This is a genomic window from Caballeronia sp. GAWG1-1 (genome assembly GCF_023631465.1).
Taxonomy (GTDB): Bacteria; Pseudomonadota; Gammaproteobacteria; order Burkholderiales; family Burkholderiaceae; genus Caballeronia.
In genome coordinates, this window is record NZ_JALQDB010000038.1 from 1 (window position 1) to 56905 (window position 56905).

Sequence of the window (56905 nt, forward strand, 5' to 3'; positions counted from 1 at the left end):
CCATTTCAGCACGGCCGAGTTCTTTGGAAGCGGCGAGGTCTTTGATCGTCAGCATGGTGAATCTCCTAAGTGGTTGGGTTGGTCGAGCGATAACTTGTTACGCTCGCAGCTACATATGCGAGAGGCATGCCAAGCAAGCCACCAAGGCGGTTACTATTTTCTAAGTGAATGAATTTAAACGCTAAAAATTATAAAGACGGCTTTTAAGGGCAAGCGTCCATACGCATTCGAAATTGGGGGTGTATTAAAGCGGCAGACAGCGCTCTAGAAAGTGAACGTCACAAACAGACACCTTGGGACTTGTCTCCGACCCACGATCTCCAAGGCAGACGCGGCTGCGCTTTGAAGGTCTTTTATCGAGTGCCGAGAGTACATGGCAAGGAGAGCCCGCACGCAATGGCGTCAATCGAATGATGGTTCGAACTCGCTAAGCCACAACGCACTCGTGTCGGCACCGCAGACGAATCCGTCGACGCGCCGAAGGCAACGAATCAAGCGGAGACCGTGCGATTAAGTTCAGCGACTGAAACATGCGATCGTTAAGTCGGGCGAGTTGACGATCTCAAGGGCGGATGACCTTGAGTAGGCCCAGACCATTCATCGGCGCAGTCTGGTTTACTCAACGTTGAAATCAATTGTTCTGAGTGCCTTTCACACCGAAAAAGATCGTCACACCGTGACTTTCTTAACGTATGTTCCACGCGCCGCGGGTGCGATACCGCTAGCCGTACGCAACGTCAGCTTAGCCACCGGCTTACCGCTCGCGCGATCGATTAGCTGCGAATGCTTTTCGCCGCGTGCAAAAAGGTTGGCTTCACCCCATTGCCGCAACGTGACAATCACGGGGAACAGCGCTTCGCCCTTCGGCGTTAGCGCATATTCCTGATAGGCGGAGCCGTCCGACGCAGGAACCACTTCGAGCACGGCCGCATCGACGAGGAGTCGCAAGCGGTCGGTGAGAATATTGCGTGCGATCCCGAGACTTTCCTGGAACTCGCCGAAGCGACGCACGCCGTCGAACGCATCGCGCACGATAAGCAGCGCCCATCGCTCGCCTACGATATCGAGTGCCCGTGCGACGGGACACGATGAATCCGCAAGACTTTTGCGCTGCGCCATTTGCATTTCTCCAGTCAAATCCGAACCGATATCTGTCTTAGCGACCCACCTCAACCAGTTGCATTTTAAAACAAGTTTGTCTAGACTGTATTCTAGTTGCATTGTGAAACTAGTTAAAGATATAAGGGCAGGGCGATCCATGAATACCGGAAGCACACCGTGCGACGCGACAGAACAAATCGACAATCCCGCAGAAGATGCGCCGCGCTCACTGCCGTCCGTCCTCGTTTTGCTGCTCGCAGTGTGCTGCGCGGTAAGTGTCGCGAACGTCTACTACGCGCAGCCCCTGCTCGACGCCATTGCCGAAGACTTCCGCATTACGCAGGCAGCCGTTGGCGGCGTCATCACGGCAACGCAAGTTGGCTGCGCGCTGGCTCTGCTGCTGGTCGTACCGCTTGGCGATCTGCTTAACCGCAAGGTCTTGATGTGCATACAGCTCGTCTTTCTCACGGCTGCTCTGGCCATGGTCGGCTTCGCGCATTCGCCGGCGATATTGCTCATCGGCATGGTCGGCGTCGGGATGCTCGGCACCGCGATGACGCAAGGATTGATCGCGTACGCGGCGACACTTGCGCATCAATCGGAACGCGGTCGCGTAGTTGGCGCCGCGCAAAGCGGCGTGGTAGTCGGGTTGCTCATGGCGCGTTGCTTCGCCGGCGTCATTACCGACCTTGCAGGATGGCGCTCGGTGTATCTCATATCGGGTCTATTGGCGGCCGTCATGCTGCTCGTGCTTTGGAACGCGGTGCCGACGGCGCGCATGAGCCCGCTCAAGCTGACCTACGCTCAACTGCTAAGGTCGATGTTCATGCTGCTTGCATCCGAGCGCGTGTTGCGGGTTCGTGGCGTGATCGGCCTTCTCATGTTCGCGGCGTTCAGTATTTTCTGGAGCGCGCTGGTCTTGCCGCTCAGCGCGCCGCCGCACTCGCTGTCGCATACACAGATCGGCGCGTTCGGGCTGGTCGGCGCAATCGGGGCGCTGGCCGCAGCGAGGGCAGGTTATCTGGCCGACCGAGGTCTCGGGCAGTGGACCACTGGCATCGCGCTGATCTGTCTTGTGACTTCATGGATGCCCATAAGCCTCATGCCGCAGAGCATGATCGCGTTGATGGTGGGAATCGCGTTGCTCGACCTCGGCGGCCAGGCAGTGCACGTGGTCAATCAAAGCATGATTTTGAGCGGCCAGACTGCGTCGCACGGGCGTCTCGTGGGCTGCTACATGCTTTTCTATTCGGCGGGGAGCGGTATCGGCGCGGCGGCGTCCACTTACGTGTATGCGCAAGCGGGCTGGATGGGTGTCTGCGTCCTCGGGTTCGCCGTAAGTGTGGCTGCGCTCGTTTTCTGGGCCGTTACGTTGCGTTCGCAAAATCGCTAAGCGACGACTCATGCAAAGCCGCTTCGCGAGAAAGGCGAAGCGGCAAATGACGCTTGTCCAGGCGATGTCGACGGGAGACGAATACACCGCACCGAAGAGCAAAATTTTCGATGCTAAGAAGCCGTTAGGAAGGCTATAATTCGCCGCGCAAGGCAGAAACCGCACTACGTAGGCTCTGGATCAACAAGGAGAACCGCCGTGCTTCCATCTGACCGCAATAACGACAAACCTTCCAGCTCGGGACGCCGGCAGTTCCTCGGTTTCACCGGCGCAGGCATGCTAGCGACACTGCTGCCCGGTTGCGGCGGCGACGACAACCACGCCGCCTCCTACCCGCAGACCATTGCGATGGGCCAACAGGCTATCCAGCAAGCCATCGGCAATACGGCGCAGCCCGTGGCCGCCATCTCGGTTGCCATGCTCAAGGGCAACGACGTCGTGTGGCAGCAGGCGTTCGGCGCATCGTCGGTGCCGAGCCAGACCCAGGCCACGACAGCGACGCGCTTCAATATCGGATCGGTCAGCAAGCTCTTTGCAGGGCTTGCCGCAACGATCCTCCAGGACCGTGGACTGATTACGCTCGATACCCCCATCGTCCGCTATCTGCCCACGTTCTCGATGCTTTCCCCCGAGTACACGCGAATCACGACACGCCATCTGCTGTCGCATTCGTCGGGTTTTCCCGGTACCAATTCGCGCAATCTATTCACGTTCTCGCCGGTTCCCGGCTATGCGGCCGACACGCAGGCCGAGCTCGCCAACACTCATCTGAAGCATTTGCCGGGCGAGCTTGCGGTGTATTGCAACGACGGCTTCACGATGGTGGAGCAACTCGTCCTGGCAATGACCGGGCAAAGCTTCGCGAGCTTCGTCGAGGCGAACATTCTCGCGCCGCTGAAGATGACCAATTCGAGTTATCTGACAAGTGTGCCGACCGATGGCTCGTTCTCGTATCCCTATGTGAACGGCACGCAATATCAGGAGTTCGTCAACGCTTACGCGACGGGCGGGCTGAGTTCGACGCCCGGCGACATGATGAATCTCGCGCGGATGTTCCTCGGCGGCGGCGCGTTCGAGGGCAAGCAGATCGTGTCCGCGGCGGGCATCGCGCAGATGGGTACGGACCAGACAGCGGGGCTCCTGATCAATCCATCGCCGGAATGGCGTTGGGGTCTCGCATGGGATTCAGTCGTGCAACCGGGGCTAGCCGCTGCCGGCGTTCTCGGATGGGAAAAGGACGGCGGCACGGCCTTCTTCACGAGCGAATTCTTCATCGTGCCGAAGGCGCAACTGGCGTTGATGGTGACCGGCAATACGGGCTACGACGCGCGCAAGCTTGCGGAGAGCATCGTGCTTTCGGCATTGAAAGAGGACGGAACCATCGCCGCGCTGCCGCCCACGGTCGGCGGCACGGCACCTTCAGCGGCTACGGGTCCGGTTATTGCGGACACGGCCGGCATCTACGGCAACTCGGACTCGCCGCTTCAGGTGATCGCCAACGGCGACGGCAGTGTGCAACTCAACCAGTGGAATGGTGTGACGCGCACGTGGGGGCAGCTTGGCGCGGGCGCCTATCAGTACCGCAGCGACGGATGGTACTGGAGCAATAGCGATACGGCCTCGTACCGTTTCGCGGTCGTCACCGGAACCGACGAGGACGGCACCCCATTCAGCTATCGTTATCTGATGAAACGCGTCGTCCCTGGCGCGGGCTATGCCTTCCTTACGTTACCCATCGGCCAGCAACTTGCCGCGCTCGCACCGCTCGACGCCGCGTGGCAGCAACGCCTCGGCACGCAATGGCGCGTGACGAACGACTCGCCGACAGCGGTGCCAATAGTGGTCGACGGCAACGAGCCCGCGTATCTCACCAGCCTGCCCGAATTGCCGGGCTACGTACTGTACGGCAATAGCGACCTTCGCTATCAACTCTTCGTGCCGCTTGCAGATGACCGCGGCGGCATGTCGGTTAAGGTGCCGGGCAACTTCGGCCGCGATCTCTACGAGATTCGCTTTGCATCGGCGAGCAACGCCACCACGCTGACCTTGGGCAGTTCGATTTACGCGCAGGTGTAACGCCCTCACGACGAAAGCCGTGTCGACGCCTCGCGCGTCGACACTCATCGGCACGTCTAGCAAAACCCTCACGTCCACGTCAAAAGAACCACACGTCTGGTGCCTTGTCGCCATGCGTATGCGTAATGTAATCGATCACGCGAAACGGCTTGCTAAGGGTCGCCTAAGTATCCAAAGCTTAGTATGGCCTTAATCATCGCGATCTCAGTAAAGGCTCATCGAAGCGAAAGATGGTGCGCGTCGCGGCTGGCATGTGGTGTGGTTTGTCGGACGGAAAAGCGCGCAACGGGTGCGCATGAATGACGTATTCAGACGCCGAGACGCACCATCCAAAACTCCGTGGAGTACGAGTGTTAAACAACGCAAGGAGCTGGGCGCCCAGAGGCGCCTGGCGCTATGGAGTGGCACTGGTCGCCGCGCTCGCGGCCTTCGGTGCGCGAGAGTTGATGCACCCCGTGCTGGAAGCGCACATGCCTGCACTTTTCTTCACGGTCGCGGCGGTCCTCGTGGGGTTCTTTCTCGGTATTGGTCCTGCCATACTCGTGGTGGCCATTGGCGTGCCTATCGCGGACTATTTTTTCGTACCACCGTATGCCAACTTTGAATACTTCGACAAAGAGGACGTGATTCTTTTCGTTGCTTTCCCAACGGCTACGCTTCTTTTCCTCTGCATGATCGAGTGGCTTAGACGCACTCAACACGAAGCCAGACTTTTTGCTGAAGTCGCGCGGTCCCGACATCAAATGCTTTTACGGTCCGACAAGCGTAGAAGAAGCGCGGAGGCGTCGCATTTGATTTCAGACCGATTGCTTCGTCAGTTCACGGACGAAAGCGCCGATATCCTATACATAGGGAAGGTTGGGTCGTCCTATGAGTACGTCAACGAATCGTTCGAAAAAGAACTTGCGCCGTTGGAAGGAGAATCGGCTTCATCGCGCCTAATGGCGACATTTTCCGAAAGCGACGCGTCTACATTTGCCTCGGCCTTCGAACAATCGAGCGACGAGGTCACAAGAAGCTGGGTTGTCAGATTGCCTCGCCGTGATGTCGTTGGTTCCGATTTGACATGTCGCTTGGAGCGCTTTCCTACCTCGCACGGCGCGTATCTGATTTTGAAAGTTCCGCCCGAGTCTGTTGAATGAGCGCTCAAAACCTATTGATGCAGGATATCGTCCACGCCGCAAGCAGCCGAAATCATGCTGTCTTATTGCTTCATGGCTTGAGAAGTACGCCGCAGGAAATGGGTTATGTGGCCCGGGCGCTCGCCAAACAAGGCTTTGCCGTGCATGTCCCATACCTGCCCGGGTATGGACTTGGAACCGAATGCGGCACGTCGGTCGAGTGGCGCGAGCAGGTCAGGGCGCATTATCGAAAACTCGCGGGCGCGTATGGCAGCGTGTCGGTAGGCGGTCTTTGCATTGGCGCCACATTGGCGCTTGCGCTCGCCATAGAGGAGCCTGAAATTCTTGCGCTGTCGTTACTCTCCGTCACGCTCGACTACGACGGCTGGACCATTCCCTGGTATCACTGGATGCTAGGCCTCGCCTATAAAACACCGATCCGGAACTTCTACAGCTTGCGTGAGCGCTCGCCCTTCGGTTTGAAGAACGAGGCGCTAAGGGCAAAAGTGGCAAAGAGCATGCTGCGTCGAGGGGATTCCGAAATCGGCGCCGCCACTTTATCGATGCACCATATCTTCGAAGCCAAAGCCCTGGCGAAATACGTAACCAAAAACATCGCAAAGATCAAAGCAGATTGCCTGCTGATTCACGCAATAGACGACGACATCTCCACCACCGCGAACGCCGATGTCGTGTATCGCGGTATTGGTTCGACACGTCGACGCAAGATTTTCCTCGACGACTGCTATCACATCATCACGATGGACAATGAACGCGATCTGGTTGCTCGCGAAACGCATTATTTTTTTGAAGAGGCGGCCAAGCTGAAGAACGATGGCTTGAATGCAGTCTCTGTCGCGCGAGCGCAAGGAACGCGGCGTCAGGCTACCCACTCGCTCGCGGAATCTGGCGTCTTCGCGAAGTGGTTTCGCCGCGACCTTTGACGTGACGGTAATGTCGAGCTCTTGCTTCCATCATGACACCGCCACTCCCAGTGCGTGCCCGATGCCGAACGTGAACGCGGCAGTAGCCAGTCCCACGACAACCTGGCGCATCGCCGAGAAGCTTGCGCTGCGGCCATTGAAGAGCGACGTGAACATGCCGATAGCCACCAGCGCCAGCACACTGAAGCCGATGCACTGAACAATGGCGGTCGTGCCGGACGTCCACAGAAACGGCATCGTGGGAAAAATAGCGCCGGCGGCGAACAGACAAAACGACACGGCCGCCGCGGACCAAGGGTTGCCACCGAGTTCAGCCGGGTCCAGACCCAGTTCCTCGCGCACGAGCACATCCAGCGCCTTGTCCTTGTCTTGCATGATCTGCGCGGCCACGCGCCTCGCTTCTTCCGCGCTCAGTCCTTTCGCCTTGTAGATGAGCGTCAACTCGTGTTCTTCCGATTCCGGGCTGTGCTCGAGTTCGTTCTCTTCCTTCGATACCTGCGCCTGCGCAAGCTCGCGTGCATTGGTCACCGAAAGCCATTCGCCCAGTGCCATCGAACAGGCGCCGGCAATCAATCCGGCAAGCGCGGTCAGCAGGATGGCCTTGTTGCCCGTGCCAGCGCCCGCCACGCCCATGATCAGGCAGAAGTTCGAGACGAGGCCGTCGTTGGCGCCGAGCACGGCGGCGCGCAAGTCGTTGCCGGATGAAACGCCGCGATGCCACGACTCGCCTTGCGCGATGTCCGCGCCTTGCGACGCCGCGGGCATGCCCGAGTTCGCCATTGCCTGCACGACGCTCGCATGTCGTTGCTCGTCTTCCGACATGCGTGCGGTGTCCGGATTGCCCGCGTACTTGTTGCGGTCGGCAAACTCCGCAGCCGCAATCGACGGAAGCACGAAGCGCGGTCCGAGCAAATGGACGAGCGCTTGCATGAGATAAGTCTTGGCATTGAAACCGGAAGGCGCCTTTTTTCCGTTTGCCCTGAGTTTATCGGCCCACACGCGTGCATGCATTCGTTCGGATGCGGCGAGTTCGCTGAAGACTTCGCTCCTAGAGCGGTCTTGTTCCACGCGTGACAGCGTCTCGTAGATCGCGGCGCTGTGAAGTTCATCGGCGAGGTTTGCCCGAAATTTTCTGAGTTCTTGTGCGGAAGCCATGTCGTTTCCCATCGCGCGCACTTCTTGCCTTTCTCATCGCAGGCGCGCGAAAAATATTCAAGCGACTCTCATCTCAGATGAGAATAAAAACACTTCTAACTCTGCTCACGGTTTTGCGAACCCAAATGCACAAACGGGCGACCAGCCTTTGAAGGATGGTCGCCCGAATGGGAAATCGAACTGCATGATCGATGGAACAAAGATGCGGTAAGCCCGTTGCGTCAACGTTGCGTCATGCTTCGACGAGACACGTGCTGCGCTACCGTATCACGAAGTTGGGAGGAGCGATTCAATGCACCACACAAATATGCCGCGAAAACGAAAGCATTCGACATCGTCATCCAATGCTTGAACAATCGCTTCCCGATCCAAGCTAGGCGAGATACTTGCTTACAAGAGCGCCAACCCATTCAGTCTCCCTATCTTGATGCCGCGACCGTCGTTCTCCGCTCAGCTCTTTGCGCTCTGGATACTCGTGGCGGTCCTCTGCGGGCTGCTCACGGCCGCCGTGTGGCTCATGCTTTCCTCGGCGCTCGGCGAGCGCGTCACCGCCGCGAAAAGCCAGGCAACCGCAGCCTGCACGGCGGTCGCATCGCGCTATGACTTGTCGATGCAACGTCCCGGCGAAACCAACCTCGATCTCATGCACGCGGTCCTCGACCTCGTGCTGATCCGCACCGATGGCATCGAAGGCGGCTTCTGGACCGCGGCTCCTGCAAAGGGCGCACCGAACGGCTTTCTCGCGTACGCCTTTCCCACGTACGAAGGCAGCGGCGTGAAGCGCGATGTCCCCGAGGCCGAAACGCCGCTCATTCTGCGAACGCTAGAAAATGCGGCGAGCGCGAGCCAGATGCAAGAGGATGTCGTGTCGAGCGGCGGCGATGCCGTGGTCGCCGTCGCGTGTCCCGTGCCGCGCCATACAGGCCTCTTTGCGTGGATGCTGACGCGCGCGCATCCACCGCTCGGGCCGTATGGAGAGCGCGCTGCGAGCATTCTCGCGGGCGTGCTTACCATCATCGTCGTGCTTGCGCTCTTTCTTGCGCTGGCCCTCAGACGCTGGAAACGCAACCTCACGCGGCTCGAACAGGCGCTTGCGCCAGCGGGCGCGTTCGAGCAAGGCAAGCGGCTGGAACGACTCGGCGAGCAGGACCTGGATCAGATCGTCGCGGCGCTCAATCGATACGTCGAACGCGCCGAGCGCCTGCAGCGCGAAGCGAACGCACTGAGCACACAACTCGCGCAGGCGGAGCGGTTCAGCACGCTGGGCAAGATGGCCGCGCAGATCGCGCACGAAATACGCAACCCCGCAGGCGCCATGCGTCTGAAAGCGGAAAACGCGCTTGCTGGCGACGCCACGCGCCGCGAAGCCGCGTTGAAGACGATCATCGAGCAGGTGGGCCGTATCGAATCACAGGTGACGAGCCTGCTTGCCCTGACGCAGCCCGTGACCATCGACGCGCGCGCGGTCGACCCGCACGTATGGCTCGCGGAGATCGTGCAGTCGCACGAGTCGCGCGCGCAATGCCGGGACGTCTCCCTGCACGCGGAGGTCGAGACAGGCGCGACCCAGCCCGTCTTCGATCCCGCGCAACTGGCGCGCGCGCTCGACAACCTGGTGGTCAACGCGTTGCGGCATGCGCCGCCGGGCGGACACGTAACGGTGCGCGTGCATGGCGCACAATGTGCGCAGGGCAAACGTCTGCGAATCGAAGTCATCGACGATGGTTCCGGCGTGAACGTGGCCGAACGAGAGCGCATTTTCGATCCGTTCGTGACGGGGCGCCCCGACGGCTCGGGTCTCGGTCTTGCCGTGGTTCGTGAGATTGCATCGGCGCACGGCGGGCGCGCCTATCTTGCGGAAGATTCCAACGTGACGCGCTTTGTGATCGATTTGCCATGGCGACCATACTGATCATCGACGACGACGACGCCTTCCGCGAAGGCCTCGCCGAAACCGTTCAGGACTTGGGTCACACGCCGCTCGAAGCGCGCTCCGGCGAGGCGGCGTTCGAGCGGCTGCGCGAGCACGACACCCCCGACTGCATCTTTCTCGACTTCCGGCTGCCCGGTGCGGACGGTCTCTCGGTTCTGGAATCGCTGCGCGAGAACGCAGACCTTCGACGCGTGCCTGTGGCAATGCTCACCGCGCACGCGACGAGCGACAACACCATCGGCGCAATGCGGCTCGGCGCGTTCGAGCATTTAACCAAGCCCGTCGGCCGCGACGAGATCGCCGCGTTGCTCGAACGCATGCTCGCCGCGCACGCCGATGCGCACGCCGATGCGCCCGCCGCCGCGTCGCCGGCATTCGCCGACGAAGCGCGGTCGCGCGAGCCGCAATTGCTCGGCATCAGCGAAACCATGCGCGACGTGCAAAAGCGTCTTGGCCGCGCGGCGGGCACGAGTTCGACCGTGCTCATCACCGGAGAAACGGGCACGGGCAAGGAGGTGGCGGCGCACGTGCTGCATCGCGCGTCGGCGCGCGCCGGGGGACCGTTCGTCGCCGTGAACTGTGCGGCGATTCCAGCGGATTTGCTCGAGAGCGAGCTCTTCGGGCATGGCAAGGGCGCGTTCACTGGCGCGCATGCACAACGGCGCGGGCGCTTCGAAGAGGCGCACGGCGGCACGCTGTTCCTCGATGAAGTGGGCGACATGCCGCTTGCCATGCAGGCGAAGCTCTTGCGCGTGCTTCAGGAGCGCCAGGTCACGCCGCTCGGCGCGAATCAAACCATAGCCGTCGATGTGCGCATCGTGGCCGCGACGCATCGTGACCTTCCGGCCATGGTCGCGGCAGGAACGTTCCGTCAGGATTTGCTGTACCGGCTCGACGTGATTCCGCTGCATATGCCGCCTTTGCGTGAACGCGTCGCGGACATCTTGCCGCTCGCGGAGCACTTCCTCTCGACGCTCGCGGCATCGCCGGAAACGCGCAAGCATCTGTCATCCGATGCACAACGTCTGCTCGTCACCTTCGGCTGGCGCGGCAACGTCCGTGAACTCGCCAACGCCATGGAAAGGGCGAGCGCGCTTGCGCCCGGCGCGCTGCTCACGCGCGATGACTTCGCCTTTCTCTTCGATACCGCCGCCAGCGTCAACGACGCCATTCCCGCCAGTCTCGCCGAACTGCCGCTCAACGACGCGCTCGCGCAACTCGAACGGGCGCTGATCGTCCGTGCACTCGCACTCGCCGATGGCAATCGCGCAGAAGCCGCGCGCAGGCTCGGCATCAGCCGCCAGTCGCTCTATACGCGTCTGGCGAACGTCGACTCCTCCAATTCCGGCGACTGAGCAGACGGCAAGTGTCAAGCAACCGGACTGCGTGTGTCCGATTCCTTGACACCGTGGTCGCGTGACATGGCGTCGCCCATAGGCTGCAAGGGGTCGAGGCTCATGGCATAGGGCTTGCAAAAGACTGCGCACCTAGTGGAGGAGTGAGTCATGCAATCGACCTCGAAGTATCCCATTCAACTCAACGCTGTTCGCGTTTTCGGCGCGGCGGCTTGTGCCGCTTTGCTCGTGACCAGCACGGGCTGCGTCGCTCAGACGCAAGCCGCGGCAACACCCGTTGCGCCACCGGCAGCGGCGCCCGTCGTACCGCCGCCGGTTGCCGCCGCGCCCGCACCGACTGCCATGCCCGCGCCGCCGCCTGGTCAGGCTCCGCTCGAATCAGCCGACGCCGGCACGGCAGTGGAAACACGGGCCACGGTGGCCCGCTTCCTCACCAATCCGGATGGCGATGTCGACGGCTTTCTGACCGACGACGGCGCGCTCGTGCGCTTTCCGCCGCATATGAGCGCGCAGCTCGTCTCCGCGATGCGTGCCGGCGACAGCGTGCAAATCAGCGGCTTGCGCGATGCGGGCGGCAATCTCAAGGCACAACGCATCGCGGATTCGAGAAGCGGCCAGCAACTCGTCGATACGCCGCCGGTTCCGGGCGCGCAACCCATGCCGCGTGAATTGCGTGGCGCGGGGCTCGCGCATCTGAGCGCACAGGGGCAAGTGGCCCATGTCACGACCGCTCCGCGCGGCGAACCGGACGGCGTGATTCTCGCGGATGGCACCGTCATCAAGCTCACGCCTCCGGTCGCGCAGCAGTTTCCGAGTCTCGTCCACACGGGCGCGAAGGTATCCGCGCAAGGCTACGGCACGCGCAATCAGTACGGCACCGCGCTTCAGGCGACGGCATTCGGCGCACCGGGAAAACTCACGCGGCTTTATGACCGCGCTCCGGCCAACCCTTGAACCTGCCGGTTACAAGCGAACTTTCATCGACATCTGAACGAGGAACCAAGACATGCATTGGATCGACCCTGACAGCCTTCCCGAAACGCGTGGCACCGTGACGCGCTTCCTTCTGAATCCGCACGGCGAACTGGATGGCTTCGTGCTCGGCGCCCGTCATGCGCGGCAGGTTCATTTTCCGCCTCATCTGTCGCGCCAGATCGCGCGGCAAATCGCCGTGGGCGATGAAGTCGGCGTGCGTGGCGTGAAGCCGCGCGGCGCGGACATGATCGCGGCGGTCGCGCTCGTGACGAAGACGGGCAAGGTCATTCTCGACGAAGGCCCGCATCACGATGGCAAGCCGCATGAGAAGCCGCACGTCGAGCGCGAGCCAATCGACGCGAGCGGTGAAGTGGTGCTCTCGCTCTTCGGTCCAAAAGGCGAGTTGCGCGGCGCATTGCTCGACGATGGCACGTCGCTGCGCATGCCGCCGCATGCCGCCGCCGAACTGGTCGCGTATCTGACTCCGGGCGCGCATGTCCAGGCGTGGGGGCATGGCGTCAAGAATCGTCATGGCTGCACGATCGAAGTGGACGAGATCGCCGAACTGATCGACGCGTAAAGCAAGCACGACGAGGAGAGCGACATGCTGAGTTGGGTGCATTTCGGGGATCTGCACGCTTCATCCGACGATGGTTACCAAAGCCTGAACCACCTGAAGGGGTGATCGCCCAATGAATCCTCTCTACGCGCTGGAAGGCCTGAACTTCTTCATGGCCGATGTGCAAGCCGGCATCGGACCATTTCTCGGGGTCTTTTTGCAGGCTCAGGGCTGGCATACGGATGCTATCGGAACCGTGATGACGCTCGGCGGCATTGCGGGGATGCTCGCGACCTCGCCAGCGGGCGCACTCGTCGATGCCACGCGTTACAAGCGCGGCCTGATCGTCGTGGCAGGCGTGATGACGACGCTCGCCTCGCTCGTGCTATGGGTATCGCACGATTACTGGATGGTCGCCGCCTCGCAGATTCTCACGGCGGTGACGGGCGCGGCGCTGGGTCCGGCGGTGGCTGGCGTCACGCTCGGCATGGTGCGCGAACGCGGTTTCGACCGCCAGTTCGGGCGCAACCAGGTGGCCAATCACGCAGGCAATGTCGTGGCTGCGGCGCTTTCTGGGTGGCTCGGCTGGCGTTTCGGCTTCGGCTCGGTGTTCGTGCTCGCGGGCTTGTTCGGCGCGATGACCGTGATCTCCACGCTCCTGATCCGGCGAGATTCGATCGATCACGATAGTGCGCGCGGGCTCGGCGCTTCGTCCTCGAAGGAGCGCGAGCACGCGGGCGGCTTTCGCATGCTGCTCACGTGCAAGCCGTTGCTGCTGCTTGCCGCTTCACTCGCGATGTTCCACCTCGGCAATGCGGCGATGTTGCCGCTCTATGGCCTTGGCGTCGTCGCGGCACACAAGGGCGATCCAAGCGCCTTTACCGCGCAAACCATCGTCATCGCGCAACTCGTGATGGTGGCCGCCGCGTTTTTCGCAAGCCGGATCATTCAACGTATCGGTTACTGGGGCGTGATTCTCATCACCTTTCTTGCACTGCCGCTGCGCGGTCTGGTCGCGGCGATGTTCATCAACGCCTGGGGCGTGTGGCCCGTGCAGGCGCTGGACGGCATCGGCGCGGGGCTGCAAAGCGTGGCCGTTCCCGCGCTCGTCGTGCGCTTGCTACAAGGCACGGGGCGCGTGAATGTCGGGCAGGGCGTGGTGATGACCGTGCAGGGAATCGGCGCGGCGCTCAGTCCGGCGCTCGGCGGCATGCTCGCCCAGCACTTCGGTTATAAGGTTGCGTTTCTCGTACTCGGAGCCGTGTCCATCGGCTCGCTCTTGTTGTGGCTATTCTTTGGCAGCGCGCTCAAGAAGGCATGCGGCATCCATCGCGATTCTGCCAACGAACCCTCTCTCGCTACATGAATCCGATTTTTCTCTCCTGGGGCATCGGGCTTGCCGCGACTGCCGGCGTCATCCTGCGTCCCTTCAAATGGCCCGAGGCGATCTGGGCGGTCACGGGCGCCGTGTTGCTCGTCGCGCTCGGGTTGCTTCCGCTGAATCTCGCGTGGCAGGCGATAGGCAAGGGAAGCGACGTCTACCTGTTTCTCATCGGCATGATGCTGCTCTCGGAACTCGGCAGGCGCGAAGGCCTGTTCGACTGGATCGCGGTGCTTGCCGTGAACCATGCCAAGGGCTCGCCCCGAAAGCTCTTTCTGCTCGTGTATCTCGTTGGTGTCGTGGTGACGACGTTCCTTTCGAACGATGCCGCCGCCGTCGTGCTCACGCCCGCTGTTTTCGCGGCGGCGAGGAAGGCGCATACGAAGCCGTTGCCGCTCTTGTACGTGTGTGCGTTCATCGCCAACGCGGCGAGCTTCGTGTTGCCGATTTCAAACCCGGCGAATCTCGTGCTTTACGCGAATCACACGCCCGCGCTGGGCTCGTGGATTACGCGATTTGCCTTGCCTTCGGTGTTGTCGATCGTTGCGACGTATTTCATGCTGCGCTGGACGCAGCGCGACGAACTCGCTGGCTCGTGCGCTCGCGATCTGAACGTCGAACCGCTCAGCGCGAACGGCAAAGTGACGCTCGCGGGCATCGGCGTCACGGCGGTGGCTCTGCTCACCGTCTCCGCGTTCGACATGCAACTCGGCCTGCCCACCGCGATCCTCGGCGTCGGCACCGCTTTGGTGGTGCTCGTGAAAGAACGTCAATCTCCGGTCGAGCTGATGAGCGAGATATCGTGGAGCGTGCTGCCGCTCGTGGCTGGCCTCTTCGTGCTCGTGGAGATGCTGGCGCATACGGGCGTCGTCGCGGCGCTTTCGCATTTGCTGGCGCTCGCGTCGCAGCAGAATCAGACCGTGACGCCGGCGGTGTCGGGCGTGGTCATCGCGCTCGGCAGCAACGCCATCAACAACTTGCCAGCGGGTCTCATTGCAAGCGCGACCGTGCTGCAAGCACATAGCCCCGAACGCGTGATCGATGCGTTGCTGATCGGCGTGGACCTCGGTCCCAATCTCTCGATCACCGGTTCGCTGGCGACCATTCTCTGGCTCTCTTCCATCCGGCGCGAAGGCGAGGAAGTGAGCTTCATGCAGTTCCTGAAGGTCGGTGCGATCGTCATGCTGCCCGCGCTCTTGTTGAGCCTCGGCGCGCGGCTCTTAGTCGGAAATTGAGCTCAGGCATTCGGAGACAAACAATGAGCAGCGCGTGGCTAGTCACGCTCCTCACGAGCAGCCGCTCAACCTCGACTGACCGAGTTCGGGCACACGGGTCGCTGCGAACCTATACGCCGCGACGCAGCGCATCGGCAACGACGACGAACGCAGGAGTCGGCTGACGTCGGCTGGGATAGTAAAGATGAAAGCCTGAAAACGACGGGCACCAGTCAGGCAGCACCCGCAAGAGCGCACCGCTTTCGATCTGCGATAAGACCCGCTGTTCGGGCACGAAGGCGAGACCCACTCCCGCAAGCGCGGCTTTCACGGCCATCGTCGCGCTATTGAAGACGAGTTGTCCCTCCACGCGCACGTTCAACTCGCGTCCGCCTTTCTTGAACTCCCACGCATAAATGCCGCCGGCCGTCGGCAGCCGGATGTTGATGCAGTTATGCGCCGTCAGGTCTCGCGGTGTCTTCGGCTTCGGATGCGCGGCGAAATAGTCGCGCGTGCCGACCACGGCCATGCGCACGTCGGGACCGATGCGCACCGCAACCATGTCCTTGGCCACTTGCTCGCCGAGCCGCACGCCCGCATCGAGCCTCTGTTCGACGATATCCGTGAGTCCGTTGTCGATGACGAGTTCGATCCTGATGTCCGGATAGTCGGGCAAAAGCCGTTCTATCACCGGCCATAGCAGCATTTCCGCCGCGTGTTCTCCAGCAGCGATGCGCACGGTGCCCGCCGGCGTATCCCGCAAGGCGGTGAGCGCGCTTAGTTCGGCCTCGATCTCATCGAGCCTGGGACCGACCGACTGGATCAGCCGTTCGCCAGCTTGAGTCGGCGATATATTGCGTGTCGTTCTGGTCAGGAGGCGAAGGCCCAGCCGTGCTTCGAGATTGCGCACCGTCTGACTCAGCGCAGACTGCGAAACGCCAAGCTTCGCGGCCGCCTTCGTAAAGCTGCCCTCGCGGGCGACAGCGAGGAACGCGGTGATATCGGACAGATCGGAACGTGCCATGATGATTTATAAGCCTGGCTTCTAACTTCATGCCGATTTTAGCTCTTTATCGCAGGAAGTCGCGTTGCTACATTGAACGTCGAGATAACTATTGCAAGGAACGCACATGCGGATCATCGAATGCGGCTCGCAGCCCTCGGCGACGGGCCCAACTGAATATTTCACCGGAACGGTGAGGATCGACGCGCCGTTTGCGGGCGACGAACCCGCGCGCATCGGCGGCGCAACGGTGACGTTCGAACCAGGCGCGCGCACCGCGTGGCACACGCATCCGCTGGGTCAGACGCTGATCGTGATCGCGGGCCGCGGATGGGTGCAGCGCGATGGCGGACCCATCGAGGACATCAGAGCGGGCGACATCGTCTGGATTGCGCCCGGAGAGAAGCACTGGCACGGCGCGACCGCCACCACGGCAATGACGCATATCGCCATTGCCGAGAAGCTCGACGGCAGTCCCGTCGACTGGATGGAAAAGGTCACGGACGAGCAGTATCGCGGCGGCGTGCCGGCAAACGACGAAGGAGTCGCATGATGAACCGACGTATCCTCGGGAAGAGTGGTCTCGAAGTATCGGCAATCGGCCTTGGCTGCATGGGACTGAGCTTTGCCTACGGCCCTGCAACGGAGAAGGCCGATGCGATCGAACTCATCCGCTCTGCCTTCGAGCAAGGCGTGACTTTCTTCGATACAGCCGAAGCCTATGCGCTAGGCGCGAACGAAACACTGCTAGGCGAGGCACTTGCGCCGTTCCGCGATCAAGTCGTGATCGCAACGAAGTTCGGTTTCGAGGGCGGCGACGTGCAGAAGGGCGTCAACAGCAAGCCGGACAACATTCGCGCGGTGACGGACGCGGCGCTCAAGCGGTTGCGCACGGATCGCATCGACTTGCTTTATCAGCATCGCGTCGACCCCGAGGTGCCAATGGAAGACGTCGCGGGCGCCGTGAAGGAGCTGATTCAGGAAGGCAAGGTCAGACATTTCGGCATGTCGGAAGCGGGCGTCGAGTCCATTCGCCGTGCGCACGCCGTGCAACCGGTTGCGGCTTTGCAAAGCGAATATTCGCTATGGTGGCGTGAGCCCGAGAAAGAAATCCTGCCGCTGCTCGAAGAACTCGGAATTGGCTTCGTGCCGTTCAGTCCGCTCGGCAAGGGTTTTTTGACGGGCGCAATCGACGCGAGCACTGGTTTCGATCAAACCGATTTTCGCAATGTCGTCCCGCGTTTCTCGGAAGAAAATCGCAAGGCAAATCAGGCGCTGGTCGACGTGGTCAAGCAGATCGCCACGAGTCTGAACGCGACGCCCGCGCAAGTCGCGCTCGCGTGGCTGCTCGCGCAAAAGCCGTGGATCGTGCCGATTCCCGGCACGACGAAGCTGCATCGACTGAAGGAAAACATCGGTGGCGCTTCCATTGAGTTGACGGCGGACAATCTGCGCGATATCGATACGCGGCTCGCGAATATCATCGTACAGGGTGAACGCTATCCCGCACATTTGCAGGCGCGTGTCGGCAAATGAATCGCCTGCCGATCAGCCAAGCCGATGCCATCGACCCGTCTCCGGGCACACATCGGCTGGCGCGCCGTCGAACCACACTTGCTCGTCATCCAGTTGCGACGAGCTCGCGCCATCCACATCGAACTCCACTTGCAGTGCTTGTGCCACGCAGGCGTTTTCGATCGGAAGTTCCCAGCTCAGGAACACTTGAACGTAGTCCTCGTCGGGCGCGAAGTCGGACACGTTGAAGCTTTCGCTATCGCGTTGAATGACGCCATGAGGCTGGCCCGTATCGAAGATCATGGCGGTTCCACGGGTCAACGGAATGCGATGACTCGCGGCGGGGAAATGCACGTCCAGACCCTTGTCTTCGCTCAGAAAAAGATTGCAAAAAGCCGCGCCGCCATATTGCGCTCCGTCATGATGGTATCTCGCGCCACGACAGGCCATGAGCGCTATGTCGCTGGCGGCGAGCACGCCGGGTAGTCCGAGCGCGTTCGTCCAGTCGACGATAGCTCGCACGCAGTGCTTGTAGTCCGTCCAGCGCGCGCGAGTTCGCGCCAATGGCATGACCTCGACATCGCCGGGTTCGAGAACGAGCCGCGACGTCGCTTCTCTCTGCCAATCGGCGATGAGACTTGCAGGCGGCTCGGGCAAGTCGAGTGTGGTCGACAAAACGATGTCGCTCACGCGTCGGCTGCGGATGGCATCGCCGCTATGAAAAAAGGAAGTCAGCATGTCTCGAACGGGAAGGCGACATCCTCGCGCATCGACTCGCGCACGCACGTTGCAAACTCCAGCGCGGCAGGCTGGATCGATTGCGGCAATTGCAGACAGATGGCGAATGGCGGAAGGGCAGGCAAGCCGGACTCATGAAGCGCAAGCCTTTCGAGGTCGCTGGGTACGGTAAAGGCGAGCCATGCGGTGATCGCAAGGCCCGCCCGCACGGTGGCTGCGGTCGCCTCGATGTTGCCGCTCTCGAACACCGTGCGCCAGGCGATGCCTTCGTCCGCGAGCGCGCGCAGCACCATCGGACGGAAGGCGCAGCGTTCGTCGACCATCGACAGCGGCAATGGGCGCTTGCGCCACGCTTCACTGCCGCGGCCCGTCACCCACACGAGCGGCTCGATGCGGATCACTTCGCCTTCGGCCTCGCTCGCAACGTATTCGACGAGCGACACATCCACCAGACCGCTGTTCAACGCGTTGCGCAGTTCGCGTGATGCGCCGCATACCAGCGAAATTTCCACGTGCGGATGAGCATCGGCGAACGATTTCATCGCGGGCGCGAGCGCGGTGACGAGGTCGTAGGGCACGCCAACGCGAAGGCTGCCGCTTAACGACTGCCCGGTCATGTCGGACCAAATATCGTCGTTGAGCCGCATCAACTGGCGCGCCTTCACGAGGAACTGTTCACCCTTGCGTGAGAGTTCGAGCTTGCGCGTCTTGCGCACGAACAAGAGGCAGTCGAGCAAGTCTTCAAGCCGTTTGACTTGCTGGCTGATGGCGCCTTGCGTCATGTGCAGCCGATTCGCGGCAACGGTCATGCTGCCGCTGTCGGCCACGGTGACGAAGGTGCGGATGAGATCGAGATCGAAGTTTCGAGGCATCGACGCATTATGCATCGTAATGCGCGCCATCAAGATTTTTGGTTTTGCTGATGCGTGGGCGATCAGTAGAGTGCAAGTCTCGATACCCGCACGCATGTTCATGGCCCCGCTCAACCTCCCGCTTTTTCTCTTCGCAGTCGTCGCGACCATCACGCCCGGCGGCGCCACCACGCTTGCCACCGCGTCTGGAGCGCGCTTCGGCTTCATGCGCTCGATCCCGTTGATGCTCGGCATCGCCATCGGTCTTGCCGTGCTCGGCGCGTTCGCCGCACTCGGGCTTGCCGGTATCTTGCTGGCGATGCCCGCGCTGCAAACCGCCGTGAAAGCGCTTGGTTCCGCGTACTTGTTGTGGCTGGCATGGCGCGTCGCCCGAAGCGGACCGCCGAATGAGAACAGCGGTCCCGCGCGGCCGGTCACGTTGATCAATGGCATGCTGCTCTTGTGGCTCAACCCGAAAAGCTGGGCGATGACCGTCGGCGCCGCGGCGTCCTTCGCGCTAGCAGCGGACAGTCCCAACCGGCTTGCGATTCTCCTCGGCGCGGCCTTCGGCGTTGCGGCATGCGGGTCGCTCGTATTGTGGTGCGCGCTCGGTGCATTGCTTGCACGGTTGCTTAGAACGCCGCGTCATTGGCGCGTGGTCAATCTTGCGATGGGTTTGCTGCTGGCCGCATCCGTCTTGTCGATCTGGAGATGACGATGCAGCGCCTTCGGCCAGCAGCAGAGCCCATCATCAATGCATGGTGGCGTCGCGCAACACCGGCGCTGCGTTCCCCCGGCCGCGGCCTTGGACATACGCAGCGACGATGGCGATTGCAATCGGCACCGTCAAGAAGAGGAACAACTGCCCGAAGTTCCACTTGAAGCTCAGAAGCACCGCACCGACCGACGCACCGGAGATGGCACCGAAGCGGCCGATGCCCGTCATCCAGCTCGTGCCTGTCGCTCGAATCTCCGTTGGGTAGTAGCTCGCGTCCATCGCCGTCCAGCCGGTGTTCGTGGAGTTCGTGCAATAACCGAGCAGGAACACGAGCGTGATGAGACCGGCTAGCCCGACGTTCATCTGCGACACCGCCACCGTGAAGACGAGCGCCCCGAATAGTGTCGCGATCATGACCTTGCGCGAATCGAAGCGATCCATCTCCCAGCCAATGACGATGTTCCCGAGCGTGCCGCCCACTTGCATCATCGCGCCGACGAGCGCCGCGTCAGCCAGCGAGAAGTTGTTGTCCTTGACGATAATCGGCAGCCAGCTGTTCAGGAAGTAGACCGTCATCAAGTTCATGAAGAGCCCGACCCAGAGCGCGAGCGTGACCGTGGTATGCGGTTTCGACACGATGAGGCGAATCACGCCCTTGCCGGCGTGTTCGCGTTCGGGCGTCACGAAGCCGGTCGAACCGTTTACCGTGCCGGGCTGAATTTCGTTGATGATCTTCGCAAGCGCCGTGCGTCCCTCGTGCTTCAGAGCTAAAAACTTCGCGGATTCCGGCAAAACGAAGAACAGCAGAACCGCGAAGAGAAGCGGCACGATGCCGCCGACGACCAGTATAGAATGCCAGCCGTGAGTCGGCACGAGATAGCTTGAGAGGAAGCCGCCGCCCGCCGCGCCAAGCGTGAAGCCGCAATAGATGACCGTTACCATGACCGAACGATGCTTCTCCGGCGCATATTCGCAAGCAAGCGTCGCGGCGTTCGGCTGCGATGCGCCGAGGCCGAGTCCAGTCAGAAAACGCATCACCGAAAGCACTTCGATGTTCGGCGACCAGGCCGAGGCGAGACTCATCACGCCGAAGAAGACGACCGCGGCGATGATGACCTTGCGACGGCCGAAGCGGTCGGCCAACGGACCCCCCGTCAGCGCGCCGATCGCGAGGCCGAATAGTCCCATGCTCAACACTGGCCCGAGCGCGGCCCGGCTGATCTTCCAGTCGGCGATGAGCGCGGGTGCGATGAATCCCATCGCGACCACATCGAAGCCATCGAGAATCAGGACGACGAGACCCAGCAAAAGGATCTTCCAATGAAAGCCGCTGAATGGCCTCGTATCCAGGAACTGCTGGACGTTCAATTGCTTCACCGCACTGCTCATCGCTGTCTCCTAGTGTCGTGATTGTTGCGACGCTGCCTCAAGCAGACGAGGCATGTATTCGATGCAGTCGACGATGACCTTCTCATCGTCCTCATGAAACGCGAATGAGCACATGTCGAGGCTGCGTCTTTATCGAAGCGATCCTCTCTGTTTAAAGTTTAAGCCATTGGAAGTCAACGATTTTTATCCATGAGTTCTTGTATGGAAACAAACGAGGGTTTTTCCCGAAGTGCCTGCTGTCCAGTTGGTTCATGCATCAGGTGATTTTTTCCAGAGAAATGACGCCAAATCTCATGAGCAGCAAGCTAGACTGCTTGTTCCTTTAATGAAACACGTTCACAATTGAGTTCATTCCAACTTCGGCTTGAGGAAGGCATGCAAAAACTCGCGCGATCCTTTGGAGGCAGCACCTTCTCATTCATGTGGGAAGAGACGGCGCTTGGCGCCATGCGAAAGATGCAGGAGATCGGCCTGAACGACTTCGATGCGTTGGTCGTACCCGGTCATCTTTGGCCGGATGAACTATCCACTGCCGATAGATCGAGTCTTGCCGGTACGCTGCGAAGCGAAGGCCTTCGGATCGAATCTTTGAACCTGCCTGCGCTCGATCTGAATCTGGTAAGCCGGGTCGAGCCGTTCAGGCAATACTCCCTCGATCTCTACATCGACACGATGCAACTCGCTTCGGACTTGGGCTGCGGGGCAATCGTCGTCGTGCCGGGCAGGGTGTCTTCGCTCTTTCCTCCGCCGAAAAAGGACACCGAGCTTCTGCTGCGCGATAGCCTGGAGCAGCTTCTGCGCGTGGCGGAACGTCTCGATCAGAAGCTTTACGTCGAGCTTCATCCGCAAACGCCTATTCCCACGACCGCCGCGATGCTCGCCTTTTTCGATGCTCTGCCGCACGAGAGGCTGCTGATCGCCTATGACGTGTCCAACGCCGAGTTCGTCGGAGAAGATCAGGCCGATGCAGTCAGGCAATGCGCGGCACGCCTTGGCCAGTTGCACCTGTCCGACGGCACACGCAGTCAATGGCGCCACGACCGCGTGGGTTTGGGCTCGGTGCGCTTCGACGAGATCCTCAAGGCTCTCAACGACGTGGACTTCTCCGGTGTCCCGGTTCTGGAGATCATCTCTTCGACGCCACTGGACGATCTGCGTGCGTCCGCGCAGAGCCTGAGCGGTAGGCAGGAGCCTCACCATGACCGATGACAACACGTCGCTGTGCTCCCATCGCCTGCATGATGCTCGGCTGGCCTACCGGCGTGGCGGAACACCCGACGGCAGGCCGACGCTGCTCTTGCTGCACGGATGGCCGCAAACCTCATGGGCATGGCGGCGCGTCATGCCGCTGTTGAGCCGTGACTTCGATGTCATCGCGCCGGATCTTCCGGGCTTCGGCGATTCCTCGAAGCCCGAGTCCGGTTTCGACAAGAAGACCATCGCTCGCAGATTGCATGATCTGGTCGAAGCGCTCGGCGTGAGGCAAGTGGCTATCGTCGGGCACGATCTCGGCGGGCACGTGGCCTATGCATATGCCGCTCAGTGGCCGGAAGCGGTCAGCCACTTCGTCTTCGTCGAGAGCAGTCTTCCGGCATTCGGGCAAGAAGAGGCCATGGACGTTTCGCGCGGCGGTAGCTGGCATTTTGGTTTCAACATGGCCGGGGATATTTCAGAGTCGCTCGTGAGCGGCCGCGAGTTTCTGTTCGTCGATCACTTCGTGCATCGGGAGACGGTCGGCGTGTTCGATGCCGACTCGATCAGCCGCGACGACATTGAAGTCTATGCGCGCGCATTGGCGCGACCCGGCGCTTTGCGCTGTTCCTTCAGCTATTACCGCACGCTACCGCTCGATAGAAAGGACAACGCGGTCTGGGGACGTTCGCCGCTTCAGACGCCGTGCCTCGCCATCGGCGCGCAATGGGGATACGGACCGGCATCGGCCCACACGTTGCGTCGCGTGGCATCGAACGTGACGGAGAGGCTTATCGACGATTGCGGTCATTACGTGCCGGAAGAAAGACCTGCGGAATTCGCCGATGCCGTGCGGCAGTTCGTTCTTCAAAGATAGCGCACTGTCCGTTGCGCGCCTATCGATGGATTGGATAAGGCTTATCAAGCGGGCTTTATGGACACCACTTCACTATCTGCCGATACTCGACTCAAGGTTACGATGACGTCGAATCTTCGAGAAAGAGATCTGCCACGACGGAACGCAGCCATCGATGCCCCGCGTCGTGATGGTTACGCGAATGCCAATGCTGTTTCACCACATAAGCCGAAAGATCGAACGGCAATGCGAACGATCGAATCGATTTTTCCTTGAGCATGAGTACGGCAAGTCGTGATGGGATCATCGCGACGAGATCGGTGCGAGCCGCAATTTCAGCAACGCCGAGGTAACTGGGTACTTCGAGCATGACCCTTCGCGTGAGACGCATCTCGCGCAAGACACGGTTGAGAATGGAGTGACCCGTGCCCGATGGCGTAACCGCGATGTGTCCTTCCGCCAAGAACTCGGCGACACTCGGCCGGCTGCTGAGTCTTGGATGATCCGCAGCGATGATGCCGATATACGTTTCTTCCATCAGCCTCTGTTGATAGAAGCCTTCGTTGAGTTGAGGCATGTAGCCGATAGCAAGTTCGACTTCGCCAGTCTGCATCAAGCCAGCCGTTTCGTCGGCGATATGACTTATCGTCAGTTTGACCTCGGGCGCAATCGAACGCAGCCGGTTGAGCCAGCGAGGCAGCAACACGTTCTGTGCAACGTCGGTCAATGCCACATGAAAGTCGCGATTGGCCAGTGCGGGGTCGAATTGGGTCTGGTACTTCGAGACGACCTCGAACGACGCAAGCAGGTCGAGCACTCGTCCGTAGAGGTCGGTGGCAAATGGCGTGGGTTCCATCCCATGAGGGAAACGCACGAAGAGTGGATCGCGATAGTGCTCGCGCAGCTTTGAAAGATTGAACGAGATGGTCGGTTGCGAGAGACCGAGGTTGACTGCCGTCTGCGAGACGCTGCCCGTCTTGTAGGTCTCCGCGAAGACGGTGAGCAGCTTGACGTCGATGTCTGACATTGTCTTTATCCGATCGATAGGTTCGAAGCACCGGACGAGATTAGCATTCGAAACCGATGGTCGACGAACAACATGAACCAGCCAGGGAGATTGCATGAAGCGTAACGCGCCAGTCGCGATGGTCACAGGCGGTCGAAGAGGCATTGGCCGAGGCATTGTCTGGCATCTCGCGGATGCCGGATTCGACATCGTCATCAACGATCTGTGCGATGACGACGCCATGCGGGAAACCATCGCGGGAGTCGAAGCAAGAGGCCGCAAATGGGCGATGGCGCTGGGCGATATCGCCGAGCTGAACGAGCAGGACGACCTCGCTGAACGCGCGTGGTCCGCGTTCGGACGCATCGACACGCTCGTCAATAACGCTGGCGTGTCCGTGCTTTCGCGCGGTGACCTGCTCGATGTCTCGGTCGAAAGCTACGATCGCAATCTCGACATCAACCTGCGCGGTCCCTTCTTTCTGACGCAGCGGATTGCGCGTCGAATGCTGGATGAGCCTGATTCGAGTTTGTATCGATCCATCGTGTGCATTTCATCGACGAGCGCGGAAACCGTCAGCATCAACCGTGGCGAATATTGCATCTCCAAAGCGGGCGTCTCGATGATGGTCAAGCTCTTCGCCACGCGTCTTGCCGAGCATGGCATCGCCGTTCACGAGATTCGTCCCGGCATCATTCGCACCGACATGACGTCGGTTTCGGCGGCCAGTTTCGACGAACGCATACGTGATGGACTTACGCCGATTCGCCGATGGGGCACGCCCGACGACATCGGACGCGCGGTCGCGACGCTTGCCATCGGAACGTTCGCCTTCTCGACGGGAAGCGCCTTCGAGCTCGACGCCGGGATGCATATGAATCGTTTGTAGACCAGCGTGCATCGACATCACTCGCGATTAAATACATTCCCAGGAGCGCGCATATGAAGCAAACCATCGTGTTGATACACGGCGCATGGCATTGGGGCGGTTGTTTTCAGAAGGTGGCCACGTTGCTTGCAGCGCGCGGACACTCCGTCATCCACCCGGACTTGAAATCGCACGGATTCGATCCCGCAACCTACGATCAAGTCGAAGACATGGCCGACTACACGGCGTCCGTTGCCGCGTTGCTCGAAAGCGCGCACGAGCCTGTCGTGTTGCTCGGACATAGCATGGGCGGCGTGTCGCTCACTTATCTTGCCGAGAAATATCCGGAGAAGATCAGCAAGCTCATCTACCTTGCCGCGTTCATGACGCCGCCGGGTAAATCGGCGAATGATTACCTTCTATCTGAAGGCTATACGAACGATCCTTCGGTAAAAGCGCTCTTCGAGATTGTGAATGCAACGCCGGATGGCAAGGGCGTCGCGTTGAACGTCGATGACGTCCGCAAAGTGCGGTCGTCGTTCTATGGTGATTGCAGCGATCGAGACGTGGCCGTGGCCGCGGCCAACGTTGCCCGCATCAATGCCACGGCGCCTTACGCTGCGCGAATCGACACGACGAAGGAGCGTTATGGATCGATTCCGCGAGTCTTCATCGAATGTACGAAGGACCTCGCTCTTCCAATCGCGCAACAACGGCGTATGCAAGCCGACGTGCCGGGCGCCGAGGTCGTGACCATCGAGACCAGCCACTCACCATTCTTCTCGCAACCCGCGCAGCTTGCGGAAATCATCGGCGCGGCAATTGGCTAAGGCTTAAGCGTTCGCTTCTCAATTGATGCAATAACTCGATCCGGAGTATGCAGATGTTTTCAGAAGGACAATTCTCCCCAGACGTTCTCCCCGACGGGTTCCGGCATGACGCAGACATTGTCGGAGACGTGAAACTGCACTACGTGACCGGCGGAAGGCCCATTGGTACAGCGCCAATCATGCTTCTGATCCATGGCTTCCCGCAGAACTGGTGGGAATGGAGCCGCGTGCTCCTGCCGCTCGGCGAAGACTTTACTTTGATCGTCCCTGATCTTCGAGGCGTGGGCTTCTCGGACAAGACGGAAGCGGGCTACACGAAAAAGCAACTCGCGGCAGACCTCTTCGGTCTGGTGAGGAAATTCGGCGACGAGCCGCCCCATGTCGTCGGTCACGATATCGGCGCGATGGTCGCTTACGCCTTCGCATGGCAGTTTCCCGTGCGTTCGCTCACCGTGCTCGACGCGTCCATTCCGGGCATCGGCGATTGGGATGAGATCGCATCGAGCCCTTTGCTCTTTCACTTCTCGTTTCATCAGAAGCCATTCCTGCCGGAAGCCCTGATTTGCGGTGGCCGTGAGCGCATTTATATCAGCGCATTCATCAACGATCGAACCGATAACCCCGCTGCCATATCGGCGCGCGACATGGACGAATATGTGCGTGCCTATACGCATCCCGGCGCGTTCCGGGCGGCGATGGAGATGTATCGGCAATTCCCTCAGGATGTCATGGATAACCGCGCGGCGGCGCGGTTGCCGGCAAGCGTCCCGGTTCTCGCGTTGGGCGGCGAGAAGCGTTGGGGCCCGCACATGGTCAGCCGAATGAGCGCCGTCGCCGACAACGTGCGCGGCGGTTCGCTGCCCAAGTGCGGACATTTTCTCGCCGAGGAACAACCCGAATTGCTCGTCGCGGCGCTGAGAGAATTTTGCGAGCACTGACGAGCGCTGCGCGCTCGCAGCCGGTGAGCGAGTAGCGCCATCGCGCTAGCTCACTGCGCACTCATTCGCGAGCGCGTGAGACCTGCAACGCTTTTCCCCGGCAGCGAGGACGGAAACTTTGCCATGTCGGCATCGGCTGGCTGAACCGATCCTTGCACCTCGCTGCCATTCGCTCGCGACGCCTTCCACTCGGCCAGCTTCTTCAAGCAATCTTTCGCAAGGAAAGCGACTCGTCCCCACGGGGAGAGCGCGAGTTCGAAACTCGTGTTCTGAAGAACGTTGCCGCGACTCCAGTAAGCCTTGAAGGGTTCCGATCCGACGCCGAAATCGAGATCCATCTGGTTCTCCCATGCCCACTTGACGCAGCGCTCCATCATGATGGCGCCGGGCGAGAACTTGGCGAAGCTCGGATCGAAACCCGCGATCAGACCACTTGCGCAAGTCAGCGCCAGTCCGACCATGTTGGCGCACACCGGTGCATTGTCGAGGGTCATCACGAACATCAATGCCAACGACTTCCCACGGCTTCCATCGAGCAGATCGACCAGATAGTCGCGGTATCCCTCCGATTGCAGCCACGGGCCATCCTTGCCGTTTCGTTCGGCCCATTGCCGCTTTTGCGCGAGCATCCAATCCACCCATTTGCGATGCTCGCTCACATCCCGAGCGTCGAGCACCTTGATTTCAAGCGCACCCTCTTTCATGAAGCGGCGCTCCAGCGCGCCGGGCTTCTTCTTCGACAACGTTGAGAGCGTCTTGCAGTACGCCGTCCAGTCGGGTTCCCGGCGCAGGAGCGCCAGGGCCGAGGTGTCCTGTCTGGCTACGACGAGACCGCCGTGCCCCGACGCAAGACGGTCGAGCCGCGTGCCTTTGCTCACGTAGGGAATAGAAAACAGATCGATGCGGCTTCCCTTGCTGGCGGCCTGCCACGCAGCTTCGATAGCCGCTTCCGATCCGGTCGATGCGAGGATGCTCGTATGGTCGGCCGTTCCCGATGCCAGCGGCTCGAGGATCGTCCAGAGCGAGCGTCGGCGGCGCACCAGAGGCCAGACGAGCACGAGTTCTCCGCGCTCCCGATATACGATGCAATGCAAGCTACCGCCACGCGGCTTGGCTACTCGCGTCCAGCAGAGCCAGCAAACGTCGAATGACTGGTAATGATGTCCGCCTATACGGGACCATAGCGAGTTCCATTCGTCGCGGAGTGCAAGAAAGTTTTCCGGATCGCTGATGATGCTGATGCCAGTCTGCTGGCGTGTTGCATTGCCGTTCAGTCGCTGCATAACGTTGGCCGATTTGTTATTTTGGATTTACCGCTGCCATGTGCTTCCTTGCGGAAAACACAGACCCCGTTCTCTATGAAATGCTCGAGCGCACCCCTAGCGTTCAATCAAACCGTCGAGACGAACCAGTCCGATTTTCTCGGGCGAATCAGACGGCGGCCTGCCTTGGCCATCGACCAGACGGGACTATGCCGCTCGATCACGATGCGTGGCTTGAGCACGGGTTTGAACCCGCTAAGAAAGCGGAACGTGCTTGCGTTGGGAATGCCGTCGAAGTCGAAGGTCAACTGTCGTTTCATGGCGTCTTCGATAGCCTGCCAGACGAGCACGCTGATCGCACCGCCATGAGCATCCCGCGTGCGCGAAGACAGCATGTAATACGCGGCATGATTGTCGAAGGTGACGCCTATCGCGGCGACGAGCGCGCCGGTCGCGTCGAAGGCGCCAAGCAGATATCCCGCGCCGCGCTCGACGAATGCATCGACGAGCCGTTGCATCACGCTCGATCCATAGACATTCGAACGACTGCGTGCTTCGAGGTTGCTTTCGTAGAACCGGTTGAATTGCGCAGGTTCGAGTGGCTTCACGGTCACGAACTTCTGACCGGTACGAATCATATTGCGAGTCTTGTAATGCAGACCTTTCCAGAGTTCCTCGATGGAGCGATCGGCGGAGAACTGCAACGTGTATCGCGTCGACACGGTAAAGCCATTCAGGCCGAACGCAAGGGCATCTTCCACGCGCGGGTCGAAGATCTGATAGAAGCTGTGGACGTCGGGAATCTGCCCGATCAGTTCTTCCGTGATGCTGATGCGATCCAGCATCGCGCGCGTCTTATCGGTTTCATTGATCTTGAAAGCCGGTCCGAGCGTCCGTGTGAGCGGTGGCATTTGCGAGGTGCGCCAGAGTCCTTTGCGGCTTAGCGAGTACGGCATCTCGCCGACAATTTCGTCGCCGCGCCGGACTTTGGCTGACCGCCAATTGCCATCGGTTGCAATATCGAGCCACCACGGTTCATGAAAGACTGATCGAGGAGCGAGGGCGGCGCTTTCCGATTTCGCTTTTCTTTCTGGCAAAGCGGACGGCTTGGAGCTTTGTCGATCTTTACCTGCCAATCCACGGGGTGTCGATTCGTTAATGGACTTATCTGGCGCAGAAAGTCTTGTCTCGTCCGCATTGGGAGGCTTGGCAAGAATTGACGATTGCATTTGGTCAGAATGAGTTCTTTTAGTTTAGTGACGTGTCATGAAACAGCGACACCCCCGGTGAAATCTTTATACGCGCACGTACACTCACAGTCGGTGGACCGCGGGCATGCTCGCTTTGTTTTATTGAATCTCGACGCGCGTAGTGGACCGAATCCGCAATACGGCATTCGTCCAATCGGCTCCGCGCTAAATAGATGCTTACGGAATATTACGCGTGCGGGTTCAGGACTCTGTGCGCGACCAAACAATGCACGTCAGGAAAGCTCGGACAATTGCGTTGTCATGGCATGCAAGCTAGCAGGTCAGGGACCACGGCGCTGCTGCGAGCGTCGTAGGCGGCGCGCTGATGTAGCATCCCGCGTTCGCTGTGACAATCGACGGCCGATGAGGAATTTCACACCATCGCTAAGAGCAGCGTTGCGCTCTCGATCCATCGCTGGCCTGTCGCCCATCACCTCTTGGTGAACGTTACAACCAGTCGACTAAACGAAACCGATCTGTCGACCCGGACGCTGCCTCCAGACGCGCCACTGAACCTCTGAATCAAGCGGATTCCGAGACCGGTCCCGCTAGGCGTAGGAAAATTCTCTGGAAATCCGTTGCCTTCATCCTCGACCACTAACGTCAGATAACCCGTCTCGTCCGTCAGACCCACATGGATATGCCCACGACCGTACTTCAACGCGTTCATCGTCATTTCAGCCACGACGAGTCCCAATGTGGTCATCTGCGTCTCGCTCAACGAGACGCCTCTCGCATCGACCGAGATCGATCTGCCTGGGTCTAATTCGGCTATGTGATCGACCACGCCGCTTAGGTAATCCTGCGCATCGGTTTTCAAGGCGTTATCCGTCGAATACAAACGCTCATGTACCGATCCAATGCAATCCACTCGCGTGGCCGCTGCCTGGAGCTGATGCTTGACGGTTGCGTCTGCTGCCAAACTTGCCTGCAGCGAGAGAAGAGTCTGCACCAACTGGAGACTATTGCGGACGCGATGATGCACTTCCTTGATTGCCAGAGCCGAGTCTTCCAGCCTGGCTTCCTGCGATGAGACCATCTTGACGAGCGCGTCTTCATGCGAGCGCCATTCCGTGATGTTCCGCAGCACCATCAACGCGCCGGTAATGGCGCCGTGCTCATTGAGCACGGGGGAAATGGATACATCCCACGACTGCTCGTCACCGATGATGGCAGACGCGCTGCGCCCATCGACGCGCGTGGACTTCCCTGCAATGGCTGCGCGAACGGCCTGTGCAATGCGTGCTTGGTCATCGTCGTGCCATAACGCGGTGTGAGCAGCCCCGACGAGGTTGTAGCCTTCCTCGAATGCAAATGCGGATTGGCAGGCTTCGTTGGCAAATTCGATTTTTCCGTCCGTCGTCACGAGCAACACGCAGTCGGAACTCGCACCCACGAGTTGAGGCGAAAAGCGTTGTGCCGCGCCGAGTCCGTCCTCGGCCAGGCTCTGTTCCCGGCAGAAGGAAATGATGTTGGCGATAGCCGAAATGAACACCGCGTCGACGTCGGCAAAGGCATGGCTATGCGTGCTATCCACCTCGAGAATGCCGAACGGCTCTCCCATACCTTGAATCGGGACATTGATCGCGCTTTTGAGTCCATGCCGGGCCATGATTGGAGGAACGTTAAATCGCTTGTCCACGTCGATGTCGCCGCTTACGACGATGCGGCGCGTGAGGAACGCCGCGCCAGCAGGATTACTCGCTTCTGCTTCCACTGGAATGAGCCAATCCTCGTCGTCCCATCCAATACCCGCCGTCATGATGAGCGTGTGATTTGAGGCGACGTAGCGCAGCACTTTTGTATGCTGCGCATTCATTCCCTCGGACAGGACCCGGCATGCCTCGTCGAGCACCTTAGGGAAGTGAAGCAACCCGAAAGCCGTGGCGCCAAACGCAACTGCCAGCTCCTGTTGCTTGCGCAGACGTTGTGCAACCAGCTTCGACGATACCGACGCCGGTGTTCGCTGCGAATTCGGGGCCATGTCATTCCTCGACGAGATCAGTCTGCTCGAACAGTCTTATTGAAGGCGGTATGCCGGACGCTATCGCGGCAGTGTGTATTCTGGGGTCAAACCTCGATCTCCTGAATAACTTTTCGATCGACGGCCCGGCCGCGTCCCGAACGAGTGGCTTGGTGATTGTCAGTGAAAGCGACCGTCATGCGCAACCTCAAGGCGAATGAATGCCGCTTTTTTAGCGGCGCACCAAGCAAATCGGAGTGGATAGCAGTTGTGACGCATGCTCAGGCATCCATCGTGCGCAGCGTTAGGGAAGACCCCTGGCAAGCGTGAGCCTTTGGGGTTGGACCTAAGGATGCCGAACATCTAGCATCCGGGAAAACGGCTCAACTCACACTCCGACGCTAGTCAACATCGGCAAACTGCAAGCGCCCGCCCGCGTGCGCGGGTCATGTCGGATCTCGACAGGAAGGAAGGAGAGGCGCAGCCCGTCACGCGTTCGCATATCCAAGTAGCTTTTCAGTCAACCGGCATGCTTCAGGAATAAACGATGAAAACGGCCTTTATCTTCGATCTCGATGGAACGCTCGTCGACAGCGTCTACCAACACGTCTCCGCCTGGACCGAAGCGCTTGCGAGCGAGGGCCTTGCGCTGCCTGGATCGAGAATCCATCGAAAAATCGGGATGAGTAGCGAACTGTTCGCAGCGCAGATTTTTCGGGAGATCGCTGGCGAAACGTCGGCGGACTGCATTGATCGCGTAAAGCGTCGGCAGGGCGAACTGTTGAAGGAACTGTCGCCGCAGATATTGCCTCTGCCGGGCGCGCAGGCGTTGCTTGCTGCCTTGACCAAGGCCGATATACCGTGGGCCATCGCAACCAGCGGAAGCCCGGAAGCAACTGCGGCAAACCTCGAAAAGCTGGGCATCGATGCCAAAACGGCCGTAGTTGCAACCAGCAGCGAAGTCGAGCATGGCAAGCCGGAGCCGGATGTGTTCATGGCCGCAGCCAAGCAGCTAGGTGTTGCAATCGAATACAGCTATGTCGTCGGAGACAGCACTTGGGACTTGCTTGGCGCGCGCCGTTGCCATGCCTACGGAATAGGGCTGCAGTCGGGCGGTGTGGGCGAGGCCGAGCTGCAGCGGGCAGGGGCCTTGCACGTATTTGTCGACCCCGCCGATATGCTGGCTCACATGAGCGAGCTTGCAACCCATCCAGATAAGTGAACGAAGCCAGGCGGAAACAGGCTAACGGTCGCGTCCATGCCCTGTCGCACCGTGCGACCGTGCTTTTACCGGAGAACTCAGCGCGTATGACGAGTCGTTTCGAAGAGAAACCACACCCGTTCTTCGGTCTGATCGATCCAGTTCTCGAGCAGGCTCGCCGTTGCCACGTCATCCTTGTCGTCGCAAAGTTCGTGGAGTTCACGCATGAATTTGATCAGCAGTTCGTTATCTTGGCGCAATTCATCCAGCATCGCTTCGGGCGCGACGAACGCCTCATCGTTGTCACCTAGTCGTTTGAGCGAGGCGATTTGCCCAATCGAGCGCAAGGTCGTTCCGCCCAGCTTACGAGCGCGTTCTCCGACCGGATCGATCATTGCGAAGACCAAGGCGGCTTGATCGTCGAGCAAAAGGTGGTAATCGCGAAAGTGCGGGCCGCTTACATGCCAATGGAAGTTCTTCGTTTTGACGAACAAGGAGAAGACGTCCGCGAGAAGTTGGGTCAATCCTGCGGATACCTCCGTGCGGGCGTCGTTGCCGAGGTCGGTCGGGGTGGTCAGGTTCTTTTCGCCAGCGCGATTCGAGTCCGTCGTTGCCATCTTTAACTCCAGGAAAGTGTTTAGTGTCGTCTTGCAGGAGCCTTGGCGCAAACGACGTACCCAACCGGCTGCCAATCTCCCGAACATAAGAAGCGTGGCGACTCGCTTTCGAGGAGTCGGCATGGAACGCGTATGCCGTGAGACGGTTATCACCAAATAAAAGCTAGCTATAGATCGCCGCTGCTTGAGGCGTGCAATCCAAAGAAGACGACGAGTTATTGATATCGTGTTGATCCGGCGCGACGAATATCCCGATTACATCATCAAGAAGTTAAAACGAGGTTGCATTAGCCACTTGAAGACCGCCGCAGACGGAGTGCATTAGCCGCGCTTTTACGTCAGTATTAGAACCTCCGTAAATCACGCAGAAGTTCATGGACCGTCCCGCGCTGCTGCCTTCTCTAAATTCGATACGCGCTTTCGAAGCTACCGGACGTCTTCTGAGCGTATCGAAAGCGGCGAACGAACTCGCCGTGACACCGGCGGCCGTCAGCCGGCAAGTAAAAGCGCTGGAAGGGTTTCTTGGCGTGGAAATGTTCGAGCGCGTCAGGGGCAGGCTCGAACTGACTTCGGCGGGCGCGCGCTATCTCGCCGAACTCATGCCGCTTTTCGAAGGACTGCGCCAGGCAACCGACAGTATCCGCGGGGCAGGGCGGCGCTCGCAGGTGCTCAAGATTCGATGCCCCGCGACGTTCGCGGTGCGCTGGCTCATACCGCGGCTTGCCAGTTTTCATCGCCAGCATGAGGACGTCGATGTCCAACTCACCACGTCGTCGGCACCGCTCAATTTCGAGCGTGAGGATATAGACGGCGGCATCCAACTCGGCGACGGCAAGTGGCCCGGTCTTTCCGCACAAAGGCTCATTCCCAATGAACTCGTGCCCGTCGCCGCGCCATCGCGCAAGACCCGCGCGCGCGGCAGGTTGCAGGGCGAGACGCTCCTGCATTCGCTCGCGCGCGCCGACGACTGGGCGCTGTGGATGAAGGCGGCGGGCTTCCCGATCGATGGGCGCCGTCGCGAAATGCGCTATGAAACCTCACTGCTGGCGTATCAGGCCGCAATCGAAGGTCATGGCGTGGCAATCGCGCAAAAAGCGCTGGTCCGGGCCGAACTCGACAGCGGCCAGTTGGTCGCGCCATTTCGCTTCGAGCTCGACCGTGGCGCGTATACCTATTACTTCGCGTGGGCCGCCACGCGCCGTCCTTCCGCAGCCTTGACGACCTTCCGCGACTGGTTGATCTCGCTCGTCCAGACTAGCGGCACCTCTTAACAAAAACTCAAAGCCTCGTTTCGAAAAAGTCGATTGTTCCGGTGATGGCGCGGCTCTAATCTGCGCCATGGTTCGACGCAACGTCGGACCCGGAGACAGGACCACGACAATGATTCGAGATAGCTTGAAAGGCGTGCGCGTCCTCGACTTTTCGCATGTCCTGGCGGGACCGGTCTGTTCGATGACGCTCGCCGACCTCGGCGCGCACGTCGTCAAGATCGAGCCGCCTGGCGGTGAAATCGGCAGGCAGATAGGGCCGCCGTGGCAGAACGGCGTGAGCCCGACGTTCATGAGCGTCAATCGCGGCAAGTTCAGCCTTGCCATCGATCTCAAGACCGACGCCGGGCGGCGGACCGTCGCGACCATGGCGCGCCGCGCGGACGTGCTCGTCGAGAATTTTCGGCCGGGCGTCATGGCGTCGCTGGGCCTCGACTACGAGGCGCTGCGCGCCGCCAATCCGAAACTCGTCTATTGCTCGATCTCGGCATTCGGTCAACGCGGCGAGAACACGAAGCGGCCCGGCGTCGATGGCGTGATACAGGCCGTGAGCGGACTCATGAGCACGCTCGGGACGGCGCACGGCGATCCGCTGAAAGTGCCGGTGCCGGTAGCCGACATGATGGGCGGCTATCTCGCCACGATCGCCGTGCTGGGCGCGTTGCATACGGCGCGCTTGAACGGAACGGGGCAACACCTGGACGTGAGCCTCTACAACGCAACGCTGATGCTGCAGCAGATCAGCTTCGCGGCGTTCTTTGCATCGGGAGCGGACCCGGAGAAAGTCGGCAGCGCGGCGCCGTATGCGTGCCCAAACGAAGCCTTCCGCACCCGCGACGGATGGATGATGGTCGTGGCCTACCATCCCGGCCGCTGGAGTGCGTTGTGCGAGTTGCTCGATGCGCCCGGCCTCGAAGCGGATACGCGTTTCGCCACCAACGACGCCCGCGTGCGTCACCGTGCCGAACTTCACACGATTCTGGACGCGCATTTCGCCCGGCGGAGCACGGGCGAGTGGATCGACCTGCTCTCGGCTAGAGATATTCTCTGCGCGCCCGTCACCACGTATCGCGAGGTCATCGAGACGACGGAGTATCGCGAGAGCTGCATTGCCCGCACGGTCGAGCATCCGGTCGCGGGCCGTATGCAGAGCCACGGCTTCGCGCTCGGGCCATCCGATTCAGCCCCGCCCGACGAGACGCCCGCTCCGACGACGGGTCAGCATACGCTCGACATGCTGGGGTTTTACGGCATCGAGGAAGAGGAAATCGCCGCGTTGCTGAACGCCGGCGTGATACGCGCGAGCGCGGCGCATGCCGGTACGACGTAGGCGCGCGGCGTCGGACAAGAACGCATTTACCTCAGGAGACAGACCATGCAGGACATGGAACGCGGCGATGCGCCGCTCGTGCGCTACACAGTCGACGAAGGCGTGATGAACGTCACGCTCGATGGCGCCGCGAATGGCAACGCCCTCACGGTGGCAATGACCGAAGCGTTATCGGACGTGCTCGAAACCGTCGATCGCAGGGCCGATGTGCACTGCCTGCTGCTGCGATCGTCGTCGAAGCATTTCTGCACGGGCGGAAACGTCAAGGACATGCACAGCGGCAAGGATCTAATGGACGGCGGCGTCGAGCAAGTGCGTGAACGCCTGCGTACGAGTCTGCACCGGATCACGCGCGCGCTCGGCGAAATGGAGGTGCCGTCGATCTGCGCGGTGAACGGCGCGGCGGTCGGCGCAGGCTGCGACCTGGCGCTGATGTGCGATATCCGGGTCGCCGGCGCGCGCGCGGTCTTCGCCGAGAGCTTCCTTCGACTGGGCCTGGTTTCCGGTATCGGCGGCGCGTGGTTTCTGTCACGCATCGTGGGACCTGCGAAGGCGCTCGAACTAACGCTGACCAGCGAATTCATCGATGCCGACGAGGCCAGGCGGCTCGGTATCGTCACGAACGTCTATCCCGACGACATGCTGGATAGCGAAGCGCTTGCGCTTGCGCGGCGCATTGCCGGCGGTCCGCCGCTCGCGCTGCGTATGTCGAAGAAGCTGGTGCGCGAGTCGTCGCACTGTACGTTGCCCGCCGCGCTCGAATTGGCGGCGAACATGCAGGCCATCTTGCTGTGCGGAAACGAGCACAAGCAGGCGGTGTCGGCATTCATCGAGCAGCAGGCCCGACGAAAGGCGCCGCGCGGCGAAGGCGGCGCCGCCTGACATGACCAACTGGAGGAGACACACATGAACAAAGAATCAGGCAAGGTGCATGGTCGGCCCGGCATGTTGCGCATAATCGTGACATCCAGTCTCGGAACGATGCTCGAGTATTACGACTTCTTCGTCTACGTCGCGCTGACGGCGACGCTCACGCATCTGTTCCTTCCTTCCACGGACAAGTCCGTCGCGGCGCTGGCCGGCGTTGCCACGTTCGGCATCGCGTATGTGGCCCGCCCGCTGGGCACCGTGATCTTCAGTCCGATGGCCGACCGCATTGGCCGCAAGAAGACCTTCGTCATCACGCTCGCGATCATGGGAATTGCCACCGTCGGCATCGGTTGTTTGCCTACCTATGCATCTGCTGGCATTGCCGCGCCCATCGCGCTGCTCACATTGCGCATCGTGCAGGGCGTTGCGCTCGGCGGCGAGTATGGTTCGGCTGTCGTGTACGTCATGGAGCATGCCCCGGAAGGCCGGAAGGGCATGGCGACCAGCGTCTTGCAGAGCACGGCGAGCATCGGTTTGCTACTTGCGCTCGTCGTTGTCTCGGCCCTGAAGCTTTCGCTCGATACGGCCAGCTTCGAATCGTGGGGATGGCGGGCGCCGTTTTTGATCTCCGCGCCGATCGTGGCCGTCGCCACGTGGATACGGCTCGGCATGACGGAGACGCCGGTATTCACGGAGATGCGCGACGCAGGCCGGCTGTCGAAGCGGCCCTTGCAGGAGACACTGTCGAGCAGAACGTCCTGGAAAGCCATTCTGGTGGCGATGTTCGGCGCGCAAGGCGGCACCTCGGTGTCGCTGTACACCTCGATCGTCTACATGCTTTATTTCTTGCAGAACGTCCTCAAAGTCGAACCGACACAGGCCAACGTGTGTCTCGGCGCCGGCATCTTGATCGCCGCGCCGCTCTATCCGGTGTTCGGCCGATTGTCGGATCTCATCGGGCGCGCGCGCGTGATGCTGATCGGCATCGTCATGTGGATCGCGGCTGTCTATCCGGCGTTTGCGGGCATCAGGGCCAGCGCGGCGTCGTCCCAGTGGATCTCCGTCTCGCTGCTGATCGCCGTCCTCGCCGTGCTGACCGCGATGATCATGGCGCCACTGCCTGCGTTCGTCGCCGAGTGTTTTCCTCCGCAGAGCCGCACGACCGGGTTCGGCCTTGCACAACAACTCGGCAACGTGGTGTTCGGCGGGTTTCTGCCTTTGATCAGCCTCGCGCTCGTCAATCTGACCGGCAACCCGCTTGCGGGCGTCGGCTATTCGATCGCTTCGCTCCTGCCCTGTCTCGCTGTGACATGGATCTGGGGCCTAAGGCAGGATGCGCGGATGAGAGCCGTGCGCGGCAACGACATGCCGGCGCATGCCAATGCGAAGACGCTGACCACGCGCTGAGCCGGACACGGCCGTGGCTCACATCGGCGCGGATTCGAAGTGCTTCGGCGACTGTGCGCTCGATTCGCCAACCGCGGGCAAATTTCTCGATGCGAACTGGCAGCTCGACGGAACGCGTCGCCAAGCTTCGCGCCGGTAGCTGGCCCGGAATCTGCGCTGCCTTTTCGGTGTCGCGAACTTGAGCGGCCAAGTCGAACCAACCGTTGAGATAATCCATGACCGATCCCCGTAACGTCGCGCACGACAAAAAAGTGCAGCAGGAAAAGAAACATCACGGCGAAGACATCGCGCCGGACGCGGAACACGCGCCGCAGCCCGGAAAGAAGCCGCATATGAAGCACGAGGAAACGAAGGACGAGGCTTCATCCACGGACGATGCCGGCAATTAAGTGGCGCGCGCACGTCCTTGGACGTGCGGTACCACTAGGTTCAGATCAGCCGCAGCACGATTCGCTGAAGGAGCGCTTGCAGATCGCGTCGCGTGTCGCAGACGAGATGGATGTACAGAACGCCTTCGCGCACCTGATAGACAATTCGGTTCTTGCCGGAAATGACTTGCCGGAAAGTGTCGTCGACGAAACCTTCGAGTTCAACCGGAATATGGCCGCTCTCGGGGAACTGGCGGATTTGCGTGATCGTCTCCTGCAAGTGCGCAGAGGTCTGACGCCACGTTTCCCAGCCGAAAGTACGGACGATATAACTTCTCAGTTCCTCAATGCCGATTCGGGCTGTCGGCAACACCCGGTACTTCAACAGCGCCGGCATCAACGAAGCCTTTCCTCGCGGTCCAATCCCTCGAGTTCCGAAAAGAATGCATCGCCTTCGACATAATCCTCGCGTTCGATCTGCTTTTGACCGATTGCCAGAATCTTCAACATGGCGAGTGTCTGCTGGGCGGCTTCGTAAGTTCGCACATCCTGCACCACGAGCTTTGCTTCGCCGTTCTGCGTGATGATTAGCGGCTCGCCCGACTCGGCAAGGTCCTTGACGATTTGTGCCGCTTCGCTCTTTAAATAGCTGATCGGCTTCACATGATCGGCAATGTGCATCGGATACTCCGTTCTACAGGTTGAACGAGACTAAATATAGACCAATTTCAGTCTGGTGGCAACGCCGTTGCTGCCACAACTACGGCGCGCGCGCGGTAACCATGTGGCGGCTGCCGTTACATGCACGCCTCGATCCAAGGCAGAACGCGGGTTTTCCCCGGGCCACATCACGCGCAAATTGATTGGATTTCTAATTAAGGCGGAGCTATCGTGCGTCAGTCCAATGCAGTATTGCTCGCGTTCGGATCTAAAAAACGGCTTCGCTGATAAAACCAAACATCCAGGAGACAGATACATGGAGCAATCCACCACGGCGCCGCATGTCCCGGAATCCGACCTTGGCGATGCTGAGAGCATGGCATCGAATGACCAGGCTTCACCGAGAGTGCGGCGAATTCAGCGTACCGCACTTGCTTTGCTGCTCCTGAGCGGAGTCATCAATTACATCGACCGCGCGACGCTGTCCATTGCGAATCCGCTCATCCGGCAGGATCTCGGCCTTTCGGTCGGGGAAATGGGGTTGTTGCTGTCGGCGTTTCTATGGGCTTATGCCTTTGCGCAACTCCCGGCGGGTGCGCTGGTCGATCGCTTCGGTGCGCGTGTCATGCTTTCTGTAAGCCTTGCGATGTGGTCGATAGCGCAAGCGTTCGGCGGCGTCGTGACCAGTTTCGCTCAGTTCTTCACGGCGCGCATGGTGCTCGGCATAGGCGAGGCGCCGCAGTTTCCGACGAGCGCCAAAGTCGTTCGTGACTGGTTCGGCAAGAAAGAGCGCGGTGCCGCCACGGGCATCTGGAACAGCTCGTCGACGCTCGGCACCGCCATATCGGCGCCCTTGCTCACGGTCGTCATGTTGACTGTCGGATGGCGATGGATGTTCGGCATCATGGGTATCGCGGGCCTCGTCGTGGCGCTGTGCTTCTACCTCGTGCATCGCGACCCGCGTCAGGTCGACCTGACGCATCGGGAGCGCGCCTATCTGACCGACGTCGATGGCGAAGTGCAGACCCGTCCGACATGGCGCGAGTGGCGCCGTCTGTTGGAGTTCGGAACGACGTGGGGCATGCTGCTGGGTTTCTTCGGCACGATCTACGTCTTGTGGCTTTACAACGCATGGCTGCCGACGTACCTGCAAATGGAATTTCATCTCACCATCTCGAAGTCGGGATGGGTGGCGGCCGTTCCGTATCTCTTCGGCGTGGTGGGTAGTTTGTCCGGCGGAAAGATCTGCGACGTGCTCGCGCGGCGTGGCGTATCGGCGGTCAACAGCAGGAAATACCCGATGGCCGCATCGCTTTTCGGTGTCTGCGTCTTCACGATTCTAACGGGCCTCACGCACAGCGCGACGCTGGCCGTCGTGTTCATCTCCATCTCGATGTTGCTTCTGTATGTATCGAGCAGTGCAGCCTGGGCGACGGCGTCCGTTGCCGCGCCCGCCAACTGCACCGCGTCGATCGGCGCGATGCAGAACTTCGGCGGCTACTTCGGCGGGGCGCTGGCGCCGGTGGTCACGGGCTTCATCGTGCAAAAGACGCATTCGTTCCAGCCCGCGCTGTTCGTGGGAGCGGGCGTTGCCGCTGTTGCGGTGATAGGCTATTGGTTGCTCGTGCGCGGCCCGATTCCGCCTGCCGCGCTCAGTCACGAAGCGTAAAAGCGTAGAAGCAGGACAACGATAGCGAGGGCCCGGGCCGCTCGCTATCGTTCGTTCAGTCATGCGGCCGCCAGCGAACGTATGAACGTGGCTTGCGTGCCGCCAGCGTCACACTCGTTGCCTCATCCAGCACGCGATGCTCAAGCGATCGCGCGTCGCGGGCAGTACCTCGTGTTCGAATTGTGCCGAGAGAAACAACAGCAGCGTCCCGGCGCGTGGAAAGACGTCGTGATGTGTCTGATCGGCAAGGTAGAGCCGCAGTGCGCCGCCTTCGACGTCCTGCCACGCTTCGTTGAGATAGAACACGGCGGAAATCACGCGGCTGTCGTTATTGCGCAGGCAATCGAGATGACGTGTGTATCCGGTACCTGGCCGATACACCGCGTAGTGTGATTCGCTATCGACCAGGCCTAGAAACAGTTCACGGTTGAGCGCCAATTGCAGCGCTTCGATGCGATCGGCGAACGTCTGCTGCCGCGGACTCAACGCATCGGGCTGGAACCAGCGCGTACTGTCGCCGCGCAAGAGCGTGGCCGCGCGTTTGGCACCCACACGGGCGGGTGTCAGCAACTGGGCTGCATACATCGCCATGCATTCGGTAGCCAATGCCTGTGTCTGAGGCTGTGTCAGAAAATCTGGCACGACACACCAGCCATTGACGGCGAGGGCGCTTGTCGCAGTATCGAATTCGCCGGATCGGGAATTCGTCGAGACGTCGATTACGTCGTCACATGCGGCTTCGCATATCCAATCATTATTCGAAGATTGGACTTGCGCTTCAGTCAGGGGGTGTTCCAGAGATGCCCTTTTTTTATTTGTTCTTGCGCTGGCGGCTCGATCGAGCAATCGTTCCGGCCTGCTACCGGTTGTTCGAGACCATCTAGCGTCGATGGTCGCGTCGAACGCGGACATCGACACACGCCGGACCCAGCAGGATAAGCCGCGTCGAGGCAGCCGATCTGTCGAGATCACGGCGCAGTCTACACGAGTGAGACCGATTCCGACCGTTGCTGCGCGAGCGAAGTTATTGCGGACGTCCTATACGCAGCGTCGACATTTTGAATGGGACACTTTCGGTACCAAGCGCGCGACGGACGATGGTTGCGGCGGTCACGTCGCGCTTTGCGGTATCTGCCCGCTTACTACTTCTTCGATCGCACGAGCGAGCGATCGAGAAAATCGATCAAGAGTGGCGCCATCTCGTCGAGCTTGTCTTCCAGCGCGAAGTGTCCCGTGTCGAGAATGTGTATTTGCGCATCCGGAAGATCCCGCAGATAAGGATGCGCGCCTTCTTCCGGGAAGATCTTGTCGTTCTTGCCCCACATGATGATGGTCGGCGGCCGATGCTCACGGAAGAACGCCTGAAACTCAGGATAGAGCGGCACGTTCGTCCCATAGTCCAGAAAGAGGTCCATCTGGATTTCGCGGTTGCCGGGCCGGTCGAGCAGCGCCTGATCGTGAATCCAGTTATCCGGGCTGATTCTCGATACATCCGAAACGCCGTCCGTGTATTGAAAGATGGTCGTGTCCAGCGTCACGAGACTGTGCAGCGCTTCGCGATTCTTGACCGAATTGTCTGCCCAATACGCTTTGATCGGGTTCCAGAATTCACGCAGCCCTTCGACATACGCGTTGCCGTTCTGAACGATGAGCCCCGTCACCCGCGCCGGGTCCATGAGCGCGAGGCGGTATCCCACCGGCGCGCCGTAGTCCATCACGTACATTGCAAAGCGGTCGATGCCAAGACGCTTGAGCAACGCATCGACGATTTCAGCGTAATGCTGAAAGCCGTACTTGAAGACGGTGTGATCGGGCGCATCGCTCTGACCGAAGCCCGGGTAATCGGGCGCGACTACGTGATACTTTTCGGCCAGGATGGGAATGAGATTGCGGAACATATGCGAGGACGTGGGAAAGCCGTGCAACAGCAGCACCACGGGGGCTTCAGAAGGCCCCGCTTCTCTGTAGAACACGTTGAGCCCATCGATATTCTCGGACTGGTATCGAATGACAGGAATCGCGGTCATGGTGTATCCCGAACAAGGAGTGGTTATGGTGCCGCGTCCCGGCGAGCACTTGTTTGGCTCGGAACCGGTCTGCAGCGGCTTGAAGCCATACTGCAGCGTTTGCGCTTCTTGCGGAATCACCCCGGCGCAGAATGCACTGTTCGGGTTAGGAGAAGAATAGACGGGGCGGCTGAAGGCGGACGCCGGCGGCCGCCGCGCCACGACCACCATCACGGATGTGCCGTGTGCTTTGTCGCACGGCGTATTCGGTTACACCAAGCGTAACGGCTGGCTTCCGACTGTTCAGCGCGGCGCGAAGGGATTGATAGGCCGAACGCTATCGACGTTCTTCACACGTTCGAGCATCTGTACTCTTTCCCAACCGGAAACCAGTGCCTCCAGTCCTCGCACGACATCGGCTTCCATGGCCTGCAGTCCCACGTCGCCTCTAAAACTGGCGCTGAAGGCGGCATGCCACCGGTATTGGAAGTACCCCGAGACTTCTTCGATGCGCTCGGGCGTCCCTGACTCCGTAAAAATCACGGATTCAGGCGAAAACACGTCGTAGAAGACCATGTGCGGTTGGTCGGACTGCACCGCGACGCTGGGTTCATCGCAAACGAGCAGTGACGCGAGCAACTGAATAGAGCCCTTCAAACCTCTTGGCGTCTTGAAGACCCAGATCCGCTTGGGCAGCCGCTGGGAGAGCGTTACCAGTTTGGCGCTGCTGGAGCCAATCGAACCAACCAGCCCGTTCTTGACGTTCTGCTCGAAACTTGGCGCGTGATAAAAGATATCCATGTGCTGCTAATAGCCTCTTTGTTTGCGACTTCCAATGCTGTTTCGTCCCGACGATTCGTGCGACGCAGGCGCGCAAGAACGACGATCGAAGCCAGTTACTCAGATGCACGCGCGGGAGCGCGCCTATTCGATTTCTTTGTCGCAAGGAACACTCACCGGCCTCGAGTATTCGATGCTCTTGCAAGACGTGCGGTTCACGAAAGTCGACACGGGTCGGATGACATCCGACCAACCACGCCCGACCACGCGGCTCGCTAGTGAGTCAAAAGGGGCGCAGCGCGCCGCGTGCCACGACGTGCCGCCAAGAACGCGAGCCAACACACTACCGCGCCAAGCACGGCGACCGCTGCGCCGAACATTCCGATCCAGGCTAGCCCGACATCGCGAGCGACGAACCTTCCGACCAGCGCGCCGGCTCCGATGCCTATATTGTACAGAGCGGAAAACATCGAGATGGCTATGTCCGCCGCATCCGGAGCCAGTCGCAGCACGTGTGCCTGCATGGCAAGCCCGAAGCAGATGATCGCCACGCCCCAGAACAGCAAGAGCATCGACAGCGTGCCGACGTACTGTCCGCAAGGCCAAAGCAACAGCAAGCAAGCGGCAAGGGCACACAAGGTCCACAACAGGAACCGGCGCGGGCGGTTGGCGTAAAAGCGACTGAAGCAGACCGCGGCCGGAACGCCCGCAGCACCGAACAGCACCAGCAGAAATGTCACTTCGATATTGCTCGCGCCTGTCACGGCGCGAGCAAACGGTTCGAGATAAGTGTAGGAAGTGAAGTGCGCGCAGACCGTAAGAACCGTCACCGCGAAGAGCGCAACCAGCACGGGTGTCTTGAGGAGCTTTGGCAGACTGTTCAACGAACCTGAACCCTGGCTATCGAGTTTTGGCAACGTCAACCATAACGCGCCCATGCCGAGCACCGCCGCGCCTGCGATGATCTGGAAGGTCGCGCGCCATCCGAAGGTATCGCCTATCTCTCGTCCGATGGGGACACCGGCCACCATGGCGACCGATGTTCCGATCGATATCATCGCGAGTGCACGGCGCTCTCCGTCCGGTGGAACCAGGCGCACGACGAGCGGGATGGAGATCGACCAAAAGACGGCATGCGCAAACGCAATGCCGATTCTACCCAGTACGAATATCTCGAAGTTCGGCGCTAGTCCAGTCACGATATGACTGAGTATGAACACGATAAAGACGCGCATCAGCAGGGTGCGGCGTTCTACTTCGCGGACGAACAAAGTCAACGGTAATGACGCGACGGACACCGTCCATGCGTAAATGGTCATCACCACGCCGACGTCGGTCGGACGCATGTCGAGGCTGTTACCAATTGCGGTAAGCAAACCGACGGGCACGAATTCGGTGGTGTTGAAGATGAACGCCGCGAAAGTCAGCGCCATGACACCCCACCAAGGGCGCTTGAAAAACGATAGATGGTGCGTGAGCATCAGGGAACTCGAGGACGAGGGGCGTCGTCGCATAACGTTGCCTCGCGACGACGCAATCATAACAACACCGTTGCTCGCGGTATGACACGACGTGCCGTGCCATGCGGGAATGTTCCCTCGATTTGCTCGCGTTGCTGCACTCGCCTTGCAAACGCTAAGCGGCCTAAAACCGCTCCGCCCGGAACGGATGCGGGTCCACGAACGGATCTTCGCCCGTCATCAACTCGGCGATGAGCCGTCCGGTAACGGGACCGAGGGTCAGCCCGTGATGAGCGTGCCCGAAGGCGAACCAAAGCTTCTCATGATTCGGTGCGCGACCGATGACAGGCATCATGTCGGGCGTGCAAGGCCGGCGTCCGAGCCAGGGCGCCTCGTCGAGTCGTTCGCCGATTGGAAACGTCTGACGGGCGAAGGGCTCCACGGCCTCGAGTTGCACAGGCGTTTTCGGTGAGTCACGAAAGCCTAGCTCGACGCCGGTCGTCAATCTGATGCCACGAACCATCGGCGTGATGACGTAACCGATTTCCGCATCGAGAACGGGCTGATTCAACGTTGCTCCAGGCTTCGCCGCATAGTGCATGTGGTAGCCGCGCTTTACTTCGAGCGGCAACGCGTAACCCAGCTTCGTCGTGACGTCATTGGCCCACGGTCCCAAGGCAACGACGACCTGGTCCGCGGTGACCACACCCGACTCGGTGGTGACTCGCCACCCGGACTCGAGTGTCGACGCGTCGCCAATGAAGAACGTGCCGCCGAGCTTTTCGAATAATTTCGCGTAAGCGCCGACGAGCCCCGATGGATCGCTCACGGACTCCGCCGACGAGTACCGGATTGCATATCTGAGCGCGGGACCAAGAGAGGATTCCGCTGCCTGTAAAGCGCCATCGGCGAGAACGTCGAACGGGATGCCATAGGCGTCCTGCCAATGCGACGCCTCCGCCATGGCCGCTTCGAACGCTTTTGAAGTTCGGAAAGCGTTTATCCAGCCTTGCGTTCGCACTAAAGATTGCGCTCCGGCCGCTTCGATCAACTCGCGATGCTCCGAGACGCTGTGCTCGATGAGGGTCGAGTAAGCCTTCGCAATCTTTGCGTGACGGTCGGCGCGCGAATGATACCAATAACGATAAAGAAACGGCACTAGCTTAGGCATTGCTGCCGCATGAAATCGAACATCCGTGGCGCGATTGCTCGCATACCTGGCAATCTTGGCGAGGTCACGAGGGAAAGCATAGGGATAAACGCCCTCGCGCTGAATTATCCCTGCATTGCCGAGTGAGGTTTCATTGCCTGGAGGCTTGCGATCGATCAGTGCAACGGCGAGTCCACGGCGCTGCAAATGAATCGCTATCGACGTTCCGACAATACCCCCGCCCAATACGACTGCATCGAAGTCCATGCGTCTTCCTTGTGGTCAATCAATCTTGCCGTCCGGACGCCGGCCATACCCACGTGCTGAACTGCCGGACTGTATTCTATTTCCAAGGCTCCCAGCCATTGCAGCTCCAGATTTCCGCACGTCCGGAAGCGAAGCAGCGGATGCCGTTGGTGGGAGTTCCCGGAGAAGCGTGTTTTCTTACCGACCGCTCATACGGTCTGCGCACGTCTGTTCATGCGGTCTTGCCATTCGTTGTGAGGTAAGCTCGTCTCGCGGACAACGGGACCGTCTACGTTGGCGGGCTCGCCACGTGCGACCAGGCATCCACTGCATATTCCGGATCATCTCTCATTCTAATGTCGCCTAGCAGAACCATGAAAATGCTGCGTCAGGTCGGCGAGTTTCTCAAGCGAGCTACGCAAGCGTTCATGCTCGTCTGGAGCACGTCACCGCTATTTCTCAGTGGGCTTCTCGTCGCGACCATCGTTGCCGGCGTGCTTCCCGCGGCGGCCGCGGTCATTGGGCAGCGTATCGTCGACGCGGTCGTCACGGCCTCCCACGAACCAGCGCATCGCTTACATTGGCCGGTCGTTCGCTATCTCCTCCTCGAAGCATTGGTGCTCATCGCGCTTGCGGCAAGCCAGCGGTCGTTGTCCTTGCTGCAGGCGCTACTCCGCGCGCAACTCGGGCAGAAGGTCAACCTGCTTATATTGGAGAAGGCTCAAAAATTGAGTCTCGTTCAATTCGAGGATTCAGAGTTCTACGACCGCCTTGTAAGAGTACGGCGAGACGCGTCTTCACGGCCGTTGTCGCTCGTGATGAAGTCGCTCGGTCTGGTACAAAACCTCATCTCCGTCACGACTTTCGCGGTGTTGCTCGTGAGGTTTTCGCCATGGGCGCTTGTCATTCTGGTCGTCGGTGCCATACCGAGCTTTATTTCCGAAGCGCGATTCTCGGGTAGCGCCTTCCGGCTCTTTGGGCGAAGGACGCCCGAAAGCAGACAGCAGAATTACATCGAGTCTCTGCTCTCGAGTGAAGCGAACATCAAGGAAGTCAAGCTGTTTGGCTTTGCCCCGCTTCTTCTGCAGCGCTATCGCGACACCTTCGAGAAGCTCTATGCCGAAGACCGCGCACTCACGTTGCGACGAGACGGTTGGGGCTTTCTGCTCGGCGTGGTCGGCACCATCGCCTTCTACGCGGCTTATGCATGGATTGTCCTTGAGACGGTGAGCGGAGCCATCTCGCTGGGTCAGATGACGATGTACCTCGTGCTGTTCAGGCAAGGTCAGAGTGCGGTGAGCAGCAGCCTGTCCTCGATTGGCGGGCTCTACGAGGATGGTCTCTACCTGAGCGACTTGTTCGAGTTCCTCGCGCAGCCCGAAAACGTGAGCTCCGGTCATCTGACTCAAGGAACGTATCCGGGACAAGGTCTGCAGTTCGAGCGTGTGTCGTTCGCTTATCCGGGTGCCGAGCGCCCGGCACTGACCGACATCAGCTTCGATTTGAAGCCTGGGCAGACACTTGCTTTGGTAGGCGAGAACGGCTCGGGCAAGACCACGCTCATCAAGCTTCTCACGCGCCTTTACACGCCGTCCGCCGGTCGTATCCTTCTCGATGGTTCGGACCTCCAGGAGTGGGACGAATACACACTGCGTCGCCGGATCGGTGTCATTTTCCAGGACTTCATTCGTTACCAGTTCAAGGCTGGCGAGAACTTGGGCGTCGGCGATATCGAAGCCTTCTCGGACAGGACCCGATGGAGCGAAGCGGCGCAGAAGGGCATGGCTGCCGCGTTCATCGAGCAGATGGAGAACGGATACGAGACTCAACTCGGACGCTGGTTTGCGGGTGGTCGAGAACTCTCGGGCGGGCAGTGGCAGAAGATTGCACTGTCAAGGGCCTATATGCGGGAAAGCGCGGATATCCTGATTCTCGACGAGCCGACCGCCGCCCTCGACCCCGAAGCCGAGGCTGGGGTGTTCGAGCAGTTTCAGGCGCAGTCAGGGCAGCGGATGTCCATTCTGATTTCACATCGTTTTTCGAGCGTGCGAGGAGCCGACCAAATCATCGTGCTGGACCAGGGGCGGATACTGGAAAGCGGAAGCCATCGACAACTACTCGCGCTGAATGGACGTTATGCGCACCTGTTCGGCCTACAGGCGCAGGGGTACAAATAAAGGTGCTGTACATCGCGGTCGTTGTAAGGGCGTTCTTCGCTGCAACCCATCTCGGCGCGCTCGATTGCTCAGACCGTGCTCGCGCGATGGCGCCGAAATTGCGCAGCCGATAACCACAAGGCCGAGATAAGGAAGTAGGCCGCACCGACGCCCGCGTAACCGGCTATCTTCGAAATCGCAAGCGTAAGAGGTGCGGGTGTAAGCGCCAGAAAGAAGCACCCTGCAAGTGCCGATTGCGCGCCGCTAAGAACCATGGCCCATTGCGCGCCGAAGCGCTTCCATCGACGTAACGCGGTGGCGAGTTGAAGCAGCCCGGACAAGATGGCCCAGACGCCGACGACGCCGAGGACCCATGCCGTATTCGTTTTGAGCGCAATGATCACGGCGGCGGTCGTGGCCGCGCTGATCGCAACGTTGATCGCCTGCGTGCGATTGCCGGTCTTCCCGCCGCTTCGCGACATGTCGATATAGTTCGCGAGCGCATCCCATGCCGGGTAGATGACCAGCAAAACCGCCGCGCCGGCCACGGAGTGCAATCCGACCACGAAGGCCAGCGCCACCCATACGATCGAAACCGCCGCGCGGGTGAAATAGTAGTTCTTGAGCCAGCGCTCTGCGTTGGCGAGCGTTTTTTCTGGCAGTGAGTAGTCGGACATGGTGACTCCTTGCAATGACTGGTTGGCGCTTCACGATGACCGAGATCTTTGCACCTCGCGCGTGCACTGTGCATCGGTCAAATGACCGAGGCTATGGGAAATCGATGTCGCGTATAGTGGGCGCATTTCCGTGCAAAACTCCCGTGGTCATCCCATGACTGATCAGGAAGCCGGCCAGTCTCCCTTGCTCGTGTTCGATTGTGTGAAGGCGCTCGCCTTCATCGGTGACTTGAGCATGGGGCAGCCAACCGACCACTCGCCTCGTACGGCGTGGCTCGCCTCGCGTCTGGCGAGTGCGGCCGGTCTCGCGATCGCGAATGCCGACGTAGTGCGCGAGGCGGCGTTGCTGCGCTGGTCCGGTTGCACGGCAAATGCGTCGGGCTTCGCGCAGGTTTTCGGTGACGATGTAGCGTTTCGCCAGGCCATGCTCGAGGATCATCCGGATTGGGCGGAACCGCTCGAAGCGCTCGGCGACGCTGGCGCGGCGCTCACGCCGCTTGCCGTGACCCATTGCGAGGTCGCGGGAGAAGTGGCGCGCATGCTCGGACTCGCGCGCGCGACCGAAACGGCGTTGCGGCACATCTTCGAGACGTGGGACGGTCGCGGCTTGCCTTCGCATCTCACGCACGAAGCGGTTCCCGTGCCTGTGTCCATCGTCTCGCTAGCGGGCGATCTGGAAATCTACAGCCGCGTGTATGGCGTGGACGGGGCGCTCGCTAAAATCGCGAAGCGCGCCGACATGCGCTATCCGGCAGTGCTTGTAGGATATGCGAAGCGCCATGCGGTGCATTGGCTGAAGGAGTTGGATTGCCTGACGCCCGCCGAAGTCGATGCGGTTCTTTCAACCGCGCACATGCGGCAGACCACTTCGCCGGAGTTGATTGCAGACGTCATCGACCTCAAACTTCCGTGGATGACGGGCTTCTCGCGCGCGGTTGCATCGACGGCACTGGCGGCGTGCGCCCGGCTCACCTCGAGCGATGAAGCGCGCGCCCGGGTCTATCACGCCGGGTTGATCCACGGCATTGGCCGCGCGTCGGTGCCTAACGCGGTGTGGAATCAACCGGAGCGTTTGAGCGAAAGCGCGTGGGAAAAGGTGCGTCTGGTGCCGTACTGGACGTCGCGTGCGGGACGTCTGGCGGGCGCGATAGGTGAAGCGGCGGAGGTCGCATCGTATGCCTATGAACGCCTCGACGGCTCGGGCTATTTTCGCGGCGTGCGCGATCAGGCGCTTGGGTTGGAAGCGCGCGTGCTGGCCGCGTCTGTTGCATGGGTGGCGCTTCGTTCACTGCGTCCGTGGCGAGCGGCGCTTTCACCCAACGAGGCCGCACAGAGAATGCTCGACGAAGTCGCTAAAGGCCGCTTCGATGCCAATGCGGTCGATGCGCTGCTCACCGACGCCGACGCTCCCGTAAGACATCAGGTAAGCGATGCTCCGTCGCGTGCGCTGCTCTCCGTGCGAGAGATCGACGTCTTGAAAGCGATCTCACGCGGCGCGAGTAACAAGGAAGCCGCACGCGAACTCGTCTTGAGTCCAAGCACGGTGCGCACACACGTAGAGAATATTTTTCGCAAACTCGAATGCTCGACACGCGCGGCGGCAACGCTCAAGGCATCGGCAATGGGCTGGCTTTGAAGCGCGCATGTCTGGCGAGCGTGCGCGCTTCGTATCAAAATCAGTTCTGGATTGCCTGAACCGAGCCGCCATCCACCCGAACGTTGCTGCCGTTGATGAACGACGCACGATCCGAAACCAGCAAAGCGATGGCCGCCGCGACTTCCTCGGGCTGACCTCGTCTCTTTTGAACGATTCCCGGCCGTTCCTCGTCGAGAAAACTCTTGACCGCCTCGTCGAAGGACACGCCCATTTGCTTGGCGCGTTTTTCCATCATGCCGTTCGTCATGCCGGTTTCGATGAATGCAGGCGAGACGGTATTGCACAGCACGCCGTGTGCAGCCTCTTTGTAGGACAGATTTTTGATGAATGCAGCAAGCGCGGCCTTGGCAACGTTGTACACCGCCTCTTCCCAGTAAGGCTGCACCGCGTTCTCGGACGTGATGCAAACGAAGCGCCCCCAGCCTTTCGCACGCATGGGCGGAATGGCCGCACGAGCCACACGTACAGCCGAAAAAAAGTCGGTCGCCCAAGCTTCCTCGTAGTCTGCATCCGCCAGTGCGAGCGGATCGCCTTTTGCGCCGGTAACGCCAGCCGTATGAACCACGATGTCGATCTGCCCGAACCGTTCCGTGCCTCGCTTGACGAGATCGTCTACCTCTTGTTGCTTGGTCATATCGGCCGCAATCAACAAGCTGGATTGCGCGAGCGCGCCGCTTTCCTTTTCGAGCTTTTGTTGATCCACGTCCGACAGCACCAGATGCACGCCTTCCTCACTCAATTGTTTTGCAACCGCGAGACCGATGCCGCCGCTCGCGCCGGTGATGAGCGCCACGCGCCCCCTGATTCCCAAGTCCATGGATTCCCCTTAGTTGATTGATTCCGCAACCACGCAAGTCGTCGTGGCTAAAGCGTCTCTGCAAAATTCAGCATCTCCTGTGCCAAGATCCGCGGCGTCTGCAAGGGCATGAGGTGGCCTGCGCCATCGATCACGCTCACGTTGCCATTCGGAAAATGCTTCAATGTTGTCATGCGTTGCTCGTCCGGACCGGGCACTTGCTTATCGTCCGCGCCGCAAACGAGCAACGCCGGATAATCGAGCGTACCGATGCGATCGCTCCAATCCTCCTTGCTGCCGCCGTCCACCCATGCGCGCCAGGCAACGAGATCGACGCGTTGGGCATCGCGGATTGCGACTTCGCGAACATCATCCGGCAAGCGGTGTGCGCTCGATTCATCCACGAACGCTTCCGCTTCCGGCCGAGTCTTGCCATACGCTCGTTGCTGTTCCCGGTCCTGCTCGCTCATGGGTTGCGGTCCGGGAGGCGAGGGCGCGACGAGGATCAAGCCTGCCAAATAGTCCGGCTTGCGGGCCGCGAGCACAACCGCGACTTTGCCCGTCATCGAATGACCGACGAGCACGCAACGTTCGAGTTGCAATGCACGGATGGTAGCGTCGATGTGATCGGCCATCTCGCTCACGCTGTAGCCTTCGATATGCGCGGCATCGCCGAAGCCGGGGGTATCGAGCGCGACGCAAAGGTGTTCATGGTCGAGAAAAGGCAACGTAGGAAACCAAGTACGGTGTGAGCCGCCTAAAAAATGCATGAGCACGAAGGTGACGTCGCCTTGGCCCTGTCTGCTGTAAGGGAGCATGAGTTTCTCTGGATGGTCGGGACCGAGCGCTGAATTCGTTCCTCGATCAGCGCTCCAAGTGAGCGCTTTAGCCAGATTTGTACCCGTGGATCGTCTTTGTTCGTTGGCGGAAAAGCAACTGCATACTCTGACGAATAAAAGAAATGCTGCATCCAACACCCAGGCTTCTACGTATTTGATTTTGCAGCGGCATGTTTGACCCGTCGCGGCTCTATCAAAATCAGACCGACGAATCGAACACGGGTGTCGAGGCTTGTGGTCCTTAAGGAGTTCCGAAATGGCAAAGACTGCGTCGTATGTCCAGGTTTCGTGCGTGTTGGCTTCACTCGTTTCCGCGCTGGTGTCCATGCCCGCGCTGGCGGGCGGAAACGGTAACGGCGGGAGCGGCAGCGGTGGTGCTCATGGCGCGGCTACGTCCGAAAGGACCTACCACAGCGAGCCAGTGTCGAGTCCGTGGAACAGAGATCCGGGAGATGTGAACCGAACCTATGAGCCGGGCAACAAAGCCTCGTCGCAAGCCATGCCGCAGAGTTCGGACATGTCGTCGGGTGCCGTCAAGTAGTTTGCTTGAGGCGAACGCGTCGTAGCGGTTTTTATCGTCAGGCCCGACGGTCGTGAGCGACACTGCGGGCCTGGCTGCAGATTCAAGTTCGATTCATCTATCGCAGATGCGGCGAAGTGCCGGCATGCCGCTTCTCAAGCTTTCGCCAGCCTGATGCTGCTCGCGTCGCCAGTGAGATAACCGACAGTCGCGCCGAATCGATCCTTATAATTCGCGCGCAGTAAAGGATCGACGGTCGCCTTGACCTTGTCATGCAGCGGACTCTCCCAGTCGCCCGCATGCTGGAAGTTGCTCATGATGTAGGTCCAGCCGTTGATCTCGTCGACCGCGTGTAATCCGGTGGATTCCGCCGCCGACGGGCACGAAAGCACGCGTGCAAGCGTTTGGGTATCGACGTTATAGGCCCAAAGGAAGTTGTTCACGTGTGTGCTGGAATCTTCGCCGATGAACAACGTGCGCAGCTTCTCCGAGAACTTCAGGTTGTCCGGATTCGCGATCTTGTCGGGGTTCGCGAGGTTGCCGAGCGCGTCGGGCGCAGCCAGGTCCTCGCCGACGAGCGCGGCGGGCGCGGCCATGTCGACCGGCACCCATTCGCTGTCTATCGCCGCGCCCGTCACGTCTTTCTGACCGGCCTTGAGATTGAGCGCGTACACTGCGCCTGCGACGATGGTCTTGTCGACCGCGACATCGCGCGAGGCCGCGTTGCCCTTGACCATCGATTTCTCGACTCGGGACATCGCCGTGTACACGATCTTGTCCTTCGAGTTGACCGTCGTGCCTTCGAGCTTCGTGAATCCCAGGCTGCCGCCAATAAGCGCCGCATAGCGGTGCGTTTCCAGATACGCCGCCGCTTTGTCCATGCCCGGCTTGACGCGGACCCAGTTGAACGTGCCGTTGAAATTGATCTTCGTGTAGCTGGCGTCCGCCGGGTCCGCGGTGGCGATGTCCATGATGTCGGCTGCCTTGAGTGATCCGGCGAGTGCTTCGATTTCAGCGCTCGTGGCATTGCCGATGCGAATCCACGAGAGGTTCGCCGATCCCGCGCCCGCCGAGGAGGTCTGCGTCCACTTGGCGACGTACAGCGTGCCTGACGAGAGGTCCGCCGCTTTGTCCGCGATGAACATGAACAAGCCGCCGTTGGTCGCGTCGTCGCCCATCATGACGGTGCGTTGGTCCGGCATCACCTGGATCAATTCGTGTGAAATGCGTCCGAGGCAGTAATGCTTTTTGATCGATGCCGTCCCGTCCGGATTCACCGTGACTTCCGGCAAGTGCCCGTAGTGGTAGGGATTGGCGCGCGTCGCGTTGCCGTATAGCGCTAGGCTGAAAGCCTTGAACTGCGCGTTCTTCGCGATGCTCGACGCGTCCGGCTCGTACTCCTCGCTCGACAAGTGCGTATTCCAGGGCGAAAGGCTCGCGCCGCACGTGATCCATAGACCGTTCGCTTTCGAGGTGTCTACGTTGTGATATTTCACCAGCGTGAGGTGGCCCGTCGTCGGGTTCTGATCGAGCGTCAATACCGCGATAGGCGAGGGTAACTGGCCGTACTGCGACGCGAGGCTCTGATCCCGCGTGGTGTATTCGAACTGCACCACGGCAAATACGGTCTTGCCCTTGATGCCCGGCACCGTTGCATTGGCAAGCGTGAGCAACGAACTGCCGTCGGGGCAGTCGGAATAAAACTGACGCTCCTTGCCCGGCACCGAGGTATCGACGATCGGCTGGCCGTTGATATCGTAATAACCGCCTGCAAGGATGTTGCCGCCACTGCCGTTCGGTACCATGTCGCCGGTGACGAAGAACGGTTGATAGGCGAGCTTGTACGCTTGCGTGGTGCCATCCGCGAACGTGACGTTGAGCGACGACTTTACCGTGGTCGTCGCCATCGACGCGGGGTCGTTAAGCGTGGGTGCGGCCATCGACGTGAATGCCGCGCTTGCGAACGCCGCGGTGGCAGCCGGGGCCGCATTGGAATCACTGCCGCCGCAGCCGGCGAGCGTCGTGGCGGCGGCGAATCCGCCGAGCGGTAACATCGGCGCCCCCGCAAGAAGTTTAAGCGTGCGGCGGCGGGAAAGATTCGTCCGGTCGGACATGGGGAGTTCCTGTTTTTATCGATGATCGGGGGATCAGGCTGCTTAGGCACTCGGCCCGCGTGCAGCGTCGAAAGAGGAATGTAAGGCCGGATGATGAAATGTATATGACAGGAAAATAGAATTATTTAGAAAGAATCGGGTTATGTTCACGCACATGTTGGAGAGCATTCGTCGAAAGGGCAAGAATCACTATCGGCGGCACGATGGCAAGCAAGCAGTCGGAGCGCGGCGGAGGTCGGGTGGCTGACTTTGCCTAAAACAACAGACAGTCGTGCTCGGATTTTTGACTCACGACGATGGCTGGCAACAGAGCGATTCGTTCGATTCTAAGAAGAAGAATCAGCGGTGGCGATCTTCAAAGACGCTTGAGCCAAATTCAGCCATTAATGCCTTAACGTCTAAAGAAGCAGCTTCTTAGCTGGCTGTCACCACTTCGACAAAAGCCGTTCAAGGCTTAAGATCAGACCTTGATGGCGCCTTAACAAGACGACTGCTAAGACGCTAAGCGCTTATAGCTTTCGCTTGACAGGACAGCTGCCAGACCAACAACCGCTTAAGGCTAAAAGCAACCTGCAAACGAAAAAATGCTAAGGTTATGCAATAGCTTAAACGAGCGAAGAGCATGCTGAATTTGACATCGGATCTGCATGGTAATGCCTTGCTATGTTCGCTTCCCGCGCCGGAGTGGAAAGAGATCGCGCGCCATCTGGAGTTGATCGAACTGCGTAGCGAACAACGCCTGTATGATCCCGGCCAACAAATGCAGTATGTCTATTTTCCGACTACGTCGATCATCTCGCTTCTTCACATGGTGGAGGACGGTGCATCGACCGAGATTGCCGCCGTCGGGCGCGAGGGCATGACAGGTTTGCCGGTGCTAACGGGCGGCAAGTTCATGCCAACGCGTGTTCAGGTCCAGTTTCCCGGATCTGCGTACCGCATCAAGGCTCATGCGTTGCGTGAACTCATTGGCCGTTCGGCGTTCTTGCGCCGTTTAATGCTTCTATACACGCAGGCGTTGCTGACCCAGGTTGCACAAACAGCCGCGTGCAACCGACATCATTCGCTGCGCCAGCAATTGTGCCGATGGTTATTGACGCAAGCGGACCGGGCGCCGTCAATGGTTTTGCGCGTCACCCAACAAGGCGTCGCGGACAGCCTTGGCGTGCGAAGAGAAGGCGTCACCGAGGCGACGGGCAAACTTCACGATGCAGGCTTGATTCGGCACGGCCGAGGCAGCATTGAAATTCTCGATCGCGCTGGTTTGGAGAAGCAGGCGTGCGCTTGCTATTGCATCTTAAGAAAAGAATTCGAAAAGATTCTGCGACCGCGACAAGTCGATCTCGCCTGAGCGAATTGGGTTTAGTGGCTGCATTGACGGTTGCTGGCAAGAAGCGCGTGGCTTGCAATTTTTTCGAGCGCTCTGGCGAAGGCTGATAGCCGCGCAGGCGCTGTCCGAAGCCACGCTATGGTCTAGCTAAATTAGACGCAAAGATTGCTCGTGACGGAACTGCGTGCGCCTTAAACGA

50 protein-coding genes are annotated in these 56905 nt (G+C 60.1%); 28 read left to right on the plus strand and 22 right to left on the minus strand.

Annotation, left to right across the window (positions count from 1 at the left end; translation table 11 throughout):
* Positions 1-669 precede the first annotated feature (669 nt).
* On the minus strand, positions 670-1119 hold the full coding sequence (locus NCT03_RS27770; protein ID WP_250494688.1) for a winged helix-turn-helix transcriptional regulator: 450 nt from the start codon (positions 1117-1119) through the stop codon (positions 670-672).
* 139 nt (positions 1120-1258) lie between these two features.
* Between NCT03_RS27770 and NCT03_RS27775 the strand changes: the two genes are divergently transcribed.
* The 4 genes from NCT03_RS27775 to NCT03_RS27790 all read left to right on the plus strand — a co-directional run bounded on the left by NCT03_RS27775 (position 1259) and on the right by NCT03_RS27790 (position 6635).
* Entirely contained in the window at positions 1259-2494 is a 1236-nt protein-coding gene (locus NCT03_RS27775) for an MFS transporter (RefSeq protein WP_250494689.1), read from the plus strand.
* Between the two features lie 198 nt (positions 2495-2692).
* Complete coding sequence (locus tag NCT03_RS27780; protein WP_502800433.1) at positions 2693-4570, plus strand: serine hydrolase domain-containing protein; 1878 nt, start codon at positions 2693-2695, stop codon at positions 4568-4570.
* A 401-nt stretch (positions 4571-4971) separates the two neighbouring features.
* Positions 4972-5712 (plus strand): DUF4118 domain-containing protein, encoded by a 741-nt coding sequence (locus NCT03_RS27785; RefSeq protein ID WP_250494690.1) that lies wholly within the window; start codon positions 4972-4974, stop codon positions 5710-5712.
* Positions 5709-6635: an alpha/beta hydrolase gene (locus tag NCT03_RS27790; protein ID WP_250494691.1), complete on the plus strand. Its 927-nt coding sequence runs from the start codon at positions 5709-5711 to the stop codon at positions 6633-6635. The genes NCT03_RS27785 and NCT03_RS27790 overlap by 4 nt, the downstream gene beginning before the upstream one ends.
* Before the next feature lie 30 nt (positions 6636-6665).
* Here the strand turns inward: NCT03_RS27790 and NCT03_RS27795 are convergent, their stop codons facing one another.
* Complete coding sequence (locus tag NCT03_RS27795) at positions 6666-7790, minus strand: VIT1/CCC1 transporter family protein (protein ID WP_250494692.1); 1125 nt, start codon at positions 7788-7790, stop codon at positions 6666-6668.
* A gap of 427 nt (positions 7791-8217) precedes the next feature.
* On the opposite strand from NCT03_RS27795, the gene NCT03_RS27800 reads away from it, so the two are divergent.
* From NCT03_RS27800 to NCT03_RS27825, 6 genes are all read left to right on the plus strand, one after another.
* Positions 8218-9702, plus strand: a complete 1485-nt coding sequence (locus tag NCT03_RS27800) for a sensor histidine kinase (RefSeq protein ID WP_250494775.1) — start codon at positions 8218-8220, stop codon at positions 9700-9702.
* Positions 9687-11078 (plus strand): sigma-54-dependent transcriptional regulator, encoded by a 1392-nt coding sequence (locus NCT03_RS27805; RefSeq protein WP_250494693.1) that lies wholly within the window; start codon positions 9687-9689, stop codon positions 11076-11078. Before NCT03_RS27800 ends, NCT03_RS27805 begins: the two co-directional genes overlap by 16 nt.
* 150 nt (positions 11079-11228) lie before the next feature.
* Positions 11229-12032, plus strand: a complete 804-nt coding sequence (locus NCT03_RS27810) for a hypothetical protein (protein ID WP_250494694.1) — start codon at positions 11229-11231, stop codon at positions 12030-12032.
* A gap of 52 nt (positions 12033-12084) precedes the next feature.
* Positions 12085-12633, plus strand: a complete 549-nt coding sequence (locus tag NCT03_RS27815) for a hypothetical protein (RefSeq protein WP_250494695.1) — start codon at positions 12085-12087, stop codon at positions 12631-12633.
* A 112-nt stretch (positions 12634-12745) separates the two neighbouring features.
* A complete protein-coding gene (locus NCT03_RS27820; protein WP_250494696.1) occupies positions 12746-13978 on the plus strand; it encodes an MFS transporter in 1233 nt (410 codons plus the stop codon).
* On the plus strand, positions 13975-15228 hold the full coding sequence (locus NCT03_RS27825; RefSeq protein WP_250494697.1) for an arsenic transporter: 1254 nt from the start codon (positions 13975-13977) through the stop codon (positions 15226-15228). Before NCT03_RS27820 ends, NCT03_RS27825 begins: the two co-directional genes overlap by 4 nt.
* A gap of 109 nt (positions 15229-15337) precedes the next feature.
* Here NCT03_RS27825 and NCT03_RS27830 read toward each other — a convergent pair whose 3' ends face one another.
* Complete coding sequence (locus tag NCT03_RS27830) at positions 15338-16231, minus strand: LysR family transcriptional regulator (protein ID WP_250494698.1); 894 nt, start codon at positions 16229-16231, stop codon at positions 15338-15340.
* A gap of 106 nt (positions 16232-16337) precedes the next feature.
* Here NCT03_RS27830 and NCT03_RS27835 point away from each other — a divergent pair, with 106 nt between their 5' ends.
* Both NCT03_RS27835 and NCT03_RS27840 read left to right on the plus strand, forming a co-directional pair.
* On the plus strand, positions 16338-16763 hold the full coding sequence (locus tag NCT03_RS27835; protein ID WP_250494699.1) for a (R)-mandelonitrile lyase: 426 nt from the start codon (positions 16338-16340) through the stop codon (positions 16761-16763).
* Entirely contained in the window at positions 16763-17746 is a 984-nt protein-coding gene (locus NCT03_RS27840; protein WP_250494776.1) for an aldo/keto reductase, read from the plus strand. Before NCT03_RS27835 ends, NCT03_RS27840 begins: the two co-directional genes overlap by 1 nt.
* Before the next feature lie 12 nt (positions 17747-17758).
* On the opposite strand, the gene NCT03_RS27845 is transcribed toward NCT03_RS27840, so the two are convergent.
* Positions 17759-18463, minus strand: coding sequence for a hypothetical protein (locus tag NCT03_RS27845; RefSeq protein WP_250494700.1), 705 nt, complete (start codon positions 18461-18463; stop codon positions 17759-17761).
* Positions 18457-19335 carry a LysR substrate-binding domain-containing protein gene (locus tag NCT03_RS27850; RefSeq protein ID WP_250494701.1) on the minus strand — a complete coding sequence of 293 codons (879 nt, stop codon included), beginning with the start codon at positions 19333-19335 and terminating at the stop codon, positions 18457-18459. The genes NCT03_RS27845 and NCT03_RS27850 overlap by 7 nt, the downstream gene beginning before the upstream one ends.
* 100 nt (positions 19336-19435) lie before the next feature.
* On the opposite strand from NCT03_RS27850, the gene NCT03_RS27855 reads away from it, so the two are divergent.
* Positions 19436-20029: a LysE family translocator gene (locus tag NCT03_RS27855; RefSeq protein ID WP_250494702.1), complete on the plus strand. Its 594-nt coding sequence runs from the start codon at positions 19436-19438 to the stop codon at positions 20027-20029.
* Positions 20030-20065: 36 nt separating this feature from the next.
* On the opposite strand, the gene NCT03_RS27860 is transcribed toward NCT03_RS27855, so the two are convergent.
* Entirely contained in the window at positions 20066-21421 is a 1356-nt protein-coding gene (locus tag NCT03_RS27860) for an MFS transporter (protein WP_250494703.1), read from the minus strand.
* 456 nt (positions 21422-21877) lie between these two features.
* On the opposite strand from NCT03_RS27860, the gene NCT03_RS27865 reads away from it, so the two are divergent.
* Both NCT03_RS27865 and NCT03_RS27870 read left to right on the plus strand, forming a co-directional pair.
* Positions 21878-22630: a sugar phosphate isomerase/epimerase family protein gene (locus NCT03_RS27865; RefSeq protein ID WP_250494777.1), complete on the plus strand. Its 753-nt coding sequence runs from the start codon at positions 21878-21880 to the stop codon at positions 22628-22630.
* Positions 22620-23489 (plus strand): alpha/beta fold hydrolase, encoded by an 870-nt coding sequence (locus NCT03_RS27870; RefSeq protein WP_250494704.1) that lies wholly within the window; start codon positions 22620-22622, stop codon positions 23487-23489. The genes NCT03_RS27865 and NCT03_RS27870 overlap by 11 nt, the downstream gene beginning before the upstream one ends.
* A 97-nt stretch (positions 23490-23586) precedes the next feature.
* Here the strand turns inward: NCT03_RS27870 and NCT03_RS27875 are convergent, their stop codons facing one another.
* Entirely contained in the window at positions 23587-24495 is a 909-nt protein-coding gene (locus NCT03_RS27875; protein ID WP_250468233.1) for a LysR family transcriptional regulator, read from the minus strand.
* Between the two features lie 94 nt (positions 24496-24589).
* Here NCT03_RS27875 and NCT03_RS27880 point away from each other — a divergent pair, with 94 nt between their 5' ends.
* The 3 genes from NCT03_RS27880 (at position 24590) to NCT03_RS27890 (ending at position 27110) form a co-directional block, all read left to right on the plus strand.
* Entirely contained in the window at positions 24590-25363 is a 774-nt protein-coding gene (locus NCT03_RS27880) for a 3-ketoacyl-ACP reductase (protein WP_250494705.1), read from the plus strand.
* A 53-nt stretch (positions 25364-25416) separates the two neighbouring features.
* Positions 25417-26172, plus strand: coding sequence for an alpha/beta fold hydrolase (locus tag NCT03_RS27885; RefSeq protein ID WP_250494706.1), 756 nt, complete (start codon positions 25417-25419; stop codon positions 26170-26172).
* A 179-nt stretch (positions 26173-26351) separates the two neighbouring features.
* Positions 26352-27110 carry an alpha/beta fold hydrolase gene (locus tag NCT03_RS27890; RefSeq protein WP_250494707.1) on the plus strand — a complete coding sequence of 253 codons (759 nt, stop codon included), beginning with the start codon at positions 26352-26354 and terminating at the stop codon, positions 27108-27110.
* Positions 27111-27160: 50 nt separating this feature from the next.
* Here the strand turns inward: NCT03_RS27890 and NCT03_RS27895 are convergent, their stop codons facing one another.
* From NCT03_RS27895 to NCT03_RS27905, 3 genes are all read right to left on the minus strand, one after another.
* Complete coding sequence (locus NCT03_RS27895) at positions 27161-28393, minus strand: GNAT family N-acetyltransferase (RefSeq protein ID WP_250494708.1); 1233 nt, start codon at positions 28391-28393, stop codon at positions 27161-27163.
* Positions 28394-28500: 107 nt separating this feature from the next.
* A complete protein-coding gene (locus tag NCT03_RS27900; RefSeq protein WP_250494709.1) occupies positions 28501-29283 on the minus strand; it encodes a GNAT family N-acetyltransferase in 783 nt (260 codons plus the stop codon).
* A 769-nt stretch (positions 29284-30052) separates the two neighbouring features.
* Positions 30053-31606: a sensor histidine kinase gene (locus NCT03_RS27905; RefSeq protein ID WP_250494710.1), complete on the minus strand. Its 1554-nt coding sequence runs from the start codon at positions 31604-31606 to the stop codon at positions 30053-30055.
* 526 nt (positions 31607-32132) lie between these two features.
* On the opposite strand from NCT03_RS27905, the gene NCT03_RS27910 reads away from it, so the two are divergent.
* On the plus strand, positions 32133-32807 hold the full coding sequence (locus NCT03_RS27910; protein ID WP_250494711.1) for an HAD family hydrolase: 675 nt from the start codon (positions 32133-32135) through the stop codon (positions 32805-32807).
* Positions 32808-32884: 77 nt separating this feature from the next.
* Here the strand turns inward: NCT03_RS27910 and NCT03_RS27915 are convergent, their stop codons facing one another.
* Positions 32885-33403 (minus strand): Dps family protein, encoded by a 519-nt coding sequence (locus NCT03_RS27915; protein ID WP_244830484.1) that lies wholly within the window; start codon positions 33401-33403, stop codon positions 32885-32887.
* A 374-nt stretch (positions 33404-33777) separates the two neighbouring features.
* Here NCT03_RS27915 and NCT03_RS27920 point away from each other — a divergent pair, with 374 nt between their 5' ends.
* The 5 genes from NCT03_RS27920 (at position 33778) to NCT03_RS27940 (ending at position 38667) form a co-directional block, all read left to right on the plus strand.
* Positions 33778-34674, plus strand: coding sequence for a LysR substrate-binding domain-containing protein (locus tag NCT03_RS27920; RefSeq protein ID WP_250494712.1), 897 nt, complete (start codon positions 33778-33780; stop codon positions 34672-34674).
* Positions 34675-34783: 109 nt separating this feature from the next.
* The gene (locus NCT03_RS27925; RefSeq protein ID WP_250468242.1) at positions 34784-36001 is read left to right on the plus strand and encodes a CaiB/BaiF CoA transferase family protein; all 1218 of its coding nucleotides are present in this window, start codon (positions 34784-34786) and stop codon (positions 35999-36001) included.
* Positions 36002-36046: 45 nt separating this feature from the next.
* Positions 36047-36883: an enoyl-CoA hydratase-related protein gene (locus tag NCT03_RS27930; protein WP_250494713.1), complete on the plus strand. Its 837-nt coding sequence runs from the start codon at positions 36047-36049 to the stop codon at positions 36881-36883.
* Between the two features lie 24 nt (positions 36884-36907).
* Complete coding sequence (locus NCT03_RS27935; RefSeq protein ID WP_250494714.1) at positions 36908-38278, plus strand: MFS transporter; 1371 nt, start codon at positions 36908-36910, stop codon at positions 38276-38278.
* Between the two features lie 215 nt (positions 38279-38493).
* Positions 38494-38667, plus strand: a complete 174-nt coding sequence (locus tag NCT03_RS27940; protein WP_250494715.1) for a hypothetical protein — start codon at positions 38494-38496, stop codon at positions 38665-38667.
* A gap of 40 nt (positions 38668-38707) precedes the next feature.
* Here NCT03_RS27940 and NCT03_RS27945 read toward each other — a convergent pair whose 3' ends face one another.
* Positions 38708-39043: a type II toxin-antitoxin system RelE/ParE family toxin gene (locus NCT03_RS27945; RefSeq protein WP_250468245.1), complete on the minus strand. Its 336-nt coding sequence runs from the start codon at positions 39041-39043 to the stop codon at positions 38708-38710.
* Entirely contained in the window at positions 39043-39327 is a 285-nt protein-coding gene (locus tag NCT03_RS27950) for a type II toxin-antitoxin system Phd/YefM family antitoxin (protein ID WP_250494716.1), read from the minus strand. The genes NCT03_RS27945 and NCT03_RS27950 overlap by 1 nt, the downstream gene beginning before the upstream one ends.
* 295 nt (positions 39328-39622) lie before the next feature.
* Here NCT03_RS27950 and NCT03_RS27955 point away from each other — a divergent pair, with 295 nt between their 5' ends.
* Complete coding sequence (locus NCT03_RS27955) at positions 39623-40975, plus strand: MFS transporter (RefSeq protein ID WP_250468246.1); 1353 nt, start codon at positions 39623-39625, stop codon at positions 40973-40975.
* Positions 40976-41083: 108 nt separating this feature from the next.
* Here NCT03_RS27955 and NCT03_RS27960 read toward each other — a convergent pair whose 3' ends face one another.
* The 5 genes from NCT03_RS27960 to NCT03_RS27980 all read right to left on the minus strand — a co-directional run bounded on the left by NCT03_RS27960 (position 41084) and on the right by NCT03_RS27980 (position 46638).
* Positions 41084-41887, minus strand: a complete 804-nt coding sequence (locus NCT03_RS27960; RefSeq protein WP_250494717.1) for a 2OG-Fe(II) oxygenase — start codon at positions 41885-41887, stop codon at positions 41084-41086.
* Positions 41888-42117: 230 nt separating this feature from the next.
* Entirely contained in the window at positions 42118-43002 is an 885-nt protein-coding gene (locus NCT03_RS27965; RefSeq protein ID WP_250494718.1) for an alpha/beta fold hydrolase, read from the minus strand.
* A 282-nt stretch (positions 43003-43284) separates the two neighbouring features.
* Positions 43285-43782, minus strand: a complete 498-nt coding sequence (locus tag NCT03_RS27970) for a hypothetical protein (protein WP_250494719.1) — start codon at positions 43780-43782, stop codon at positions 43285-43287.
* A gap of 254 nt (positions 43783-44036) precedes the next feature.
* Positions 44037-45242, minus strand: a complete 1206-nt coding sequence (locus NCT03_RS27975) for a sugar transporter (RefSeq protein WP_284503493.1) — start codon at positions 45240-45242, stop codon at positions 44037-44039.
* A gap of 163 nt (positions 45243-45405) precedes the next feature.
* Positions 45406-46638, minus strand: a complete 1233-nt coding sequence (locus NCT03_RS27980) for an NAD(P)/FAD-dependent oxidoreductase (RefSeq protein ID WP_250494721.1) — start codon at positions 46636-46638, stop codon at positions 45406-45408.
* A 353-nt stretch (positions 46639-46991) separates the two neighbouring features.
* Here NCT03_RS27980 and NCT03_RS27985 point away from each other — a divergent pair, with 353 nt between their 5' ends.
* Positions 46992-48794 (plus strand): ABC transporter ATP-binding protein, encoded by a 1803-nt coding sequence (locus NCT03_RS27985; RefSeq protein WP_250494722.1) that lies wholly within the window; start codon positions 46992-46994, stop codon positions 48792-48794.
* Positions 48795-48862: 68 nt separating this feature from the next.
* Here NCT03_RS27985 and NCT03_RS27990 read toward each other — a convergent pair whose 3' ends face one another.
* On the minus strand, positions 48863-49450 hold the full coding sequence (locus NCT03_RS27990) for a DUF308 domain-containing protein (RefSeq protein WP_244830465.1): 588 nt from the start codon (positions 49448-49450) through the stop codon (positions 48863-48865).
* Between the two features lie 154 nt (positions 49451-49604).
* Here NCT03_RS27990 and NCT03_RS27995 point away from each other — a divergent pair, with 154 nt between their 5' ends.
* A complete protein-coding gene (locus tag NCT03_RS27995) occupies positions 49605-51086 on the plus strand; it encodes an HD domain-containing phosphohydrolase (RefSeq protein WP_250494723.1) in 1482 nt (493 codons plus the stop codon).
* Positions 51087-51126: 40 nt separating this feature from the next.
* Here NCT03_RS27995 and NCT03_RS28000 read toward each other — a convergent pair whose 3' ends face one another.
* The 3 genes from NCT03_RS28000 to NCT03_RS28010 form a co-directional block, all read right to left on the minus strand.
* Complete coding sequence (locus NCT03_RS28000) at positions 51127-51924, minus strand: SDR family NAD(P)-dependent oxidoreductase (protein WP_250494724.1); 798 nt, start codon at positions 51922-51924, stop codon at positions 51127-51129.
* 47 nt (positions 51925-51971) lie between these two features.
* Positions 51972-53069 (minus strand): alpha/beta fold hydrolase, encoded by a 1098-nt coding sequence (locus NCT03_RS28005; RefSeq protein ID WP_250494725.1) that lies wholly within the window; start codon positions 53067-53069, stop codon positions 51972-51974.
* 348 nt (positions 53070-53417) lie between these two features.
* Entirely contained in the window at positions 53418-55376 is a 1959-nt protein-coding gene (locus tag NCT03_RS28010; RefSeq protein ID WP_250494726.1) for a PhoX family protein, read from the minus strand.
* A 622-nt stretch (positions 55377-55998) separates the two neighbouring features.
* Between NCT03_RS28010 and NCT03_RS28015 the strand changes: the two genes are divergently transcribed.
* Complete coding sequence (locus tag NCT03_RS28015) at positions 55999-56727, plus strand: Crp/Fnr family transcriptional regulator (protein ID WP_250494727.1); 729 nt, start codon at positions 55999-56001, stop codon at positions 56725-56727.
* The last annotated feature ends 178 nt before the right edge of the window (positions 56728-56905 follow it).

Coding starts and splice junctions, on each gene's coding strand:
- NCT03_RS28000 (WP_250494724.1), bottom strand. CDS start 51,924: ATGGACTTGGGAATCAGGGGGCGCGTGGCGCTCATCACCGGCGCGAGC.
- NCT03_RS27975 (WP_284503493.1), bottom strand. CDS start 45,242: ATGCTCACGCACCATCTATCGTTTTTCAAGCGCCCTTGGTGGGGTGTC.
- NCT03_RS27940 (WP_250494715.1), top strand. CDS start 38,494: ATGACCGATCCCCGTAACGTCGCGCACGACAAAAAAGTGCAGCAGGAA.
- NCT03_RS27965 (WP_250494718.1), bottom strand. CDS start 43,002: ATGACCGCGATTCCTGTCATTCGATACCAGTCCGAGAATATCGATGGG.
- NCT03_RS27825 (WP_250494697.1), top strand. CDS start 13,975: ATGAATCCGATTTTTCTCTCCTGGGGCATCGGGCTTGCCGCGACTGCC.
- NCT03_RS27820 (WP_250494696.1), top strand. CDS start 12,746: ATGAATCCTCTCTACGCGCTGGAAGGCCTGAACTTCTTCATGGCCGAT.
- NCT03_RS27810 (WP_250494694.1), top strand. CDS start 11,229: ATGCAATCGACCTCGAAGTATCCCATTCAACTCAACGCTGTTCGCGTT.
- NCT03_RS27990 (WP_244830465.1), bottom strand. CDS start 49,450: ATGTCCGACTACTCACTGCCAGAAAAAACGCTCGCCAACGCAGAGCGC.
- NCT03_RS27970 (WP_250494719.1), bottom strand. CDS start 43,782: ATGGATATCTTTTATCACGCGCCAAGTTTCGAGCAGAACGTCAAGAAC.
- NCT03_RS28010 (WP_250494726.1), bottom strand. CDS start 55,376: ATGTCCGACCGGACGAATCTTTCCCGCCGCCGCACGCTTAAACTTCTT.
- NCT03_RS27930 (WP_250494713.1), top strand. CDS start 36,047: ATGCAGGACATGGAACGCGGCGATGCGCCGCTCGTGCGCTACACAGTC.
- NCT03_RS27830 (WP_250494698.1), bottom strand. CDS start 16,231: ATGGCACGTTCCGATCTGTCCGATATCACCGCGTTCCTCGCTGTCGCC.
- NCT03_RS27925 (WP_250468242.1), top strand. CDS start 34,784: ATGATTCGAGATAGCTTGAAAGGCGTGCGCGTCCTCGACTTTTCGCAT.
- NCT03_RS27885 (WP_250494706.1), top strand. CDS start 25,417: ATGAAGCAAACCATCGTGTTGATACACGGCGCATGGCATTGGGGCGGT.
- NCT03_RS27860 (WP_250494703.1), bottom strand. CDS start 21,421: ATGAGCAGTGCGGTGAAGCAATTGAACGTCCAGCAGTTCCTGGATACG.
- NCT03_RS27915 (WP_244830484.1), bottom strand. CDS start 33,403: ATGGCAACGACGGACTCGAATCGCGCTGGCGAAAAGAACCTGACCACC.
- NCT03_RS27900 (WP_250494709.1), bottom strand. CDS start 29,283: ATGCCACCGCTCACACGGACGCTCGGACCGGCTTTCAAGATCAATGAA.
- NCT03_RS27795 (WP_250494692.1), bottom strand. CDS start 7,790: ATGGCTTCCGCACAAGAACTCAGAAAATTTCGGGCAAACCTCGCCGAT.
- NCT03_RS28005 (WP_250494725.1), bottom strand. CDS start 53,069: ATGGACACCAGCGCGGAAACGAGTGAAGCCAACACGCACGAAACCTGG.
- NCT03_RS27845 (WP_250494700.1), bottom strand. CDS start 18,463: ATGCTGACTTCCTTTTTTCATAGCGGCGATGCCATCCGCAGCCGACGC.
- NCT03_RS27880 (WP_250494705.1), top strand. CDS start 24,590: ATGAAGCGTAACGCGCCAGTCGCGATGGTCACAGGCGGTCGAAGAGGC.
- NCT03_RS27855 (WP_250494702.1), top strand. CDS start 19,436: ATGGCCCCGCTCAACCTCCCGCTTTTTCTCTTCGCAGTCGTCGCGACC.
- NCT03_RS27865 (WP_250494777.1), top strand. CDS start 21,878: ATGCAGGAGATCGGCCTGAACGACTTCGATGCGTTGGTCGTACCCGGT.
- NCT03_RS27945 (WP_250468245.1), bottom strand. CDS start 39,043: ATGCCGGCGCTGTTGAAGTACCGGGTGTTGCCGACAGCCCGAATCGGC.
- NCT03_RS27980 (WP_250494721.1), bottom strand. CDS start 46,638: ATGGACTTCGATGCAGTCGTATTGGGCGGGGGTATTGTCGGAACGTCG.
- NCT03_RS27875 (WP_250468233.1), bottom strand. CDS start 24,495: ATGTCAGACATCGACGTCAAGCTGCTCACCGTCTTCGCGGAGACCTAC.
- NCT03_RS27895 (WP_250494708.1), bottom strand. CDS start 28,393: ATGCAGCGACTGAACGGCAATGCAACACGCCAGCAGACTGGCATCAGC.
- NCT03_RS27890 (WP_250494707.1), top strand. CDS start 26,352: ATGCTTCTGATCCATGGCTTCCCGCAGAACTGGTGGGAATGGAGCCGC.
- NCT03_RS27985 (WP_250494722.1), top strand. CDS start 46,992: ATGAAAATGCTGCGTCAGGTCGGCGAGTTTCTCAAGCGAGCTACGCAA.
- NCT03_RS27800 (WP_250494775.1), top strand. CDS start 8,218: ATGCCGCGACCGTCGTTCTCCGCTCAGCTCTTTGCGCTCTGGATACTC.
- NCT03_RS27920 (WP_250494712.1), top strand. CDS start 33,778: ATGGACCGTCCCGCGCTGCTGCCTTCTCTAAATTCGATACGCGCTTTC.
- NCT03_RS27960 (WP_250494717.1), bottom strand. CDS start 41,887: ATGTCCGCGTTCGACGCGACCATCGACGCTAGATGGTCTCGAACAACC.
- NCT03_RS27815 (WP_250494695.1), top strand. CDS start 12,085: ATGCATTGGATCGACCCTGACAGCCTTCCCGAAACGCGTGGCACCGTG.
- NCT03_RS27870 (WP_250494704.1), top strand. CDS start 22,620: ATGACCGATGACAACACGTCGCTGTGCTCCCATCGCCTGCATGATGCT.
- NCT03_RS27805 (WP_250494693.1), top strand. CDS start 9,687: ATGGCGACCATACTGATCATCGACGACGACGACGCCTTCCGCGAAGGC.
- NCT03_RS27935 (WP_250494714.1), top strand. CDS start 36,908: ATGAACAAAGAATCAGGCAAGGTGCATGGTCGGCCCGGCATGTTGCGC.
- NCT03_RS27905 (WP_250494710.1), bottom strand. CDS start 31,606: ATGGCCCCGAATTCGCAGCGAACACCGGCGTCGGTATCGTCGAAGCTG.
- NCT03_RS27910 (WP_250494711.1), top strand. CDS start 32,133: ATGAAAACGGCCTTTATCTTCGATCTCGATGGAACGCTCGTCGACAGC.
- NCT03_RS27770 (WP_250494688.1), bottom strand. CDS start 1,119: ATGGCGCAGCGCAAAAGTCTTGCGGATTCATCGTGTCCCGTCGCACGG.
- NCT03_RS27950 (WP_250494716.1), bottom strand. CDS start 39,327: ATGCACATTGCCGATCATGTGAAGCCGATCAGCTATTTAAAGAGCGAA.
- NCT03_RS27790 (WP_250494691.1), top strand. CDS start 5,709: ATGAGCGCTCAAAACCTATTGATGCAGGATATCGTCCACGCCGCAAGC.
- NCT03_RS27995 (WP_250494723.1), top strand. CDS start 49,605: ATGACTGATCAGGAAGCCGGCCAGTCTCCCTTGCTCGTGTTCGATTGT.
- NCT03_RS28015 (WP_250494727.1), top strand. CDS start 55,999: ATGCTGAATTTGACATCGGATCTGCATGGTAATGCCTTGCTATGTTCG.
- NCT03_RS27850 (WP_250494701.1), bottom strand. CDS start 19,335: ATGCCTCGAAACTTCGATCTCGATCTCATCCGCACCTTCGTCACCGTG.
- NCT03_RS27840 (WP_250494776.1), top strand. CDS start 16,763: ATGAACCGACGTATCCTCGGGAAGAGTGGTCTCGAAGTATCGGCAATC.
- NCT03_RS27955 (WP_250468246.1), top strand. CDS start 39,623: ATGGAGCAATCCACCACGGCGCCGCATGTCCCGGAATCCGACCTTGGC.
- NCT03_RS27835 (WP_250494699.1), top strand. CDS start 16,338: ATGCGGATCATCGAATGCGGCTCGCAGCCCTCGGCGACGGGCCCAACT.
- NCT03_RS27775 (WP_250494689.1), top strand. CDS start 1,259: ATGAATACCGGAAGCACACCGTGCGACGCGACAGAACAAATCGACAAT.